The organism is Streptomyces malaysiensis subsp. samsunensis, assembly GCF_024519315.1.
Lineage (GTDB): Bacteria > Actinomycetota > Actinomycetes > Streptomycetales > Streptomycetaceae > Streptomyces > Streptomyces malaysiensis.
The window spans coordinates 57,672-113,784 of sequence record NZ_JANIIC010000031.1 but is presented as its reverse complement, the minus strand read 5'-3'; the positions used below and the strand labels follow the sequence as shown (position 1 = coordinate 113,784).

The following is a 56,113-nucleotide window of genomic DNA, read 5'->3' as shown; positions in this document are numbered from 1 at the left end:
CACCGTGTGCCCCGGCTCGGATCGGCCCGTTCCGGCACCGTGCGCCCCCGCTCGGAGCGAGCCGTTCCGGCAGAGTGCGCCCCCATCCGGTTCGGCACCGCCGACCTGCTGTGACGGGCGTTTCGGCCGAAGTTCCGACGGAGTTCCGACGGAGTTTCGGCGAGGGTTTCAGCGGGCCGTAGGCCCCGGAATCACCGGGCCTCCGCGCACCCGGCGGGCCCCCTTCCGGGGTTTCATCTAAAGATCCGCTCAAGCGGTGGCAGAGGAGCACGAGGGCGCGCGGAACGCTCCAGTACAGTGGTCGCGGACGATGGCAGGGAGCGCGACACGCATCGTGCGCCTCCCGTGCGCCCTATGTCGCCACAGAACCTTCCTTCGATAGGCTGTACTGAATCCGCCCCGACGCAGAGCGCTTGCCTCTGCGCGGCGTCGCCGTACTTGTCGCGGCCCTCGCGGTGTTCCGTACCTCTTCGAGCAATCGCACGTAACCACAAGGAGAGTCATCGAGCGATGGCCGGTCCAGCGTTCCGCGCCGCCGCCGTCCGAGTGCGCGTCCCCGCCTCGAGCGCCAACCTCGGTCCTGGCTTCGACGCCCTCGGTCTGGCCCTGGGCCTCTACGACGACGTGGTGGTCCGGGTGGCCGACTCCGGTCTGCACGTCGACATCGCCGGTGAGGGCGCGGAGACGCTGCCGCGTGACGAGAAGCATCTGCTCGTACGGTCCCTGCGCACCGCCTTCGACCTGCTGGGCGGGCAGCCCCGCGGTCTCGAGCTGGTCTGCGCGAACCGCATTCCGCACGGCCGGGGCCTGGGCTCCTCCTCCGCCGCCATCTGCGCCGGGATCGTCGCCGCGCGCGCGGTGACCATAGGTGGCGCCGAGCGGCTCGACAACGAGGCGATGCTGGAGCTGGCCACCGAGATCGAGGGCCACCCCGACAATGTCGCCGCCTGTCTGCTCGGCGGTTTCACCCTCGCCTGGACCGACGCGGGGTCCGCCCGGGCGATCAGGATGGACCCTGCGGATTCCATCGTTCCGGTGGTCTTCGTCCCTGGTCGGCCGGTGCTCACCGAGACCGCCCGCGGCCTGCTGCCGCGCACCGTCCCGCATGTGGACGCGGCGGTCAACGCGGGCCGGGCCGCACTGCTCGTCGAGGCCCTGACCAGGCGTCCCGAGCTGCTGCTCGCGGCGACGGAGGACCGGCTGCACCAGGAATACCGCGCCCCGGCGATGCGGGAGAGCGTGAATCTGGTGAATCGACTGCGGGCGGACGGCGTCCCCGCGGTCATCTCCGGCGCGGGCCCCACGGTGCTCGCGCTGGTCGAGGACGGTGCGGCCGACAAGGTCGCACGACTGGCGGGCGAGGGGTGGGCGGCCAACCGGCTGGCTCTCGACGCCGGGGGGGCGAGCGTCCTGCCGCTCAACTGACACCTGGTCCGGGGCGCCCCGGACCCGGGAAAACTCGATAGCCGGTCTTGGAGAGGGGGAATGTTTGTTGGATCCGGTAGTGTTAACCTCAAGTCTGCACTGGATGCCTCTTGGATGTACTCGGAGGCGAGGTGCTTGGTGTCCCCATCCGGGACCACCCTTCTTCCGGGAGCCTCCCACACTGCCTGAGCAGCCTGCCTGAGCAGTATCGAGCACGCTCCGGAATCGGCGTGGCGGATTCTCCTGAACCCTCCGTCGCGTCGGAACCATGAATCTCTCCGCCTACCCGGCGGACCACCGCCCCGGCCCGGTCCGTAACGGAAGGACCACAGCCGGACAGCACAACCGGTCGCCGAGCCAGACAGGCCGACGCCCGCTCCAGGGAAGGACCCTTCGTGAGCGACACCACCGATCTGATGGGCGTGAACGCCTCCGGCACCTCCGACAGCGGTGTCGGCAACAACGCGCCCGCCACGGACGCTTCCGCGCCCGCCACCGGTGCTGCCACGGGCGCTGCCCCGCGGCGACGCCGCTCGGGCACCGGCCTTGACGCCATGGTCCTGGCCGAGCTCCAGCAGCTCGCCTCGAGCCTTGGCATCAGGGGCACCGCGCGGATGCGCAAAGGCCAGCTGATCGAGGTCATCAAGGAGAAGCAGGCCGCGGGCTCCGGCTCCGCCCAGGGCTCCGAGAGCACCCCGTCCGCCGCGGAGGGGGTGACCAAGCCGAAGCGCCGCACCACCTCCCGGGCCCGTACGGGCGACGACGGCGAGGAGAAGACCGGCAGCGCCAAGTCCTCGAAGTCCGCCGGGAAGGCGGAGAAGGCCGACAAGGCCGACGCCGAGGAGAAGGCCGTCGCGCAGCAGCAGATCGAGATCCCCGGCCAGCCCGGTGAGCCCGCCGGCGATGAGCAGCCGGCCGGTGAGCGCCGCCGCCGTCGCGCCACCGCGCCCGCCACCACCCCCGATTCCGGGGGCACGGCCACCGCTGTCGAGACCAAGGCGGAAGCGCGTACCGACGTCTCCGCCAAGACCGAGACCAGGACCGAGCCCAAGGGCGACGGCAAGGCCGAGGCCGCCGTCGACACCGCCGAGGGCAAGGGCGCCAGGAGCGGTGACCGCCAGGAGCGCGGCCAGAAGGGCGACCGCCGGGAGCGTCAGCGCGACCGTGGCGACCGCGACCGCGGCGACCGCCGCGGCAAGGGCGAGGACGGCGGCGGCCGTCAGCAGCGCGACGGGCGCGGACAGGGCCAGCAGCGCGCCGAGGAGAGCGACGACGACTTCGACGGCGGGCGCCGCGGGCGCCGCGGCCGCTACCGCGACCGCCGTGGCCGTCGTGGCCGCGACGACTTCGGCAATGAGCCGCAGGTGTCCGAGGACGATGTGCTGATCCCCGTCGCGGGCATCCTCGACATCCTCGACAACTACGCGTTCATCCGCACCTCCGGCTACCTCCCGGGCCCGAACGACGTCTATGTCTCGCTCGCCCAGGTCCGCAAGAACGGTCTGCGCAAGGGCGACCACGTCACCGGCGCGGTGCGCCAGCCCCGCGAGGGCGAGCGCCGCGAGAAGTTCAACGCGCTGGTGCGGCTGGACTCGGTCAACGGCATGGCGCCCGAAACCGGGCGCGGGCGGCCGGAGTTCGGAAAGCTGACGCCGCTTTACCCGCAGGACCGGCTGCGCCTCGAGACCGAGGCCGGCGGGCTGACGACCCGGATCATCGATCTGGTCGCGCCGATCGGCAAGGGGCAGCGCGGTCTGATCGTGGCCCCGCCGAAGACCGGTAAGACCATGATCATGCAGGCGATCGCCAACGCGATCACCCGCAACAGCCCCGAGTGCCATCTGATGGTCGTCCTCGTCGACGAGCGGCCGGAAGAGGTCACCGACATGCAGCGGTCGGTCAAGGGCGAGGTCATCTCCTCGACCTTCGACCGCCCGGCCGAGGACCACACCACCGTCGCGGAGCTGGCGATCGAGCGGGCCAAGCGCCTGGTCGAGCTGGGCCATGACGTGGTCGTCCTGCTGGACTCGATCACCCGCCTGGGCCGCGCCTACAACCTGGCGGCGCCGGCCTCCGGCCGCATCCTGTCCGGTGGTGTCGACTCGACCGCGCTCTACCCGCCGAAGAAGTTCTTCGGCGCCGCGCGCAACATCGAGGACGGCGGCTCGCTGACCATCCTGGCCACCGCGCTGGTCGAGACCGGCTCGCGCATGGACGAGGTGATCTTCGAGGAGTTCAAGGGCACCGGCAACATGGAGCTCAAGCTCGACCGGAAGCTCGCCGACAAGCGCATCTTCCCGGCGGTGGACGTCGACCCGTCCAGCACCCGCAAGGAGGAGATCCTGCTGGCGCCGGAGGAGCTGAACATCGTCTGGAAGCTCCGCCGGGTGCTGCACGCGCTCGACTCCCAGCAGGCCATCGAGCTGCTGCTGGACAAGATGAAGCAGACGAAGTCGAACGCCGAGTTCCTGATGCAGATCGCCAAGACCACGCCCACTCCGGGCAACAACGGCGACTGAGCGGACATCCGCCGGAACGGACCGTGGCCGAGGCCCCCCGCATCGCGGGGGGCCTCGTCGCGTTCCATGAGAGGTGGGTCACAGCGAAAAACCGGGGCCCGGACCGGCTTTGATCATGTTATCGCCCGCGAAAGGGCAGGTCAGAGCGGTAAGGCGGACGAAGGGGACGAACGGAACGCCGGGCCGCCCGCCCGGAAAACGGCCACCGTGCGTATGCAACCCTGGCGCACGGCCTTCCATCTGTCAGGTCGGAATACGGGGCCGGAACCCAGGCTGACTCCAGCGCGAATCCGCGACGCCACGCCTGACCGTGACGGCAGGGGGTACTCGGGGCAGCACACAGGACTGAGGAGCACATGGCCGAGGACAGCAGCAACGCACCGGTGACCCCGGGCCACCGCCGCGCCCGCGGGGCGACGGCCGGCCGCCGCCGCAAGCGGCCCAGCACACGCCGCAGGGCCGTGCTCTACACAGTGTGGACGCTGGCCGCCGTGCTGGTGCTGGGCGGCGCCGGACTCGGCTACCTCTACTACAAGCTGAACGGCAACCTCACCGGCGTCGACGTCAACGCCGCCCTCGGCGCCAACCGCCCCGAGAACGTCGACAACGGCTCGATGGACATCCTCGTCCTCGGCTCCGACTCCCGGGCCGGCAAGAACGCGGAGTACGGCAAGGACGAGGGCACCTCCCGCTCCGACACGGCGATGATCGTCCACGTCTACAAGGGCCATAAGAAGGCCAGCGTCATCAGCATCCCGCGCGACACCCTGATACAGCGGCCCTCCTGCACCACCAAGGACGGGCAGCAGACGCCGGCCGTGCGGGCGGCCATGTTCAACAGCGCCTACGAGGCCGGCGGCCCGGCCTGCACCATCAAGACCATCGAGTCCATGACCGGCATACGCATGGACCACTTCCTCGAGGTCGACTTCTCCGGCTTCAAGCAGCTGATAAACGACCTCGGCGGCGTCAACATCACCACCACCGCCCCGATCCACGACCCGAAGAGCCACCTCGACCTCGAGGCGGGACCGCACACGCTGAACGGGGAGCAGTCCCTGGGCCTGGTGCGCACCCGGCACGGCGTGGGCGACGGCAGCGACCTCGGCCGGATCAAGCTCCAGCAGGCGTTCGTCAAGGCGCTGCTGGACCAGGTCAAGCACGTCGATGTGTTCGGCAACCCGAAGAAGCTCTACGACCTCGCGGACACCTCCACCAAGGCGCTCACCACCGACTCCGAACTGGCCTCGGTGAGCAAGCTGAAGGGCTTCGCCGAATCCCTCAAGGGCATCGGCTCGGGCAACATGAAGATGACCACGCTGCCGGTCGAGTACGACCCGCAGAACCCGGCCCGGGTGCTGCCGATGGAGCGCAAGGCCCAGCTGATATGGACCGCGCTCCGCCACGACCAGCCGGTCCCCGCCTCCGCGACCAAGGGCTCCGCGGGCGACGCCACCAGCGCGGGCAAGGTCGTCGAGTAGCGCCGGGGAGGGCGTCGAGCGGCGCCGGGGGAGGGCCGGGAATATCCCGGCCCGTACCCCGGTTTTGGGGGATGCGGCCAGTACTGGCAGACTGGACCGTCGGTCCCGGTTCACGACAGGCAACCCGCCCGTCGACCCGGTACCCTCCCGAACCTAGGAGATTCCCTTGAAGCGCGAGATCCACCCGGAGTACGTCGAGACGCAGGTCAGCTGCACCTGTGGCGCGTCCTTCACCACCCGTAGCACCGTGAGCGGCGGCACCATCCGCGCCGACATCTGCTCCGAGTGCCACCCGTTCTACACGGGCAAGCAGAAGATCCTCGACACCGGTGGCCGTGTGGCGCGGTTCGAGGCCCGCTTCGGCAAGAACGCCGGGTCCGCCAAGAAGTAGCGACCCGCTCGGCGCCGGTCTTCGGTCGTCCCTCCCCTGGGGCGACCGGACCGGCGTTTTGTCGTCACCGGCCCTCCCGGCACTTCTTCCGCAACGCCACCCAGCAGACCACTCAGGGAGCCCTCCGATGTTCGAGGCGGTCGAGGAACTCATCGGCGAACACGCCGACCTCGAGAAGCGACTCGCCGACCCCGCGGTCCACGCCGACCAGCGGGAGGCACGGCGGCTCAACAAGCGTTACGCCGAGCTGACCCCGGTGATCACCGCCTATCGCGCCTGGAAGCAGGCCGGGGAGGACATCGAGACCGCCCGGGAGCTGGCCCAGGACGACCCCGACTTCGCGGACGAGGTCAAGGAGCTCGAGCTGAGCCGCGAGGAGCTGACCGACCGGCTCCGGCTGCTGCTCGTGCCCCGCGACCCCAGCGACGACAAGGACGTCATCCTCGAGGTCAAGGCCGGGGAGGGCGGCGAGGAGTCCGCGCTGTTCGCCGGCGACCTGCTGCGGATGTATCTGCGGTACGCCGAGCGCGTCGGCTGGAAGACCGAGATCATCGACGCCAATGAGTCCGACCTCGGCGGCTACAAGGACGTCCAGGTCGCGGTCAAGACCAGGGGCACCGGCGAGCCCGGCCAGGGCGTCTGGGCCCGGCTGAAGTACGAGGGCGGGGTGCACCGGGTGCAGCGGGTGCCCGCCACCGAGTCCCAGGGCCGTATCCACACCTCCGCGGCCGGTGTGCTGGTCACGCCCGAGGCCGAGGAGGTCGAGGTCGAGATCGGCCCGAACGATCTGCGGATCGACGTCTACCGCTCCTCCGGCCCCGGCGGCCAGTCGGTCAACACCACCGACTCCGCGGTGCGCATCACCCACCTGCCCACCGGCATCGTGGTCTCCTGCCAGAACGAGAAGAGCCAGCTCCAGAACAAGGAGCAGGCGCTGCGCATCCTGCGCTCGCGGCTGCTGGCCGCGGCCCAGGAGGAGGCCGAGCGGGAGGCGTCGGACGCGCGCCGCAGCCAGGTCCGCACCGTCGACCGGTCCGAGCGCATCCGCACGTACAACTTCCCGGAAAACCGGATCTCGGACCATCGGGTCGGTTTCAAGGCGTACAACTTGGACCAAGTGCTCGACGGCGAACTCGATCCGGTCATCCAGGCGTGCGTCGACGCCGACGCGGCCGTCAAGCTGGCGGCCGCGGGCTGAGCCGCGCACCTCTCGAACGCTTCGTGCCCTTGTCCGGACCAGCTGGAGGAATTCAGTGAACGTGCTGCTCGCCGAGGTGGCGCAGGCCACTCAGCGGCTGGCCGACGCGGGCGTGCCCTCTCCGCGCTTCGACGCGGAAGAGCTCGCCGCCTTTGTGCACGGCGTCAAGCGGGGAGAGCTGCACGGCGTGCCCGACGCCGACTTCGACGCCCGCTACTGGGAGGCGGTGGCCCGACGTGAGGCCCGTGAGCCCCTTCAGCACATCACCGGGCGCGCCTTCTTCCGCTATCTGGAGCTCCAGGTCGGACCGGGGGTCTTCGTGCCGCGGCCGGAGACCGAGTCGGTGGTCGGCTGGGCGATAGACGCGGTCCGCGCCATGGACGTCGTGGAACCGCTCATCGTCGATCTGTGCTCCGGTTCCGGGGCCATCGCCCTGGCGCTCGCCCAGGAGGTGCCGCGCTCCCGGGTGCACGCCGTGGAGCTGGACGAGGGCGCCCTGCGCTGGGCCCGCAAGAACGTCGAGGGGTCCCGCGTCGTTCTCCATCACGCGGACGCGTTGACGGCCCTGCGCGAGCTGGACGGGCAGGTGGACCTCGTCATCAGCAACCCGCCGTACATCCCGCTGACCGAGTGGGAGTACGTCGCGCCGGAGGCCCGCGACCACGACCCCCAGCTCGCGCTCTTCTCCGGTGAGGACGGCCTCGATGTGATCCGTGGCCTGGAGCGCACCGCCCACCGGCTGCTGCGCCCCGGGGGCGTGGTGGTCATCGAACACGCAGACACCCAGGGCGGCCAGGTGCCGTGGATCTTCACGGAGGAGCGTGGCTGGGCGGACGCCGCCGACCACCCCGACCTGAACAACCGGCCCCGGTTCGCCACCGCGCGGAAGGCCATGCCGTGACGGCGGCACCGCACCACACATTGGCCACGTACGAGGAGGTCCGTTAAAGATGGCACGGCGATACGACTGCGGGGACGCGACCGACCGCAAGACCGGCCTGCGCGAGGCCGCCTCCGCCGTCCGCCGCGGCGAACTGGTCGTGCTGCCCACCGACACTGTCTACGGGATCGGCGCGGACGCCTTCAACGCCGAGGCGGTCGGCGATCTGCTGGAGGCCAAGGGCCGCGGCCGCAACATGCCCACCCCGGTGCTGGTCGGCTCCCCGAACACCCTGCACGGACTGGTCACCGACTTCTCCGAGATGGCCTGGGAGCTGGTGGACGCCTTCTGGCCCGGCGCCCTCACCCTCATCGCCCGGCACCAGCCCTCGCTCACCTGGGACCTGGGGGAGACCCGGGGCACCGTCGCGATCCGGATGCCGCTGCACCCGGTCGCGATCGAGCTGCTCACGGACTTCGGCCCGATGGCGGTCTCCAGCGCCAATCTGACCGGCCACCCCTCTCCGCAGGACTGCGACGCCGCCCAGGACATGCTGGGGGACTCCGTCTCGGTGTACCTCGACGGCGGGCCGACCCCGGCCGCCGTGCCCTCCTCGATCGTCGACGTCACCGGCAAGGTGCCGGTGCTGCTCCGGGCGGGCGCGCTCACCGCCGAGCAGCTCCGGGAGGTCGTACCCGACCTCGAGGTGGCGAATTGACAGCCCCTGAGGGGCGTGGCATAGCGGAACACCGTGAGAAGAACGCCGAGGCCACCTTCCGCATCCTCCACGTCAGCACCGGCAATGTGTGCCGCTCGCCGATCACCGAGCGGCTGACCCGGCACGCCCTCGCGCACCGCCTCGGAAGCGCCCGCACCCGCGGTCTGATCGTGGAGAGCGCCGGCACCTGGGGCCATGAGGGCGCGCCCATGGAGGCGCACGCCGCGACGGTCCTGACCGACTTCGGCGCCGACCCGGCGGGCTTCCTCGGCCGTGAGCTGCTGGACGAGCACGTCATCCGCGCCGACCTGGTGCTGACCGCCACCCGCGACCACCGGGCCCAGGTCATCTCGATGGGGCATTCGGCGGGGCTGCGCACCTTCACGCTCAAGGAGTTCACCCGGCTGGTGCGGGCCATAGACCCCGCGACCCTGCCCGACCCGGAGGAGGCGGGCGGCGTGGTCGAGCGCGCCCGCGCCCTGGTCCAAGCGGCGGCCGCGCTGCGCGGCTGGCTGCTGGCGCCCAACGAGGACGCGGACGAGGTGCACGATCCGTACGGGGCGCCCATCACCTTCTTCCGTTCCATCGGGGACGAGATCAACCAGGCCCTGGACCCGGTCGTCACGGCGCTGACGGGCGTTCCCGCGCCCGCGTAGCCCCTCGGAGTCCCAAAGGGGGCTCACCATGGGGTTTTCCGGGCCGCACGGCGCGCCCGGGGGCCGTGTGGGGCCTACATTGGGGGTGACCACCTATGTCTGTCTATGCCCCCCGTTGTCCCCTCCCAAGGCTGTGAGCACGCCATGGCCGTCACCCCCTGGGGCCCCGATTTCGGAGCGCTCACCCGCCAGGACCCGGAGCTGGCGGGGATCATCCTGAGCGAGATCGACCGCGTCTCCGGCGGACTTCAGCTGATCGCGGCCGAGAACTTCGCCTCGCCGGCCGTACTGGCGGCCCTGGCCTCGCCGCTGGCCAACAAGTACGCCGAGGGGTATCCAGGCGCCCGCCACCACGGCGGCTGCGAGATCGTGGACATCGCCGAGCGGGTGGCCCAGGACCGGGCGAAGGCGCTGTTCGGCGCCGAGCACGCCAATGTGCAGCCGCATTCGGGGTCCTCGGCGGTGCTGGCCGCCTACGCCGCGCTGCTGCGGCCCGGGGACACGGTGCTGGCGATGGCGCTGCCGCACGGCGGCCACCTCACCCATGGCTCACCCGCCAATTTCTCCGGCCGCTGGTTCGACTTCATCGGCTACGGCGTCGATCCGGCGACGGGTCTGATCGACTACGAGCAGCTCCGCGAGCTCGCCCGTGCCCACCGGCCGAAGGCGATCGTCTGCGGTTCGATCTCCTACCCGCGCCACCTGGACTACGCCGCCTTCCGCGCCGTAGCCGACGAGGTGGGCGCGTATCTCATCGCCGACGCCGCCCATTCGATCGGTCTGGTCGCGGGAAAGGTGGCGCCCTCTCCGGTGCCGTACGCGGACGTGGTGTGCGCAACGACACACAAAGTGCTGCGCGGGCCGCGCGGCGGAATGCTGCTGTGCGGTGCGGAGCTCGCCGAGCGGGTCGACCGGGCGGTGTTCCCGTTCACCCAGGGCGGCGCCCAGATGCACTCCGTCGCGGCCAAGGCGGTGGCGTTCGGCGAGGCCGCGGCGCCCGCCTACACCGCCTATGCGCGGCGGGTGGTGGCCAATGCCCGGGTGCTCGCGGACGCCCTGGTCGCGGAGGGTCTCGCGGTGACCACGGGCGGCACCGACACCCATATGATCACCGCCGACACGGCCCCGCTGGGCCTGGAAGGGCGCACCGCGAAGGGCCGTTGCGCGGCCGCCGGAATCGTCCTGGACACCTGCGCCCTGGCCTCCGCCACGGACCCCCGGGGATGCGTGAAGGGGCTGCGGCTGGGCACCGCCGCGGTGACCACCCAGGGAATGGGAGCTCCGGAAATGGAGCGGATAGCCGCCCTCATGGGAACCGTGTTGCGGGACGAGGGCGTGGTACGGGAAAAGGTGGCGGAACTGGCCGGGAGATTTCCGCCCTATCCGGACGAGGGTCGAATCATGCAACCATCCGAAGGTGTAGGACGTCTGTAAGTACGTTCACCGAGAGGCGTCCGACACGCATAGGGTGTGGGGCTGTGATGGCCAGCGATACCTCTGGGGCAGCCTGTGCGTGAATACCTGCTGACTCTGTGCATCACGGCCGCGGTCACTTATCTGCTGACCGGGCCGGTGCGGAAATTCGCCATCGCGGCCGGTGCGATGCCAGAGATCCGTGCCCGTGATGTGCATCGCGAGCCCACGCCGCGGCTCGGTGGCATCGCCATGTTCGGCGGGCTGTGCGCGGGGCTGCTGGTCGCGGCCCACCTCACCAACCTCAAGGACGTCTTCGAGCTGTCCAACGAGCCACGGGCGCTGCTGTCCGGCGCCGGGCTGATCTGGCTGCTCGGCGTGCTGGACGACAAGTGGGGCGTGGACGCGCTGATCAAGCTGGGCGGCCAGATGATCGCCGCCGGTGTGATGGTGCTCCAGGGTCTGACCATCCTGTGGCTTCCGGTGCCCGGTGTGGGGCCGGTCTCGCTGACCCCCTGGCAGGGCACGCTGCTCACCGTCGCCCTGGTCGTCATCACCATCAACGCGGTCAACTTCGTCGACGGGCTCGATGGTTTGGCGTCCGGGATGGTGTGCATCGCCGCGGCCGCGTTCTTCATGTACGCGTACCGCATCTGGTACGGCTACGGCCTGGAGGCGGCCGCGCCCGCCACCCTGTTCGCCGCCGTCCTCATGGGGATGTGCCTGGGCTTCCTGCCGCATAACGCGCACCCCGCGCGGATCTTCATGGGCGACTCGGGCTCGATGCTGATCGGGCTGGTGCTGGCGGCGGGCGCCATCTCCATCACCGGCCAGGTCGACCCGGACGCGATGAAGCTGTTCGAGGGGTCGGAGCAGGCCGCGGTGCACGCCACCGTCCCGGTCTACATCCCGCTGTTGCTGCCGCTGACCGTCATCGCGGTGCCCTTCGCCGACCTGGTGCTGGCCATCGTCCGGCGCACCTGGCGGGGCCAGTCGCCGTTCGCCGCCGACCGTGGCCATCTGCACCACCGGCTGCTGGAGATCGGCCACTCGCACAGCCGGGCCGTCCTGATCATGTACTTCTGGTCGGCGCTGATCGCCTTCGGCGCCGTGGCCTACTCGGTGAACTCGGCGGGTGTGTGGTTCGTGCTCGCCATCGTCGCGCTGAGCGGGGTCGGGCTGGTGCTGTTGCTGCTGCCGCGGTTCACCCCGCGGGTGCCGCGCTGGGCGGAGGCGTTCGTTCCGCCTCGCTACCGCCGCGCCAACCGGATCGGCCGGGCCGAGCAGGGCGCCGGGACACCGGCCGAGGCTCCCGCCGAGCCCGTGGCGGCCACGGCCGGCGCGGGGTCCGCGGCCTCGGGGCCGGAGATGATCGCGCCCGATCCCGTGGGCCCGGGGGTGAACGGCGGAGCGGACAACGGGGCGAACGGCGCTGTGAACGGCGCCACCGCGATCGGCGACCGGTCCCGTTTCATCCACCGCCGCAGGATCGGATCGTCCCGGTAATCCCCCTGGTAATTCCCCAGAAAACGCCGGGAGATGCCGGTCGGGAAGGGCGCTGAAGATCACAGGACGGCGTCAGCACGGTACACACCGCATAACTCTCCCGTGTGACGTGCAGCACATCTGGTGGGTAAAGACCTCATCAAATAGTTTGTGATACCGTTCACTAAACCCGGTGCTTAGACCCGAGGGGCCGTAGGGCGATGGCTCTTCGTCGTGAGGTCTCCTCTGTCCCCGGGGATACGCTCGTCCACGACGAATCGTTGCTTCCGACTCTTGCCGGAGAAACCCTTCATGCAGTCCAACGACGCCAGAACGCTCCTGAGTTGCGCCGTGCCCACAGCCGTCGCCGGTGTGGTCGCGGTCGCTGTCAGTTCTGTGCTCGCAGGTGGCAAGGGAGCGATCGGGGCGGGGTTCGGAGCGGTGGTCGCCGCCGGGGTCATGGCGATGGGCCTGATCGTTTTGCAGCGCACCGCGAAGTACCTCCCGCATCTCTTCCAGGCGATGGGCCTGGTGCTCTACATGACCCAGTTCCTGCTGGTGGCGGTCGTGCTCGCGGTGTTCAAGGACACCACGCTGTTCAGCACCAAGGCGTTCGCCTTCGCGTTGCTCGCCGCCACCCTGGTGTGGGTCGGCGCGCAGACCCGTGCGCACATGAAGGCCAAGATCCTGTATGTGGAGCCGGAATCCGAGGACGAACGCAAGCCCGGCGGGGCGAAGAAGTCCGCTCCCGCCGGGTCTCCATCGTGAGAAGTAGGGCCGGGATAAGAGCGTGTGCGCTCACCTGCTATCGTCCGGTGCCATCTGAGGCACAGCGGGCGCAGGTAGCCGAACCCCCGGATTCCACGGGACGGAGTCGGCGGCCCATGCAGCTGATGCCCGACACACCACTCGGCCACGCGCCGACCATTCACTTCGACATTCGTATGACCAGTCCAGTGCCGTTCCGTGGCTGTGCGCCGCGCCGACACAACGAGGTTGCCGTACCCATGCGCCACGCTGAAGGAGCTCGCGGTGAGTTCTGACCAGACGCTCGCCTTCGAGACGAACTGCCACATCTTCGATGGGTGCGGCTTCCCGGCACCCGGACTTCATTCGTTCAAGTTCGAGCCGCTCTTCTCGGTGGGCGGGTTCGACTTCAACAAGCCGATGCTGCTCGCTCTGCTGGGCACCGTCGCCATCGTCTGGTTCTTCTGGGCCGCCTTCGGGCGGGCCAAGGTGGTCCCGGGCAAGCTCCAGATGGTCGGCGAAGCGGGCTATGACTTCGTCCGCCGAGGGATCGTCTACGAGGCGCTCGGCAAGAAGGAGGGCGAGAAGTACGTCCCTCTCATGGTCTCGATCTTCTTCTTCGTCTGGGTCATGAATCTCTGGTCGGTCATTCCGGTCGCCCAGTTCCCGGTGACGTCGATCATCGCCTACCCGGCCGGTATGGCCGCCATCGTCTACATCCTGTGGATGAGCCTGACCTTCAGGAAGCACGGCCTCGTCGGCGGCTTCAAGAACATCACCGGCTATGACAAGTCGCTGGGAGCGGTGCTGCCGCTCGCCATGACGATCGAGTTCTTCTCGAACGTGCTGGTGCGGCCCTTCACGCACGCGGTCCGGCTCTTCGCCAACATGTTCGCGGGCCACCTGCTGATCGTGATGTTCACGGTGGCGAGCTGGTACCTGCTGAACGGGGTCGGCATCGCCTACGCCGGTGTCTCCTTCGTCATGACCATCGTCATGACCGCCTTCGAGCTCTTCATCCAGGCCGTTCAGGCGTACGTCTTCGTGCTTCTGGCCTGCACCTACATCCAGGGCGCGCTCGCCGAGCACCACTGAGCAGCCCTACCCCTCGTCCATGAGACGTCCGGTGGCCAACCCCCACCGGTCCGCGAAAGAGAAGGAAGAAACAGCATGTCCGCTGTGGACCTCGCCGCAGGTGTTTCCGGCTCCCTCGGCTCCATCGGTTATGGCCTCGCGGCCATCGGCCCCGGCGTCGGCGTCGGCATCATCTTCGGTAACGGCACCCAGGCCCTGGCACGTCAGCCCGAGGCGGCCGGCCTGATTCGCGCCAACCAGATTCTCGGCTTCGCCTTCTGTGAGGCGCTGGCCCTGATCGGCATTGTCATGCCGTTCGTGTTCGGTAAGTGATCTGACGCTTACCGATTGCCCCTTTCGACGAAAGGCACTGATGTGAACGCCCTGGTATACCTGGCGCAGGAGGCGGAGGAGCAGAGCCCCCTCGTCCCGCCGGTCCCGGAGCTGGTCATCGGCCTGATCGCCTTTGCCATCGTCTTCTTCTTCCTCGCCAAGAAGCTCCTCCCGAACATCAACCGGGTTCTGGAGGAGCGCCGCGAGGCGATCGAAGGCGGCATGGAGAAGGCCGAGGCCACTCAGGCCGAAGCCCAGCAGGTCCTCGAGGACTACCGAGCCCAGCTCGCCGACGCCCGTCACGAGGCCGCGCGACTGCGCCAGGAGGCGCAGGAGCAGGGTGCCGCGCTCATCGCCGAGATGCGCGCGGAGGGCCAGCGGCAGCGTGAGGAGATCATCGCTGCCGGTCACTCCCAGATCGAGGCCGATCGCAAGCAGGCCGCTCAGACCCTGCGCCAGGACGTGGGCAGGCTCGCCACCGACCTGGCCGGCCGGATCGTCGGTGAGTCGCTCGAGGACGTGGCCCGGCAGAGCCGCACCATCGACCGGTTCCTCGACGAGCTCGACCACAAGGCTTCGACGGCGGCCGACGGCTCGAAGGCAGAGGCCGGCCGATGAACGGAGCGAGCCGGGATGCACTGGCAGCCGCGCGCGAGAGCTTCGACGCCCTGACGGACAACACCGCCGTCGACGCGACGAAGCTCGCCGATGAGCTGGCCGCCGTCACCGCGCTGCTCGACCGCGAGGTCTCGCTGCGCCGGGTCCTCACCGACCCGGCGCAGCCCGGCGAGGCCAAGGCCGGGCTGGCCGCGCGGGTGCTGGGTGGGCAGGTCGGCGGGGAGACCATCGACCTGATCTCCGGCCTGGTCCGTTCCCGCTGGTCGCGCTCGCGTGACCTGGTGGACTCGATCGAGGAGCTGGCCGACGCGGCCGACCTGGTGGCGGCCGAGCGGGCGGGCACCCTCGACAACGTCGAGGACGAGGTGTTCCGGTTCGGCCGGATCGTCTCCTCCTCGGCCGAGCTCCGGGGCGCGCTCACCGACCGGCGGGCGAGCGTCTCCGCCAAGGCCGGGCTGGTCCGCGAGCTGCTCGGCGGCCGGGCCGACCGGGTGACCGAGCGGCTGGTGATCCGCCTGGTGAGCCATCCGCGGGGTCGTAGCCTGGAGGCGGGTCTCGACGAGCTGTCCAAGCTGGCGGCGGCGCGCCGGGACCGTACGGTCGCGGTCGTCACCTCGGCGGTGCCGCTCAGCGACCGGCAGAAGCAGCGGCTCGGTGAGGCACTGGGGAAGCTGTACGGACGGAAGATGCACCTCAATCTCGACGTGGACCCGGCGGTCCTCGGCGGGATCTCGGTGCGCATCGGCGACGAGGTCATCAACGGGACCATCGCGGACCGCCTCGAAGAGGCGACCCGGCGGATGGCCGGCTGACACAGCCACCAACTCAACAAGCATGTAAGCGGCCCGAGTTGGGCCGTAGTCAGATACTTCGGGCCCAACAAGGAGAGCAGGGAACCCAGATGGCGGAGCTCACGATCCGGCCGGAGGAGATCCGGGACGCGCTGGAGAACTTTGTCCAGGCGTACCAGCCGGACGCGGCCTCGCGCGAGGAGGTCGGTACGGTCAGCGTTGCCGGCGACGGCATCGCGAGGGTCGAGGGTCTTCCCTCGGCCATGGCGAACGAACTGCTGAAGTTCGAGGACGGCACCCTCGGTCTCGCCCTCAACCTCGAGGAGCGCGAGATCGGTGCGGTCGTCCTCGGAGAGTTCAGCGGTATCGAGGAGGGCCAGCAGGTGCACCGCACCGGCGAGGTCCTTTCGGTCGCCGTCGGCGAGGGCTATCTCGGCCGCGTCGTCGACCCGCTGGGTACTCCGATCGACGGCCTCGGCGAGATCGAGACCGAGGGCCGCCGAGCCCTCGAGCTTCAGGCCCCCACGGTCATGGACCGCAAGTCGGTGCACGAGCCGATGGAGACCGGCTACAAGGCCGTCGACGCGATGACCCCGATCGGCCGCGGCCAGCGCCAGCTGATCATCGGCGACCGGCAGACCGGCAAGACCGCGCTCTGCGTCGACACGATCATCAACCAGCGCGACAACTGGCGCTCCGGCGACCCGAAGAAGCAGGTCCGCTGCATCTACGTCGCCATCGGCCAGAAGGGTTCCACCATCGCGTCCGTGCGCGGCGCGCTGGAGGAGGCCGGTGCCCTGGAGTACACCACCATCGTCGCCGCCCCGGCGTCCGACCCGGCGGGCTTCAAGTACCTCGCCCCCTACACCGGCTCGGCCATCGGCCAGCACTGGATGTACCAGGGCAAGCACGTTCTGATCGTCTTCGACGACCTGTCCAAGCAGGCCGACGCCTACCGTGCCGTCTCCCTGCTGCTGCGCCGCCCGCCGGGCCGTGAGGCGTACCCGGGCGACGTCTTCTACCTGCACTCCCGGCTGCTGGAGCGCTGCGCCAAGCTCTCCGACGAGATGGGTGCCGGTTCGATGACCGGTCTGCCGATCGTGGAGACCAAGGCCAACGACGTCTCGGCGTTCATTCCGACCAACGTCATCTCCATCACCGACGGCCAGTGCTTCCTGGAGTCCGACCTGTTCAACGCCGGTCAGCGCCCGGCCCTGAACGTCGGTATCTCGGTCTCCCGAGTCGGTGGCTCCGCCCAGCACCGGGCCATGCGCCAGGTCTCCGGCCGGCTCCGGGTGGACCTCGCCCAGTACCGCGAGCTCGAGGCGTTCGCCGCCTTCGGCTCCGACCTGGACGCGGCCTCCAAGGCTTCCCTGGAGCGCGGTGCGCGCATGGTCGAGCTGCTGAAGCAGTCGCAGTACGCCCCATTCTCCACCGAGGACGAGATCGTCTCCATCTGGTCCGGCACCACCGGCAAGATGGACGATGTCCCGGTCGAGGACATCCGCCGCTTCGAGCGGGAGCTGCTCGACTACCTGCACCGTGAGCACAAGTCGCTGCTGACCAGCATCGTCGAGGGCGGCAAGATGTCCGACGACACCATCCAGGCGCTGAGCGAGGCCGTCGACTCCTTCAAGCGGCAGTTCGAGACCTCGGACGGCAAGCTGCTGGGCGAGGGCTGAGCATGGGTGCCCAGCTCCGGGTCTACAAGAGGCGGATCAAGTCCATCTCTGCGACCAAGAAGATCACCAAGGCGATGGAGATGATCGCCGCCTCGCGCGTCGTCAAGGCGCAGCGCCGGGTGGCCGCGTCGAGTCCGTACGCCAGTGAGCTCACCCGGGCGGTGGGCGCGGTTGCCACCGGCTCCACCACCCAGCACCCGCTCACCACCGAGGCGAAGAACCCGACGCGGGCCGCGCTGCTGCTCATCACGAGCGACCGTGGTCTGGCCGGCGGCTACTCCTCCAATGTCATCAAGGCGGCCGAGCAGCTCACCGAGCGGCTCAGCGGCGAGGGCAAAGAGGTGGACGCCTACATCGTCGGCCGCAAGGGCGTCGCCTACTACGGCTTCCGTGAGCGCAAGGTCACGGAGTCGTGGACCGGCTTCACCGACAACCCGACCTACGCGGACGCCAAGAAGATCGCGGGCCCGCTGATCGAGGCGGTCCTCAAGGACACGGCCGACGGCGGCGTGGACGAGCTGCACATCGTGTTCACCGAGTTCGTCTCGATGCTGACGCAGACGCCGGTCAACGACCGGCTGCTGCCGCTCAGCCTCGAGGAGAAGGCGGACGAGGAGAAGGCGAAGGGCGAGATCCTTCCGCTGTTCGACTTCGAGCCGTCGTCGGAGGACGTCCTCGACGCCCTGCTGCCGCGGTACGTCGAGTCCCGTATCTACAACGCCCTGCTCCAGGCCGCCGCCTCCAAGCACGCGGCCACCCGGCGGGCGATGAAGTCGGCGACCGACAACGCCGAAGAGCTCATCAAGTCGCTCACGCGGCTTGCCAACGCGGCCCGCCAGGCCGACATCACCCAGGAAATCAGCGAGATCGTCGGTGGCGCGAGCGCTCTGGCCGACGCCTCTGCGGGGAGTGACTGACACTATGACCACCACTGTTGAGCCGACCGCTGTGGCCTCCGGCCGCGTCGCGCGGGTCATCGGCCCGGTCGTCGACGTGGAGTTCCCCGTCGACGCGATGCCGGAGATCTACAACGCGCTGACCGTCGAGGTCGCCGACCCCTCCCAGGAGGGGGCGAAGAAGACCCTGACCCTCGAGGTCGCCCAGCACCTCGGCGAGGGCCTGGTCCGCGCCATCTCCATGGAGCCCACCGACGGTCTGGTCCGCCAGGCCGCGGTGACCGACACCGGCGACGGCATCACCGTCCCCGTCGGCGACGTCACCAAGGGCCGGGTGTTCAACACCCTCGGCAAGATCCTGAACGAGCCCGAGGCCGAGTCCGAGGTCACCGAGCGCTGGTCCATCCACCGCAAGGCCCCGGCCTTCGACCAGCTCGAGTCCAAGACCGAGATGTTCGAGACCGGTCTGAAGGTCGTCGACCTGCTGACCCCGTACGTCAAGGGCGGCAAGATCGGTCTGTTCGGCGGCGCGGGCGTCGGCAAGACCGTGCTCATCCAGGAAATGATCATGCGTGTGGCCAAGCTGCACGAGGGCGTTTCCGTGTTCGCCGGTGTCGGCGAGCGCACCCGTGAGGGCAACGACCTGATCGAGGAGATGGCCGAGTCCGGCGTGCTCCCGCAGACCGCGCTGGTCTTCGGCCAGATGGACGAGCCCCCGGGCACCCGTCTGCGCGTCGCCCTGGCCGGTCTGACCATGGCGGAGTACTTCCGCGATGTGCAGAAGCAGGACGTGCTGTTCTTCATCGACAACATCTTCCGCTTCACCCAGGCCGGTTCCGAGGTCTCGACCCTGCTCGGCCGGATGCCCTCCGCGGTGGGCTACCAGCCGAACCTGGCCGACGAGATGGGCATCCTCCAGGAGCGCATCACCTCGACCCGCGGTCACTCGATCACCTCGATGCAGGCGATCTACGTCCCCGCGGACGACCTGACCGACCCGGCCCCGGCGACCACCTTCGCGCACCTCGACGCGACCACGGTGCTCTCCCGGCCGATCTCGGAGAAGGGCATCTACCCGGCGGTGGACCCGCTGGACTCGACGTCCCGGATCCTGGACCCGCGCTACATCTCGCAGGATCACTACGACTGCGCCTCGCGCGTGAAGTCGATCCTCCAGAAGTACAAGGACCTCCAGGACATCATCAACATCCTGGGCATCGACGAGCTCGGCGAGGAGGACAAGCTCACCGTCTTCCGCGCCCGCCGCATCGAGCGCTTCCTGTCGCAGAACACCCACGCGGCGAAGCAGTTCACCGGTCTCGACGGATCGGACGTTCCGCTGGACGAGTCGATCGCCGCGTTCAACGCGATCGCCGATGGTGAGTTCGACCACTTCCCCGAGCAGGCGTTCTTCATGTGCGGTGGCCTGGACGACCTGAAGGCCAAGGCCAAGGAGCTGGGCGTCTCCTGAGCCCGGTAGCTCCGCGAGAGGGGTGGGCCCGGTCCCGCCCCTCTCCGTACGCCCGTTATTCTTTGACGAAAGCCCTGCCCGACCCGGCAGGGAGAGACCCGAGGAGCCACGTTGGCTGCTGAGCTGCACGTCGAGCTGGTCGCGGCGGACCGTAGTGTCTGGTCCGGTGCGGCCACCTTGGTCATCGCGCGCACCACATCGGGTGACATCGGCGTCATGCCCGGCCACCAGCCGCTGCTCGGTGTGCTGGAGTCCGGCCCGGTCACCATCCGTTCGGTCGACGGCGGAACGGTCGTCGTCGCGGTGCACGGTGGGTTCATCTCGTTCGCGGAAGACAAGCTCTCACTGCTGGCCGAAGTCGCGGAGCTGTCCGACGAGATCGATGTCAAGCGCGCGGAGCGGGCGCTGGAGCGTGCCAAGTCGGAGGCGGACGCCGCCGCCGAGCGGCGCGCCGACGTCCGGCTGCGCGCGGTGGCGGGAGCGCACTGAGCCTGTCACGTACGGTCGGAAAACCTCAGCCGCGGACCTCGCTGGAGCTCTCCTTCAGCGGTCCGCGGCTGAGGCGATGCAGGTGCGGTTTTTCCGGATGACGCGAGGAGGTCGGTGAAGATGGTCCTCGCTCTGCTTGTGGGCGGCGTGGTCGTCGCGCTGGTGGTGGTGGGACTCTTCGTCTTCGGTCTCCGGCGGCGGCTGATCCAGCGGTCCGGCGGAACCTTCGACTGCTCACTGCGCTGGGAGCCGCCCACCGGCGAATCCGAGCCCAGCGGCAAGGGGTGGGTGTACGGGGTCGCCCGCTACAACGGTGACCGGATCGAGTGGTTCCGGGTCTTCTCGTACGCCCCCAGGCCCCGGCGGGTCCTGGAGCGCGCCTCGATCGAGGTCCTGGAGCGGCGCACCCCCAAGGGCGAGGAGGAGCTGGCGCTGCTCTCCGACGCGGTGGTGCTCGCCTGTCGGCACGGCGGCGTCTGGCTGGAGCTGGCCATGAGCGAGGACGCGCTGACCGGCTTTCTCGCCTGGCTGGAGGCCGCGCCCCCGGGCCAGCGCGTCAACGTCGCCTAGGCGCTCCGCCGGGAGCGCCCCGGTCCGCCGTCGATCCGCTCAGCGCACACCCAGCTCCTGGGCCAGCACCGCGGCCTGCACCCGGCTGCGTAGATCCAGCTTGTTCAGCAGCCGGCTGACGTGCGTCTTCACCGTGGCCTCCGCCATCGTCAGCCGCGCCGCGATCTGCGCGTTCGACAGCCCCTGCCCCAGACAGGCCAGCACCTCCCGCTCCCGCGGGGTGAGCGTGGCCAGCACCTCGGGGCTCGGCGTGGTGGGGGAGGGGGCGGCCTGCGGCCGGGCGAACTCGGCGATCAGACGGCGGGTGACCGCCGGGGCGATCATCCCCTCGCCGCGCCCCACCGTACGGACCGCCGCGATCAGGTCGGCCGCCTCGCTGTCCTTGAGCAGGAACCCGGAGGCGCCGGCGCGCAGCGCCCCGAAGACGTACTCGTCGAGGTCGAAGGTGGTCAGCACCAGCACATCCGCCAGCCGCTCCGCGACCACCTGGCGGGTGGCCGACACCCCGTCCAGCCGGGGCATCTGCACGTCCATGAGCACCACGTCGGGGCGCAGCGCACGGGCCATCTCCACCGCCTGGAGGCCGTCGACCGCCTCGCCCACCACCTCGACATCGGGGGCGGACCGCAGTATCAGCACCAGCCCGGAGCGGACCGAGCCCTGGTCCTCGGCGACCAGAACCCGGATCGGGGCGGACGCGGTACCGGAGGGCGGGGCGGGCGGGGTCACGGTGGCTCCTGGTCGTCGAAGGGTCATGTCACACTCTGGACGCTCTCGTCCCCCAGCGGCAGCGCGGCCCGCACCCGCCACACCATGCCCTGGGGCCCGGTGACCGGGCCGGCGTCGAGGGTGCCGCCGAGCAGGGTGACCCGCTCGCGCATCCCGATCAGCCCGGTGCCGGAGCCGGGCGCCCGGGGGCCGGAGCTCTCGCCGTAGGGGCTGATCACGCTGACCTCGAGCGGGCCGTCCGTGCGATGCGCCAGCGTCACGTCCACCCGGCCGGGCGCGGCGTGCTTGAGGGCGTTGGTGAGCGACTCCTGGACGATGCGGTACGCGGCGAGCTCGACCGGGGCGGGCAGCGGGGCGGCGCCGTCCGGCCGCTCATCGCACAGGACGATGTCCTGGCCGCCGGGGCGGCCGTTGGTGCGGGCCTGCTCCAGCAGGGTGTCGAGGGCGTCGAGCGTGGAGGTGGCGGCGGGTTCCGCGGTCTCCCCGGGGTCCCGCAGCAGCCCGATCAGCCGGCGCATCTCGGCCAGGCCGCGCACGCTGTTCTCCCTGATGACGCCGAGCGCCTCGTCGGTGGCGGCGGGGTCCTTCAGGGAGAGCGCGGCGCTGGAGTGGATGGCGATGGCCGAGAGGTGGTTGGCCACCATGTCGTGGAGTTCGCGCGCCATCCGGGAGCGCTCGGAGGCGACCGCCTCCCGCCGGTCCAACTCGGCCAGCAGGGCGACGCGTTCGGTCTCCAGACGGGCGGCCTCGGCCGCCTCGCGGTGGTTGCGGACCACCGCCCCGGTCCATGCCGGGGTGAGGGTGAGCAGCGCGACGAACGTGCCGACCAGCAGCGCCAGGGGGTCGCTGTAGATGGCCAGCGGCACCACGGTGGCCAGCCCCGTGAGGAGCCCGCAGAGCCGGGGGATGCGCCGGGCCGCGACGGGCCCCGAGTACATGACGGCCGCGTAGACCAGGTCGGTGTACATCAGGAACGTCACGGCGAGACCGCCGCTGAGGATGTCGGCGGCGAGCGCGACGGTCCCCACGCCCAGGCCGACGAGGGGCCTGGAGCGCCGCAGCAGTTCGGCCGCCGAGACCACGACCAGCGCGATCAGCCCCAGCCAGGTGGGCGTATGGAGGAACGACTGGTTGTTGTGCACCCCCATCACCCACATCAGGACCCCGCCGAGCAGTCCGGCGAGGCCGATCAGGACGTCATGCCGATGTGGGGGTGGGAAGTGGGGACGGGACGGCATGGCACCCATCACACCATGCGCGCTCCGCGCCGGGCCTCCCCCTTGGGACCGGGCCCGCCGCCCGGCCGCGTACATCGAAGGATGCAGTCGGGTTTCATCGCCGCCGACGACGCGTGTGACCTGATCGCCGGGGATGGTTGGGGGCCAAGGGCAGACCGAGAGAGGAAACATCGTGGTTGTCGCGCTGATCATCGCCTGTGAGGTCGGCTTCTGGGTGCTGCTGGGCATCGGCCTCCTGCTGCGGTACGTGGCGAAGATGCCGAAGGCGAGCACCGTGGTGCTGCTGTGCGAGCCGGTGCTGGAGGTGGTGCTGTTCGTGACGACCGTGATCGACCTCAGGAACGGCGCCGAACCGGACTGGAAGCACGGCCTCGCGGCGGTCTACATCGGCTACTCGGCCGCGCTCGGCCATTCGACGATCAAATGGGTCGACGCCCGGGTGGCCCACCGCTTCTTCGGCGGCCCGCCGCCGGTCAAGCCGGCCAAGTACGGCGCGGCGCGGACGCTGCACGAGTGGAAGACCGCGGGCCGCTGGGTGCTGGCCGCGGTCATCGCCCTCGCGCTGCTCCAGGGCGGGATCTGGTACGTCGGCGACGACGGCGAGATCGGCTCGCTGCGCGACTGGCAGCGGAACATGCTCTTCCTGATCGGCATCAACGTGGCGATCGCGCTCAGCTACACGCTCTTTCCGAAGCGGGAGCGCTCCGCGTCGTCTGCCCGCTAACCCCCGTAGCAGGCAGACGGCGCCGGGCCCCGCCCCGCCCCGTCGGCCCCGGCCGCGCCATCGCGCAGCGCCGGTGCCGGCGGGGCTCATGGGGTTTCAGCGGTTCTCGCCCGGAACCCAGAGGACGTCGCCGACCTCCTTGTTGGCCGTGCGGGCCAGGATGAACAGCAGATCCGAGAGCCGGTTGAGATAGGTGGCGGTCAGCGCGTTCATCGAGTCCCCGTACTCGGCGAGCGCCGCCCAGGTGGAGCGCTCGGCGCGGCGCACCACCGTGCACGCCTGGTGCAGCAGCGCCGCGCCCGGGGTGCCGCCGGGGAGGATGAAGCTGCGCAGCTTCTCCAGATCCGCCAGGAAGCTGTCGCAGTCCGCCTCCAGTTTGTCGATATAGCTCTGCTCCACGCGCAGCGGGGGATGAGCGGGGTTCTCCACCACCGGAGTCGACAGGTCGGCGCCCACGTCGAACAGGTCGTTCTGGACGCGGACCAGCACCTTGACGATCTCGGCGGGCAGCCGGCCCAGCGCGATGGCCACCCCGATCGCCGCGTTCGCCTCGTTGGCGTCGGCGTACGCGGCGATCCGCGCATCGGTCTTGGCGGTGCGGCTCATATCGCCGAGGGCGGTGGTTCCCGTGTCCCCGGTACGCGTATAGATGCGGGTGAGATTGACCATGGGTTCGAGCCTACGCCCCGGCCTGCCGGAAGAGCCGTGCGCCGAGGGTGACGGCCACCACCGCGAGTCCGGAGGCGACCAGCGCGGCCAGCGCGATCTTCCCGTCCCCGTACTCACCGGCGAAGGCGGCCCGCACCCCGTCCACGAGATAGCGGAACGGCACGAAGTGCGAGGCGATGTCGAGCCAGCGGGGCCCGAGCGACATCGGCAGCAGGATCCCGGACAGCAGCATCGCGGGCATGGTGACGGAGTTGATGACCGGCGCGAACCCCTGCGGGGAGGACACCCGGATCGCCAGCGCGTAGGAGAGCGAGGCGAGCGAGACGGTCAGCACGCCGACGAAGACGAAGCCGATCGCCACGCCCAGCACCGGGGCGCGCAGCCCGAGCAGCACGGCCACGCACACCAGCACCAGGGACTGCGCCAGCAGTTGTACGACGTCCTTGAGCACCCGGCCCATCAGCAGCGCCAGCCGGCTGACGGGGGTGACCCGCATCCGCTCGATGACGCCCGTGCGCCGTTCGAGGATCAGCCCGATCCCGGTGAACGAGGCGGAGAACAGGCCGAGTTGGACGAGGATTCCAGGGACGATGGTCTGCCAGGAGCTCGCCGTGCCGCCCAGCGGCAGATCGGTGAGCAGCGGGCCGAAGAAGACGAGGAAGAGCAGCGGCTGGACCATTCCGAAGATCAGGGCGGGTTTGGAACGCAGCGTCTGGCGGGCGTAGCGGCCGAATATCAGGGCCGTGTCGGAGACGAGATGAGGCATCGGGCCTTCGGGCGGACTTCTTGCGGTTCTTACGGTGCTTGCGGCGATTACTGTGCTTGCGGTGTCTTCCGGGACGTGCGGGGCGTCTTCCGGGGCGTGCGGTGTCCTTCGGGACGTGCGGTGTCCTCCGGGTCAGACGGCGAGCGGAGCGGGGGTCTGCGGGGCGGTGCCGCGCCCGGTGACGGCGATGAACGCGTCCTGGAGGGTGGCGTCCGGTGAGCCGCCGTACTCGGCCTTGAGCCGCTGTGCCGTCCCCTCGGCGGCCACCAGACCCTGGTCGACGACGACGAGCCGGTCGGCCAGCGCCTCGGCCTCGTCCAGGTAGTGGGTGGTCAGGAAGACCGTCATGCCGTGCTCGGCGCGCAGCCCGCGGATCAGCTGCCACAGATCGGCGCGGCTGCCGGGGTCGAGCCCGGTGGTCGGCTCGTCCAGGAAGAGCACCTCGGGCCGGTGGACCAGCCCGAGGGCGATGTCCAGCCGCCGCCGCTGCCCGCCGGAGAGCGCGCCGCAGAGGCGGTCCAGCAGCTCGGTCAGGCCCAGGTCCCGGGCCAGCTCCGCGGCGCGGGCGGCCGCCTCGGCCTTGTCCATCCGGTAGAGCCGCCCCTGGGTGACCAGCTCCTCCCGTACGGAGACGGTCGGGTCGACCCCGCCGGACTGGGCCACATAGCCGATCCGCCGGCGCACCCCCGCCGGATCGCGGGCGAGGTCGTGCCCGGCGACGGTGGCGCTGCCGCCGGTGGGCGGGAGCAGCGTGGTGAGCATGCGCAGCGTGGTGGTCTTGCCCGCTCCGTTGGGCCCGAGGAAGCCGAGGATCTCACCGCGTTCGACGGTCAGGTCGATACCGCGCACGGCCGCCACGGGGCCGCGCTTGGTCCGGAAGGTGTGGGTGAGGCCGTTCGTCGTGATGACTGCCATGGACCCAGAAAAACAGAGCAGCTCTATTTTTGCAATCACCCCAAAAATCAATGAGCACCAGCGAAGCTAGGATGAGGTCATGGCGGAGGGACTCAGGGAGCGGAAGAAGCGGCAGACCAGGCAGCACATCTCGGACGTCGCGACCGGGCTGTTCATGGCCAGCGGCTTCGAGGCGGTCACGATCGCGGAGATCGCCGAGGCGGCCGAGGTCTCCGTCAACACGGTCTACAACTACTTCCCGACCAAGGAGGACCTCTTCGTCGACCGCGAGGAGGAGGTCGTCGACCGCCCCTCCCGGCTGGTACGGGAGCGCCCGCCCGGACGGTCGGCGGCGCGGGCCCTGATGGACCAGCTGCGCCAGGACATCCGCGAGCGGCACGCCTATGTGGGGCTGAGCGAGGGCTATGAGCGGTTCCGGCAGGTCATCGTGGAGTCCCCGGCGCTGATGGCCCGGCTCTTCGTGATCCAGGGCAAGGCGGTCCACCAGCTCGGTGTCACGCTGCGCGAGGAGGCCGGCGCCGCCCCGCGGGACCCGACCCCCGAGTTCATCGCGCACCAGCTCGTCGGGCTCCAGAACGCCGTGCTGCGCTCCATCATCCGCGGGCTCTCGGAAGGCGGCGGTGTGGACCAGGTGGCCGAGGACGCCCTCCGCGAGGTGGACGTCATGGAGTCGCTCCTGAGCGACACGGTCCTCAACTATGCGGTGAAGAACACACCGTGACGCGCGTTACGAGGGCTGTCCGCGGGGGTGAACGGGCGTTAAGGTCCGGCACATCGGACTGTCGCGCAGAGCAGACGGAACAGACGGAACAGAGAGGTGTGTGTCGTGGCCAAGAAGCTCGCGGTCATCGGAGCCGGACTCATGGGGTCCGGTATCGCGCAGGTCTCGGCCCAGGCGGGCTGGGACGTCGTGTTGCGCGATGTGACCGACGAGGCGCTGCGCCGCGGCACGGACGGCATCCGGGCCTCGTACGACAAGTTCGTCTCCAAGGGCAAGCTGGAGGCGGAGGAGGCCGAGCGGGCGCTGGGCCGGATCACCACCACGACCGACCTCGACGCCGCCGCGGACGCGGATGTCGTGGTGGAGGCGGTCTTCGAGAAGGTCGAGGTCAAGCGGGAGATCTTCCGCGCCCTCGATGAGCTGGTCAAGGACGACACGATCCTGGCCTCGAACACCTCCGCCATCCCGATCACCAAGATCGCCGCGGCCACCCGGCGCCCGGAGCGGGTCGTCGGCACCCACTTCTTCTCACCGGTGCCGATGATGGGGCTGTGCGAGTTGGTCCGCGGTCACAAGACCAGCGATGAAACCCTGGCCGCCGCACGGGAGTTCGCGGAGGGCGTGGGCAAGACCTGTATCGTCGTCAACCGCGATGTCGCGGGTTTCGTCACCACCCGGCTGATCTCCGCCCTCGTCGTGGAGGCGGCGAAGCTGTACGAGTCGGGGGTCGCCACGGCCGAGGACATCGACACCGCCTGCAAGCTGGGCTTCGGCCATGCGATGGGCCCCCTCGCGACGGCCGACCTGACCGGCGTGGACATCCTGCTGCACGCCACCGACAACATCTACACCGAGTCGCAGGACGAGAAGTTCGCACCGCCGGAGATCATGCGCCGGATGGTCGACGCGGGGGACAACGGCCGTAAGAGCGGAGAGGGCTTCTACCGCTACTGAGGGCTCTGTTGCGGCGTCAGTTCCGGAACTCACCCTCCTGGGTGAATTCGGTATCGGTTCGCTTACAGACGGCAACTTCCTCGTGTGAGAGGCAGTCAGTTCTGTAGACAGAAATGGCGCATTGACGACACGACGCACCGTATTGGGGAGCGCATATGCACATCAAGGGCGACCACGCCGAGCTGGTCGTCGGGGGCCGACTGGACGTCCGGAGTGCGGCGGACGCCCGTACGGCCCTGCACACTGCCGTTGACGCGGGCGGCGGGGACCTCGTCCTCGACCTCACCGAACTGGACTCCTGGGACGCGACCGGTCTCGGGGTGATCATGGGGGCCCACCGCCGGGCCGGCCGGGTGGGCAGACGGCTGGTGCTGCGCGGGGTGCCGCCCCAGATGCAGCGCCTGCTGGTGGCCACCCGGCTGCACCGCATCCTGGCGATCGAAGGCGGGCTGGAGGCGGAATCCCTGCCGCGGGTCTGAGCGGCGCGGACCGGTCACCCGGGGGGTGATGTGTTACCCGGGGTGGCGTGGGCGTCCTCCGGCGCGGTGGATACTGTGAGCAGGTCCAGGCCGTCTGATACGGCCCGGGGTTCGGTGGTTGCCGGACACATTCCCTACGGCGGCACCGGACCAGAAGCGAAGGCAGGCCGGGGAGCCTTACAGCACGCCACGCATCTGGGGGGCAAGGACCATGGACCCGAAGAACCGCGGATCGCAGGAGCACGGCCACGACGAGACCGCCCCGGGTGCGGCTTCCGGTGCGTCGCGTGCGGCGGACGGTCCGGGCGGCGGCTCGCCGTCGCGCCCGCCCGCGCCGCCGGGGCCGTCGGGGCCGTCGGGGCTGCCGGGGGATGTTCCGACGCCCCCTCTGGGCGCGCCGGTGCCCGGCGCGGCCGCCTCCTCCGCGTCTTCCGCTTCTTCTCCTTCTTCTTCGTCCTCCGCGTCCTCCGCGTCCTCCGCGTCCTCCGCGTCCTCCGCGTCCTCCGCGTCCTCTGCGTCCTCTGCGTCCTCCGCGTCCTCTGCGTCCTCTGCGTCCTCCGCGTCCTCCGCGTCCTCTGCGTCCTCCGCGTCCTCCGCGTCCTCTGCGTCCTCCGCGTCCTCCGCGTCCTCTGCGTCCTCCGCGTCCTCCGCGTCCTCCGCGTCCGCTGCTTCCTCCGCGTCCGCTGCTTCCTCCGCGTCCTCTGCTTCTTCCTCGTCCTCCTCCGAGTCTCCGGCCCGCACCGTGCGCATCGTCGCCGGTGACCATCTGCTCACGGTCAACCCCGTCGACGGCAGCGAGATAGAACCCTGTCCGCCCGGAGAGCGCCGCGCCCGGCCCGAGCGCCGTGACCCCGACGAGCGGGCCGAGCTGCGCCGCGCGGCCGCCGCGCCGCGCCCGTCCGGCACCGTCCTGCCCGAACTGCCGATGCTGGAGCGCGACGAGGAGCGGGAGCGGCTCGCCCGGCTGCTCGCCCGCGGCCGCTCGGTGCGGGTCACCGGGCCCTCCGGTTCGGGGCGCAGCACCCTGCTGGACGCCGTGGCCTCCGACTGCGAACGGCTGGCGCCCGACGGTGTCGTACGGCTCACCGGGTACCACCGCACTCCCACCGATCTCCTCCACGACCTCTACGCCGCCGTCTTCAGCGCCCCGCTGTACCGGCCGGACCGCGCGGAGCTGCTGGAGTCGGTCCAGGAGGTCGGTGCGGTCGTCGTCCTCGACGACATCGAGTTCGGCGGCGCCGCGCTGGACGAGTTCCTCGACGCGACCCCCGAATGCGCGTTCCTGATCTCCGCCACGCCCGATGTCCCGGCGCCGTCCGCCGATTCCCACCTGGAGGAGGTCTTCCTCTCCGGGCTCAGCCGTACGGCCGGTCTCGACCTGCTGGAGCGGGCCGCACGACGGCCTTTGGCGGAGGACGAGGCGAGCTGGGCGGCGGACCTGTGGTTCGAGTCCGAGGGGCTGCCGCTGCGCTTCGTCCAGGCGGGCGCGCTGCTGCGGCAGCGGGAGGCCCTGGGCGACGACGCCTCCGCGCGGGAGGCGGACGGGGGCTCCGAGGCTCCGCTGCCCTCGATCGCCGAGGCGGCGTCCCCCGCCGCGCTGCTCGCCGGACCGCTGGGCGAGGCGGCCCAGGACGCCCTGCGGTTCGCGGTCGCGCTCGGCGGTGAATGCCCGCACCAGGCCCATCTGCCCGCGCTGTCCGCGGACACCCACGCCGAGGCGGCTCTCGGCGAGTTGCTCGGCTGTGGTCTCGTCACCCCGGCCGGATCGCACTACCGACTGGCGGCGCGCGTCACCGCCCAGCTCGCGGAGGCCGGTTACGCCGACGAGGACGCCGGGCGCGCGCACACCGTCGCCCGGCACTACGCCTGGTGGGCCGGCCACCCCTCGGTGGCCCCCGAGCGCGTCGCCGCCGAGGCCGACGCGATCCTCGCGGCGCTGACCGCGCTCATCGGCAGCCGGGAGGCGGGCCACGCCGACGCCGCCGTGCTGCTCGCCCGCGCCGCCGCGCCCGCCTTCGCCGCGGCGCTGCACTGGGGCGCCTGGGAGCGCACGGTGCGGCACGGCCAGGAGGCCGCGCGGCTGGCGGGGCAGGTCGCGGACGAGGCGTACTTCCACCATGAGCTGGGCGTCCTCGCGCTGTGCACGGGCAATCTGGACCGGGCCCGCGCCGAACTCGAGGCGTCCATCGGGCTGCGCGGCGTCCTCGCGGACAAGCGGGGCACGGTCGCGGGGCGGCGCGCGCTGGCGCTGGTCGCCGACCGCTCGCCCGGCTCGGCGATGGCCGGGGCGTTCGGGGCGAGCGGTGGGAACCGTAAGGGCGGTGACGAGTCCTCGGCGGCGGGCGCCGTGCCCGACGACACGGCGACCACGATCGTCACCCCGAAGGCGGCGGCCACGACGCCGATGGCCGCCCTGGGCGACACGGCGACGACGGCGGTGACGGCCGCGGTCCCGGCCGCCTCCCGGCCCGCCGTGACGGCCTCCACCGCGCCCACGGCGCTCGTCGGCGCCTCCACCGCCGCTTCCGGCCCCGCCCGGCCGTCCGGCGGATCCGGTGGCTCCGGCGGCAAGCCGCGCGGGCCGCGTCGGCTGGCGATGCGGGGCACCCGGCGCAATGTGGTCGCGGCGGCCGCGGGCGTGCTGCTGGTGGCCGTGCTCGGCACCGTGGTGACCCTGGGCGCCACCTCGGGCGACGATTCCCACAACCCCGCCGACAAGGTCAAGCCGGGCCGGTCGGCCAGTCAGCGGGACGACGACAAGGGGCTGACCGCCGACGAGCCCACGAGCGGCACCAGCCAGGCCCCCCAGCCGGGCCTCAGCGGAACACCGCTGACGTCCACCTCCCCGACCGCGCCGAGCGACAGCGCCTCGCCCAGCGACTCCACGGAGTCCGGCGGTCCGTCGTCCACGAGCGGTACGCCCTCGGACACCGAGCGGCCGCCCTCGCCCCCGTCGTCGGACCCGACGACCTCCGACCCGCGGCCGACGACCAAGCCGCCGACGAGCAAGCCGCCGACCCCGACCGGTGAGCCCACCAAGCCCACGCCCACCACCTCGTCCCCGACCACGACCCCCACCGACGACACCTCCACCACCGCGAGCGCCCCCACCACCCACATGGCGCCGAGCACCGCCAGCCCGGTCGCGTAGTCGCGCGGCTTGGGAGCGCGGGGCGCCGGGGCACGGGGCGCGGTGGGTACGGGGCGTCGCGGGCACGGGGCGTGGCGGGCACGGGGCGTCGGCGGCGCCGGGTGTGGGCAGCGCCGGGCGTGGGCGCCGGATCGCGCCAGAGGGCGCCCCGCCCCCGTGGCGGGATGTGGTCAGCCCAGGGGCTGTCCGCCGGATCTTGACGCCTGCGGCGAGCTGTTCCCCTCCCCGCCCCTTCCCACAACTGGGGCTCCGCCCCAGCCCCCGAAGCGGGGCCCCGCCCCGGGCCCCGGATTGGGGCCGCGCCCCAGCCCCTGGGCGGGTCTGCGCCGGGCCCCCTGGGTTGGGGCTCCGCTCTAGGCTCTGGGTGGGTCTGTGCTGGGCTCCGGATTGGGGCTCTGGCCCAGGTCCTGGCTTGGGGCTCTGCCCCAGCCCCTGGGCGGGTCTGCGCCGGGCCCCGGAGCGGGGCTTCGCCCCGCGCCCCGGGTGGGTCTGTGCCGGGCCCCGGCTTGGGGCTCTGCTTCAGGTTCCTGGGCGGGTCTGCGCCAGGCCCCGGAGCGGGGCTTTGCCCCACGCCCCGGGCTGGTCTGTGCCGGGCCCCGGGTTGGGGCTCTGCTTCAGGCCCCGGGCGAGTCTGCGCTGGGCCCCGGATTGGGGCTGTGCTTCAGGTTCCTGGGCTGGTGGGTGCCGGGCTCCGGTTTGGGGCTTCGTCCCAGGCCCTGAGCCGGTCTGTGCCGGGCTCCGGTTTGGGGCTCTGCCCCGCGCCCTGGGCTGGTCTGTGCCGGGCGGATTGGGGCTTCGCCCCACACCCCGGGTGGGTCTGTGCCGGGCCCCGGCTTGGGGCTCCGCTCCAGGCCCCGGGCGGGTCTGCGCCAGACCCCGGAGCGGGGCTCTGCCCCAGCCCTTGGGCGGGCTTGCGCCGGGCCCCGGGCTGGTCTGTGCCGGGCCCCGGCCTGGGGCTCCGCCCCGGGCCGGGGTCGGGGCTTCGTCCCTTCCCGCAGCATCGATGTGTGCTCCGCCGCGTGGTGGGGCTCCGCCCCAGGTCCAGAGGTCCAGAGGTCCCGGGGTCCAGGGGCGGAGCCCCTGGTATCGGGAAGGGGCGGGGAGGGGAAAGCGCCGATATGCGGCTCCGCCGCGTGGTCCGCCGCATGCCCCATAGGGGCCCGGCTTCGGGTGCCGGGAGCGAGCCCGTACGGGCGTAAGGGGCGTACGGGCAGCCTCCAGCGTCGCGGAGGGCCCCGCGTCGGAGAGGTCCCCACGTCGGGAGAGCCCAGCGTCGCGGAGGGCCCCGCGTCGGAGAGGTCCCCACGTCAGGAGAGCCCAGCGTCGCGGAGGGCCCCGCGTCGGAGAGGTCCCCACGTCGGGAGAGCCCAGCGTCGGAAAGGCCCAGCGTCGGAGAGGGCCCCGCGGCGGAAAGGGCCCACGTCCGGGAGGGCCCAGCGTCGGAGAGGGCCTCGCGTCGGAGAGGGCCCCGCGTCAGAACAGGCGGAGCTTGTCGTCCTCGATGCCCCGGAGCGCGTCGTAGTCCAGCACCGCGCACCCGATACCCCGGTCCGTCGCGAGCACACGCGCCTGAGGCTTGATCTCCTGGGCGGCGAAGACGCCCTTCACCGGGGCGAGGTGCGGGTCCCGGTTGAGGAGTTCGAGATAGCGGGTGAGCTGCTCGACGCCGTCGATCTCACCACGGCGTTTGATCTCCACGGCGACCGTCGTCCCGTCCGCGTCGCGGCAGAGAATGTCCACGGGGCCAATGGCAGTGGGGTATTCACGCCGAATAAGCGTCCAGCCATCGCCGAGTGTCTCGATACGATCGGCGAGCAGCTCCTGGAGATGGGCCTCCACACCGTCCTTGATCAGGCCGGGGTCCACGCCGAGCTCATGCGAGGAGTCATGGAGGACCTCCTCCATGGTGATGATGAGCTTCTCGCCCGCTTTGTTCACGACCGTCCACACATCGTCGTCGCCTTCCTTCAGCGTGCACGGCGGAGACATCCAGTTGAGGGGTTTGTAGGCCCTGTCGTCCGCGTGGATGGACACACTGCCGTCGGCCTTGACGAGGATCAGGCGGGGTGCCGAGGGAAGGTGGGCGGTGAGGCGGCCGGCGTAGTCCACGGAGCACCGGGCGATGACGAGACGCATGGTCGGCAACGCTACTCGACCACCGCCGCTCCACGCGATTCGTCCGGCGATGGACCCCTTCGGAGATGGCTGGTTGTGTGCCCGTTCTCCTGGTGCGGGCGCAGTGGCCGAATTACCGTTGAAGCGGGCGGTCGTCGGACGGGCACGCTGCGTCGCCGTCCGCCCTTCCCATCCCTGAGACCCCGCTCGCGGGGTCGCGAGAGGAGAACCCATGTCGCTCGACGTCTCACCGGCCCTGCTCGAACAGGCCGAGCGAGGCGAGGTCGACGAAGCGGCCTTCGTCGACTGCGTCCGGAACTCCCTACCCTACGCATGGGAGATGATCAGCTCGCTGGTGGCCCAGCTGAAGGTGGACGGCGGGGAGTTCGCCGACAACCAGACGCCGCCACCCAATGAGCAGGCACGCGGTCAACTGCTCCGCGCACTCGCCAGTGACGCGATACGCGGCGCGCTCCAGCGCCACTTCGGGGTGCGGCTGGCCTTCCAGAACTGCCACCGGGTGGCGGTCTTCCCGATGGACGCATCGGCTGACGAACGCCTCGCCCGCTTCACCTCGGTCCGGGGGCAGCTGCTCAACCAGTCACCCGAACTCCGCGACTGCTGACGCGACTTCCGCTGCCGCTCCACCAGGGGGAGGTGTATCAGCGCAGGAGCGGCAGCACCTCACCACCGAGCCGTCGTACGTTCTCCTCGGTGGCCGCCAGATCGCCCGAACCCTCGACCAGCAGGGCGAACCGGCGGATCCCGGTGCGCTCCGCGGTCGCCGCCAGCCGGTCCGCGCACAGCCGTGGCGACCCCACCGGATGCAGCTCGCACAGCAGCTCCGCATAGGCCACCGGGTCGCGCATCCGGCGCTCCCGGCCGTCGACCGTCACATGCGCCTCGAGCCCCTGCCGCAGCCAGCCGGGCATCGCCTTGGTCAGGACCTCGGCCGCCGCGGGCCGGTCGTCGGCGATCTGCGCCACCCCGGCCGAGACATGGCGCGCCGCCACCGTCTCGACCTCCTCCGGTGAACGGCCCGCCGCCAGCGCGGACTTCCGCCACAGGCCGACCACCTCGGCCTTCTCCTCGTCCCCGCAGTGCATACCGAGCAGCATGGGAAGACCGCGCTCGGCGGCCAGCCGCACACTGCTGGGCGAGGTGCAGGCGACTATCACCTGCGGGGCGATCACCCGCGGGGCGCCCACCGCCTGCCCGGCGGGGACGTCGTCGGAGCGCGGCACCACCGTCACCTCGCGGAACGCGAACCGCTCGCCGTCCGCTCCCACCCGTGGTTCGCGCAGCCAGCGCAGCAGCAGATCGAGCGATTCGGGGAAGCCCCGCTCGTACGCGCCCAGTCCAGAGCCGAAGACCTCGAGATCCACCCAGGGGCCGCCGCGGCCGACCCCCAGGGTGAACCGGCCGCCGGAGAGGAGGTGGAGCAGTGCCGCCTGCTCACCCAGAGCGACGGGATGCGCGGTCGGGAGTACGCTCACCGCCGTACCGACGCCGATCCGGCGGGTACGTCCCAGCAGCAGCGCGGCGAGGGTGACCGCGGACGGGCAGACCCCGTACGGAACGAAGTGGTGCTCGGCGACCCAGACCGCGTCCAGCCCGGTCTCCTCGGAGAGCTCGGCCGACCGCACCGCCCGGTGCAGCGCCTCCTCCTGTCCCTGGCCTGGGAATTGAGCGGCCAGGATGAAAGCCCCCACATCCATCGTGATCTGCCTCCTTGTCGCGGCTGACATGCCGGCGCGGGCACCGCCTCATCCCCCTTCGCAGGCTTCACAGGCAATAACGCCTGACACGTGCCAAGGGCACGGCTTGGCAAGAAGTTTTCATGATGATCGGAGTGTGGGTGTGGACGACGGCTTACCAGGACGGTGACCGTAGCGCGTACGCTGGTCACAGCCCGTTAGCTCCCAGCTCTGTCGAGGTGCCCCGTGTCTCCACGCCGAAACCGCCCGCGAGGCGGCGACAAGCCCGTCGGCCACGAGGGCATGAACCGTAACAGTCTGGACCGCATGGAGACCTGGCAGGGCGAGGAGTGGGTGGTCCGGCAGGTCGGCGGCGGAGCGGCCGCCAAGCACTACCGCTGCCCGGGCTGCGACCAGGAGATTCCGCCGGGGGTCGCGCATGTGGTCGCCTGGCAGCAGCACATGGGCGCGGACGACCGGCGCCACTGGCACAAGGCGTGCTGGAACGCACGGGACCGCCGGAGCGCCAAGCTCCAGCGGTCCCGGAACGCGCCGCGGTACTGACCGTCTCAGGCGCCGCACATCCCGCTCGGGCCACCCTCGTAGGCCCTGCGCATCCCTCTGCACATCGCTCTGTGCATCGTCCTACACATCGCGCTTCTCCAGCAGCGCGTACGCGGCGACCATCGCCGCCGCCGTGATCCCGGCCAGCACCGACAGCTGGGGCCAGCCGTTGTTCAGACCGTCGTCGATCTGGAAGAGGGAGGCCAGCGACTGGGGCGAGGAGTACTCCAGCATCTTCGATCCCAGATCGCGGAGGCTGTCCGACATCATCAGGAACGCGGGGAGGATGGACGGCAGCAGCATCACACCGAGCATCGTGGTGATCGCGCCCGCGGAGTGCCGCAGGATGGCTCCCACGGCCAGCGAGAGCAGCCCCAGCAGCGACACATACAGCCCCGCGCCGACCGTCGCGCCCAGGATCTGGTCGCCGGTCGGCTCCGCGACCGCCGGCCCGCTGTGCATCCCCATGCTGGCGTAGGCCACCAGCACGAGCGCGACGGTCGTGCTGGTGAACGAGAGGGCGAAGAAGACCAGCGCCTTGGCGGTGAGCACCCGGGAGCGCTGCGGGCAGGCGGTGAGGGTGGTCCGGATCATCCCGGTGCTGTACTCGGAGGTGATCACGAGCACCCCGAGGGTGACGACGCACAGCTGGCCGAGCAGGGTGCCGAAGAAGCCGGGGAGGGTGGTGGGGACCGTGTCGTAGTCGGAGTCGGCGGTGGTCGCCGCCACCAGGAGTCCGATCCCGATCACCAGCGCGACCATCACGCCCAGCGTCCAGATCGTGGAGCGCACCGACTTGATCTTCGTCCACTCGGAGGCGAGGGCGTTGCCGAGGCTGGTGCGCCGGACCGGTATCGGCGAGGTGTACGGGCCGACACCGGCGTACGGCTGCGACGGGGGCCCGGACGGCATCTGCTGATGCGGCGGCTGCGGTGGCTGCGTGTGGTGGTGCGGGGCGTGGTGGTGCGGTGCCGCCTGGTACGGGTTCGTCTGGTGCGGGGCCTGCGGCGGCATCGGCGGGGCCGCCTGAGGCGGACCCTGCGGAGGGCTCTGCGGCGGACTCTGCGGGGGACTCTGCGGGGGAATGGGCGCCTGGGACTGCTGCTGGTACGGGGTCGTCATCGGGCGTCCTCGGTGTCGCTCTTGGTCAGATCGGCGGGGGCGGGCGGCGCCGCGGGCGGCTGGGCCGGGGGAGCGGCGGGAGCCGCCGGGGGCGCGGTGGGCGGCATCGCGGCGGCGGCTGCGGCCGGGGCGGAGGTGGCGGGCGCGGCAGGTGGGGCGGGTGCGGCAGGTGCGGAGGGCATCGCGCCACCCGGGGCGTGCGGCTGGCGCGGCGGGGCCGGCGGCTCGGCGTACCCCGGCAGCACGGTCCCCGGTGGGAAGCCCACCGGCTGCCCCTGAGCGCCCGGCGCATAGCCGTACGGCGCGCCCTGCGGCACCGCGCCCGGGACCGGCTGCTGCGGCTGTTGCAGGGCGGCGCGCTCGTCGATGGTCGAGCGGTAGTCCACCGCGCCCTGCGTCATCCGCATGTACGCCTCTTCCAGCGACGCCTGGTGCGGGGAGAGCTCCCACAGCCGGACGTCCGCCTTATGCGCCAGATCGCTGATGCGCGGCAGCGGCAGCCCGGTCACCCGCAGCGCGCCGTCCTGCTCCGGCAGCACCTGGCCGCCCGCCTCGCTCAGCGCGGCGGTCAGCTTCTCGCGCTGCCCCGGGTCGCCCTCGGGGGTGCGGACGCGTGCGAAGTCCGCCGAGTTGTAGGAGATGAAGTCCTTGACGTTCATATCGGCGAGCAGCTGACCGCGCCCGATCACGATCAGATGGTCGGCGGTGAGCGCCATCTCGCTCATCAGATGGCTGGAGACGAAGACGGTGCGGCCCTCGGAGGCCAGCTGCTTCATGAAGTTGCGGACCCAGAGGATGCCTTCGGGGTCCAGGCCGTTGACCGGCTCGTCGAAGAGCAGCACCTGCGGATCGCCGAGGAGGGCGGCCGCGATGCCCAGTCGCTGCCCCATACCGAGCGAGAACCCCTTGGAGCGCTTGCGCGCCGCGTTCTGGAGCCCCACCACGCCCAGTACTTCGTCGACCCGGCGGGCCGGGATCCCCGACAGCTGGGCCAGGCAGAGCAGATGCTGACGTGCGCTGCGGCCGCCGTGCACCGCCTTGGCGTCGAGCAGCGCGCCCACCTGGCGGGGGGCGTTGGGCAGTTTGCCGAACGGGTAGCCGCCGACCGTGACATGGCCGGCGGTGGGCTCGTCGAGGCCCAGGATCATTCGCATCGTGGTGGACTTGCCCGACCCGTTGGGCCCGAGGAAGCCGGTGACGGCACCCGGCCTCACCTGGAAGGACAGGTTGTACACGGCCGTCTTGGCGCCGTAGCGCTTCGTCAGACCGACTGCCTCGATCATTGTCCGCCCCTCATGAGCATGGGTCGGGCGCGCTCGCCCCCGGTGAGGGTTAGGAGGATAACCGGCGGGTTGACGGTTCCCGCTATTCGGGAGTTGAGAGCGCATCGTGCCCCTGGGGCCCTACGGCGCCGCCGGGCCCGTGGTGGGGGCGGTGGAGGAGGTCGGGCTGCGGCAGTGTCCAGCCCTCCTCCTGGAAGATCCGGGTGCCCTCGCGACGGACGGCGGGGTCGGTGCCCGCGCGGGTGACCCAGGAGCGGGGGTCGGGGCCGAGGAGTTCCCGCAGCCGGGGCGAACCGGCGAGGAGGCGGGTGAGCAGGGCGCTCTGGTCGCCGCCGCCGGGGAGGGGGCGTTCGGTGCCGTCCGGGGACATCAGCACTCCGCGCTCGCCGACGTAGAGATACGCGGCGGGCAGCCGCTCGCCGGACGGCATGAGCATGGGGTATTGCTCGCCGGAGAGCAGGACGCGGCGGTAGTTGGGGTATTCGGTGGCGTCCACGGCCGCCAGCTGTTCGTCGTCCAGCCAGCTGATGACCAGCGGGGTGCGGGCTCCCGGTGCCGTGTACGGGGCCGAGGCCACGTAGCCGTAGCGGCCGATGTGGGCTGAGCAGCCGACCGCGATGCCGTGCACCTCGACCGGGACCATGGGGACGGCGGCCGGGTGGCCGGGTGGCCGGGGGGGGCGAAGCCGAGGGATGTGAGGGTGCGGTTGGTCATGGGGGGTTGCCTCCCCCACCCCGCCCCTCCCCGAAACCGGGCCCCGCCCGGCCCCGCCGGGGGCTCTGCCCTCGGGCCTCCGCTCCTCAAGCGCCGGAGGGGCTGGGATGTCGGTGTCTTGGCCGGTAGGGCTGGATGGTCCGGACTCGGCCCTGCCCCTGTGCGGGGGTTCCGCTGCCGGGCCTCGGGCTCCTCAATCGCTGGTAGGGGGCTGGTGGTCCGGACTCCGCTCGGGTCCGTTGCGGGGGCTCTGCCCTCGGGCCCCCGCTCCTCAAGCGCCGGAGGGGCTGGGTAGTCCGGACCCCGCGCGGGCCCTGTGCGGGTGCTCCGCCCCCGGCGCGCCGGTAGGGGGTAGTCCGGACTCGGCCCGGCCCCGCTGGGCCCCGCTTCTCAAGCGCCGGAGGGGCTGGATGCGGATGGTTTCAGCCGGCCCGGGGCCGGATGTGCGCGTGCCCCGCGCCGCGGTTCGCGGCGCGGGGCATCGTGCGCTCTGTTGTGACCGTCGGTCACCGGGACTGCTGGGCCGGGACGCCGCGGGTGACCGCCTCGTCCTCGCCCGGGGCACCGGCCGCGGCGACCGCCGCACCGGTCAGCGTGGCCAGCATCTCGCGGACGTTGGTCAGCTGGGCGTTGATGCTGTCGCGGCGGTTGGTGAGGGCCGCGAGCTCGCGCTCGGATTCGCTGCGGATCCGGTCGGCCTTGGCGTTGGCGTCGGCCACGATGTCCTCGGCCTGGCGCTGTGCGGTCTCCACCGTCTGGCGGGCGCGGCGCTCGGCGTCGGTGCGCAGCTTCTCGGCCTCGAGGCGGAGCTGCTCGGCGCGGTGCTCGATCTCCGCGAGCCGCTTCTCGGCCTTGGCCTGACGCGAGGCCAGGTCGCGCTCGGACTGCTCGCGGCGCTTGGCGAGGTTGGTCTCGAAGTCGGCGGCGGCCTGCGCGGCCTTGGCGCGGGTCTCCTCGAAGAGGGAGTCCGCCTCCTCGCGCTTGGACTGGGCGTCCTTCTGTGCCTCCTGGCGCAGCGTGGCCGCCTCGCCCTTCGCCTTCTCGACGATCCGCGCGCCCTCGTCCTCGGCCTTGGCCTTGCGCTCGGCGGCGAACGACTCGGCGTCGTTGCGAACCTGCTGGGCGGCCGACTCGGCCAGCTCACGGTGCTGTTCGGCGGCGCGGCGAGCCTCCTCGCGCAGATCCTTCGCCTCTTCCTCGGCGAGACGGAGGATCTTCTCGACCCGGGCGCCGAGCCCCGCGTAGGACGGCTCCGAATCGTTGATCTGGGCCTGAGCGTTCTGCGTCTCGAGGTGCAGCTCCTCGATGCGCTTTTCCAGAGAGGTGATACGGGCCAGTGCACTGTCACGATCGGCGACGAGCTTGGAAATGCGGTCGTCCACCTGACCGCGGTCGTACCCACGCCGCACGAGCTCGAAGCCGAAGGGGGAGGAAGTGTCGCTCATGGGGTTCCTGTCGAAAGAGACCGGTGAGGTGATAGAGGGAATCCTAGGGGGCCGAACGGCGTGTCATCGAGTCAACGTCTGTTTGATCTGCATTATGTCCAGCCTTTTGAGTGGCAGTAAGACGGAGACCTCGTCACTCGTCGGGATGATACGGACATGCAGTGATGGACGCGGACCGACGCGAGACTTACGTGAGACCGACGCGGATGTGCACGGTCGGGGTTGGTCCCCCGCGTACGGCTACCCTTCCGACCGCTTTCCACTCCTCGTCGCACCCGCGCCCGCCGCCGTCTTGACTCCACCGTTCTCCTTGCCGCCCGAGCCGCCTGATCCGGGGGTTTCGAAGGATTCCAACGCCTCGAGGACGTCCTGGACACGGGAGATCTCCGCGTTGATGTCCTCGCGGCGGCGCTTGAGCAATTCCAGCTCGCGCTTGCCCTCGTCCACGATCTGCTTGGCCTCGTCCGTGGCGCGGGCCCGCAGCCGGTCCGCTTCCCGCTCGGTCTCGGACTTCTTCTGCTCGGCTTCCTTCAGCAGACCCTCGGCCTTCTTCACCGCCGCGATCCGCACCCGGCTCGCTTCGCTCTCCGCCTCCGCGACCAGCGACTTGGCCTTCTCCTCGGCCTTCATCAGCTGTGCGGTGGCCGCCGCGACCAGCTTGTCGACGCGCTCGCCCGTGGCCTTCATCTGCTCCGCGGACTCCCGGCGGGCCCGCTGGTGCAGCTCCTCGACCTCGGCCTCGGTACGGGTGCGCAGCTCCTCGGCGCGCTCCCGGATGGCCGTGGCGTCGCCCCGGGCCTCGCTCAGCATGGTGTCGGAGTCCGTACGGGCCTTCTCCACCATGGCGTTGGACTCGGCCGTGGCCTCGGAGACCAGCCGGTCCGCCTCATGGCGGGCCATGCCCACCATGGTGTCCGCCTGTTCCTCGGCTGCGGTCGCCGTGCGCAGCGCGGCTTCCCGGGCCTCGGAGGTGAGCCGCTCGGCCTCCGCGGAGGACTCGGTGACCAGCCGGTCGGCCTGTTCGGCGGCGTCGGAGCGCCGCTTGTTGGCGTCCTCGCGCGCCTTGTCGATCAGGCGGTCGGCCTCGGCCTGCGCCTCGTTGCGCAGCCGCTCCGCCTCGGCCGCCGCACGGGCCTCGACCCGCTCGGCCTCGGCGCGGGTGCGTGCCGCGTGCTGCTGTGCCGAACCGACGGTCTCCGCGGCCTCGTTGCGCATCCGCTCGGCCTCGGCACTGGCCTCCGCATGCAGCCGCTCGGCCTCGTTCCGGGCCTCGTTGACCAGCCGGTCCGCCTGCTCGGCGGCCTCCGAACGGATGTTGTTGGCGTCGCCGCGGGCCTGGGCCCGGGTGCGGGCCGCGTCCTGCTCGGCGGTGGCCCGTGCGTCGGACGCCTCCGTACGCAGCGCCTGCGCCCGCGTGGTGGCCTCCGAGACCAGCCGCTGCGCCTCCTCGGTGGCGCCGGTGATGAGCGTATCGGCCTGTTCGGCGGCCTCGGCACGGGTCTTGTTGGCCGAGCGGCGCGCGTCGTCGAGCGTCTCGTTGGCCTCGGCGCGCAGCCGCTCGGCCTCGTGGGTGGCCTCGTTGACCAGCCGGTCGGCCTGCTCGGCCGCGTCGGCGCGGCGCCTGCCCGCCTCCTCGCGGGCCTGCTCGGTCAGTCGCTCCGACTCGGTGATCGCCTCCGCGACCGTGCGCTCCGCGAGCGACTTGGCGGCCTCGGACTCCTCCTGGGCCTCCCGCCGCACCCGCGTGGCGTCCTGCGAGGCGCGCTCCCGCTCCGCGTAGGCGTCCGCGCGGACCCGGTCGGCCTCGCCCTGCGCCTCTTCGCGCACCCGCTCCGCGGCGTGCTCCGCGGAGGTGCGCAGCGCCGTGATCTCCTGCTCGGCCTGCTCGTGCAGCCCCGCGACCGCGTCCCGCACCTGCTGGGCGGTCTGCTCGGCGGCGGCCACCAGGTCGGCCGAGCGCTGCTCGGCCTCCTCGACCAGCCGCTGCGCCTCCGCCTGCGCCTCGGAGACCCGGTTCCGGGCGGCGGCCAGCAGCTCCTCGCTCTGCTCGCGCGCCGCCGTCCGCTCCGCCTGCGCCTCCTCGCGGGCGTCGGCGAGCAGTTCCTCGGCCTCGCGGCGGCGGCGGGCCGCCTCCTCCTGGGCGGCGGCCAGGGCCTCCGCGGCCTCGGTGCCGATGCGCTCGGCGGCGCTCGCCGCCTCCGCCCGCACCCGGTCGGCGGTCTCCTGGGCCTCGGAGCGCAGCCGCTCGGCCTCCGCGGCGGCCTCGCCGCGCAGCCGTACGGCCACCGACTCGCCCTCGGCGCGCGCGTTCGAGGCGTCCGCTGCGGCCTCGTCGCGCAGCCGGGCGGCCTCCTCCTCGGCCTGCTGCCGCAGCGCGTTCAGCCGCTCGGCGGACTCCGTGCGCTGCCGCTCGATCTCCTCGGCGGTCTCCTTGCGCAGCCGCTCCGCCTCTTCGCGGGCGTCCCGCTGCGTCTGGTCGGCCGAGGAGAGCCGCTGCTCGGCCTCCTGGTGCAGCCGGTTGAGCTCGGTCTCGGCCTCGGCGCGGCGGTCCTCGGCGGCCCGCTCGGCCTCCTCGCGCAGCTCCTCGGCCGCGGTGGACGCCTCCGACTTGACCCGCTCGGCCTGCTCCTCGGCCGAGGTCACGAGCTCGTCGGCCTCGCCGCGGGCCCGCTTGAGCAGCTCATCGGCCTGCCGGCGCAGCGCGTTGGCCCGCTCGATGGCCTCGGTGCGTACCCGCTCGCTCTCGGCGGTGGCGCCCGAGCGGGTCTCCTCGGCGTCGGCCTTCGCCTTGGTCAGCAGGTCCTCGGCGGTGCTGGCCGCCTCCTCGATCTGCTGGACCGCCTCGCGGCGCGCCTCGGCGCGGACCCGCTCGCCCTCGGCGACCGCCTCCGACCGCAGCTGCTCGGCCTCGCCGCGCAGCCGCCGGGCCTCCTCCTGGAGCTCGACGGTCTTGGCGCGGTAGTCCTTGGTGTCGTCCTTCGCCGCGCCCTTGAGCTGCTCGGCGGTGTCATGCGCCTCGGCCCGCAGCCGGTCGGCCTCTTCCTCGGCCTCGCGCCGGATCCGCTCGGCGTCGTCGGTGGCCGCTTTGGTGGTGGCCTGCGCCTTCTCCGAGGCGCGGGTGAGCACCTCCTCGGCGCTCCGGGCCGCCTTGGCCAGCTGGGCCGCCGAGTCCTCGGCCGCCCTGGCGCGGGCGTCGTCGCCCGCCTCGGTGACCATCCGCTCGGCCTCGGCGCGGGCGTCGTCCCGCAGTTGCTCGGCCTCGGCCCGCAGCCGCTCGGCCTCCTTGGTGGCCTCGCCGACCAGCCGGGCGACCTCCGCCTTGGCGGTACGGGTGCGCTGCTCGTTGTCCGACTCGGCGGCGGAGAGCCGCTTGGCCGCCGCGTCCTTGGCCTCGGCGACCACCTTCTCGGCCTCGCTGCGCGCCTCGCGCAGCGCCTGCTCGGCCTCGTGCATCCGCTGCTCGGCGGCGCGGGTCTGCTCGGCCGCGGCACGGCGGGCCTGGTCCGCCTCGCTGGCGGTGGAGGTGCGCAGCTGCTCGGCGTGGTCGGTGGCCTCCTGGGCCTGCGCGCCCGCGTTGGTCAGCAGCCGCTCGGCGTCGGTGCGGGCCCGGCGCAGAATCGCCTCGGCCTCGGCGCGGGCCGCCTCCGCCTCCGAACCCAGCCGCTGACGGGCCTGTTCGGTCATCCGCTGGGCCTCGGCGCGGGCCTCGGCCAGGGCGTGCTCGGCCTCCGTGCGGGACTCGTCCATGAGCCGGCGGGCCTGCGCCTCGGTACGGGCCCGCAGTTGCTCGGCCCAGGCCACGTTCTCGTTGACGTGCGACTCGACGGTGGCGCGGCGCTCGGCCAGCTCCTGGTCCAGCCGCTGGCGGCGGGCCACGGCCTCGGCGTGCAACTCGGCCTCGAGCCGGGCCTGCCGCTCGGCCTGCTCCTGGAGCAGCCGCTGGGTCTGGGCCCGGGTGTCGCGCAGCTCCCGCTCGGCGTTGGCGCGCAGTTGGTCCGCCTGGATCTGCGCGTCCCGCAGCAACTGCTCAGCCTGGTAGCCGACGTTGGCGCTGTCGTAGGCGGGGCGGGCCGCCAGATTACGGCGCGCCTCATGCAGCTTGGCGCGCAGCACCTCGACTTGGTAGCCGAGGTCGTCGGCGTGCTGGACGGCCTTCTCCCGCTCGGTCTTCAGCCGCTCCATCTCGGCCTCGAACTTCGAGAGCTGATCGTCAGGCTCGTAGCGGTCGTAGCCCCGCACTGCGCGGTCCCATCCGTCCCCTGGTCGCATTGGCGGCCGGCTCCGTCTCCATCGCGGCCCCCGTGGTCCCTTGCGGTGTCCCGGGGTTCCTCGACGGTTCCCTTGCGGTACCGACCCTGGCGAGGTGCGTGCCGGGTCGGACCGGAGCTGGCCCTTCCGAAGAAATGGTGTCAGATCATCGGCGTGGCCCGGGCCGGACCCGATCCCTTTCCGATTCCGTACCCCGGCCGATGCTGCACTCTACCGGCCGGGGAAGGGGTAGGTCAGTGGTCCGCTTCAGTGATCCTCTTCGCCCTTGTGAGCGGCGGGGTTCGCGGCGGTGACGAGCTCGGTCAGCACACCGTGACAGTCCTTGGGGTGGAGGAAGGTGATCCGGGAGTCCATCGAGCCGCGGCGGGGCTGTTCGTAGAGGACCCGGACGCCCTTGTCGCGGATGGCCTCCGAGTCGGTGTCGACGTCGGCGGTGCCGAAGGCGATGTGGTGGACGCCCTCACCGTTCTTGGCCATCCACTTGCCGACCGCGGAGTCCTCCCGGATCGGCTCCAGGAGCTGGAGGTACGAGGCCCCGCCGTCGGAGGTCTCATTGATCTTGAGCATGGCCTCGCGGACGCCCTGCTCCTCGTTGATCTCGGAGTGGAACACCTCGAAGCCGTACGTGGCACGGTAGAACTCGACGGTCTTGTCGAGGTCGGAACAGGCGATCCCGATGTGGTCGATTCTCGTCAGCATGGGAACAGTGCACAGCCGCACGCCCGGTTACGCAACGTGCGCGCGATCACACTGATGGGCCGGTGACCGAGCGGGTACTCGTCAGTACATTGACGATAACCCTCGTTAACTTCTCTTCTTCTCCTGAAGGGACGCTCCAATGACTCGTACGACCTCTGTGATGGTGGCGGGCGCCCGTACGCCCATGGGACGGCTGCTCGGCAGCCTGCGCTCGTTCTCAGGCGCCGATCTGGGCGGGATCGCGATCAAGGCCGCGCTGGAGCGGGCCGGGGTCGGAGCGGACCAGGTGCAGTACGTCATCATGGGCCAGGTGCTCCAGGCGGGCACCGGCCAGATCCCGGCCCGGCAGGCGGCGGTCAAGGCCGGAATCCCGATGAGTGTGCCCGCCCTCACGATCAACAAGGTCTGCCTCTCCGGGCTGGACGCGATCGCCCTGGCCGACCAGCTGATCCGTGCGGGTGAGTTCGACATCGTGGTCGCGGGCGGGCAGGAGTCCATGACCAACGCCCCGCATCTGCTGCCCAAGTCCCGTGAGGGCTACAAGTACGGCGCGGTCGAGATGATCGACGCGATGGCGCACGACGGGCTGACCGACGCCTTCGAGTCCATCGCCATGGGCGAGTCCACCGAGAAGCACAACACCCGGCTGGGCATCCAGCGTCCCGAGCAGGACGAGTTCGCCGCCCAGTCCCACCAGCGGGCCGCGGCCGCCCAGAAGAACGGCCTCTTCGACGCCGAGATCACTCCCGTGGAGATCCCGCAGCGCAAGGGCGAGCCGGTGGTCTTCGACAAGGACGAGGGCATCCGCGGCGAGACCACCGCGGAGCTGCTGGCCCGGCTGAAGCCCGCGTTCACCAAGGACGGGACGATCACCGCCGGCACGTCTTCGCAGATCTCCGACGGTGCCGCCGCGGTCGTCGTGATGAGCAAGGCCAAGGCCGAGGAGCTGGGTCTGGAGTGGATCGCCGAGATCGGCGCCCACGGAAATGTGGCGGGACCCGACAACTCGCTCCAGTCGCAGCCGTCCAACGCGATCGCGCACGCCCTGGGCAAGGAGGGGCTGACGGTGGACGACCTCGATCTCATCGAGATCAACGAGGCGTTCGCCGCGGTCGCCGTGCAGTCAATGAAAGACCTGGGTGTTTCCCCCGAAAAGGTGAACGTGAATGGGGGCGCGATCGCCCTCGGCCACCCCATCGGGATGTCCGGTGCGCGGATCGCGCTGCATCTGGCGCTTGAGCTGCGGCGGCGTGGTGGTGGGACCGGGGCGGCGGCGCTGTGCGGCGGCGGTGGGCAGGGGGACGCGCTGATTCTTCGGGTGCCGGCCGGGGAGTAGGCGGTCCGCTCCTCGTTGTTCACGGGGCCTGGTTTCCGTTGTGGTCGAGCGTTTGTGGTCGAGCGATAAGGAGTACGGCACTCATGGCTGATGTGCCCACGCTGGTGGAGCAGGCGCGGCACGGGCGGCCGCGTGCGGTCGCCCGGCTCATCTCGCTGGTCGAGGGCGCCTCGCCGCAGCTGCGCGAGGTGATGGCCGCGCTCGCTCCGCTGGCCGGGGGCGCGTATGTGGTGGGGGTGACCGGCTCGCCGGGCGTCGGCAAGTCCACCTCGACCTCCGCGCTCGTCTCCGCCTACCGGCGGGCGGGCAAGCGGGTGGGCGTGCTCGCCGTCGACCCCTCCTCGCCGTTCTCCGGCGGGGCGCTCCTCGGTGACCGCGTACGGATGTCGGAGCACGCCTCCGACCCCGGCGTCTACATCCGCTCCATGGCCACGCGCGGCCACCTCGGCGGGCTCGCCTGGGCCGCCCCGCAGGCCATCCGGGTGCTGGACGCGGCGGGCTGCGATGTGGTGCTGGTGGAGACGGTGGGCGTCGGTCAGTCCGAGGTCGAGATCGCGGCCCAGGCCGATACGAGTGTGCTGTTGCTCGCGCCGGGGATGGGCGACGGGATCCAGGCGGCCAAGGCCGGGATCCTGGAGATCGGCGATGTGTACGTGGTCAACAAGGCCGACCGGGAGGGCGCCGACGCCACCGCCCGCGAGCTCAACCACATGCTGGGCCTGGGCGAGGCGCGGGCGCCGGGGGACTGGCGGCCGCCCATCGTGAAGACCGTGGCCGCGCGCGGCGAGGGGATCGAGGAGGTCGTCGAGGCGCTGGAGAAGCACCGTGCGTGGATGGAGGAGCACGGGGTGCTCGCGGAGCGGCGGCTGCGGCGGGCGGCGGGCGAGGTCGAGACGATCGCGGTGACGGCGCTGCGGGAGCGGATCGGGGATCTGCACGGGGACCGGCGGTTGGGCGTGCTCGCGGAGCGGGTCGTCGCGGGTGAGCTGGATCCGTATGCGGCGGCGGACGAGCTGGTGGCGGGGGTTACGGAGCAGCGGTAGCGGGGGCGTGGCAGGTTCGTTTCGGGTGCTGAGGTTTGCTTGGTGCGGGTGTGTTCTGGGTGCGCCGGGGTTCGTTTCGGGTGCGCCGGGGTTTGCTTGGTGCGGGTGCGTTTCGGGTGCGCCCGGGTTCGTTACGGGTGCGGGGGCGGGGCCTCCGGGGCGGGGCCCTGGACCGTATATTTACGGCGCCGACGAACGATGAGCGTTGCGTTGGCCGGAGATAAGCGCCACAAATACGCCCCTGGCCTTCGGCATGGGGAACCCCGAGCGTCCAGGACCCCACCCCTCCGACCCCGCCCCCTCCCGTCTCGTCGGCGGCTCTCCCTAGTCGTCGTCGCCGTGGTCGTCGTCGCCGTCGTGGTCGTCGGCCGGGGCCTGGGTGACCTTGCCCGAGTGGGCGTCTACGTTCAGGTCGCGCTCCTTGTGGTTCTTCACGGTCTCGACCTCCCACGCCGGGGTGCGGTCGTCGTCGAATTCCACGGAGGTCACCGTGCCCCTGGACGCGGCCTTGCGGGCCGCCTCGATGGCCGAGACATCGGCGTTCCGCAGGGCCCTGGCCTCGGCCGAGTCCTCGGCGTCGGTGTCCCTGTCGATGTGCTGGCCGATCACCTTGGCGTTCGACGCGTCCAGCGTGACCTCGTGCCACTTGCCGTCCTTGCCCAGGACGTCCGCCTCCCAGCGGCCGTGTTCCCGGTCGATGGAGTCCAGCGTGCCCGGGACCGCCTTCAGGGCGGCGTGGGCGACGTCGGACAGGGACGCGCGGGTTGTGGTCGGGGCGGGTGCGTCGGTCGTCTGGGTGGCGGTGGACGTCGACTGTGCGCCGTCGTTCCCGCCGCCCGCCACGGCGAAGGCCGTACCGCCGGTGAGCAGCGCGGCCGCGGCGACGGATGCGATGACGATGCGCTTCATGTGGGTTCCTCCCCATTCGTATGTGGACGAGAACCACCATGGCCGATCGATGCTGAAGGCCACCTGAAGACACCTGAAGGGATCTTCAGGTGGGTTTTGGGACCCTGTTCGCATGCGTTTGCTGATTGTGGAGGACGAGCGGCGGCTGGCCCTGTCGCTGGCCAAGGGGTTGCGGGCGGAGGGGTTCGCCGTCGATGTGGTGCACGACGGCCGGGAGGGGCTGCACCGGGCGCAGGAGGGCACGTACGACCTCGTCGTCCTCGACATCATGCTTCCGGGGCTGAACGGCTATCGCGTGTGTGGGGCGCTGCGGGCGATGGGCAGTGAGGTGCCGATCCTCATGCTCACCGCCAAGGACGGCGAGTACGACGAGGCGGAGGGGCTCGACACGGGCGCCGATGACTATCTGACCAAGCCGTTCTCGTATGTGGTGCTCGTGGCGCGCGTACGCGCGCTGTTGCGGCGGCGTGGCTCCGGGGCGTCGCCCGTGGTGCGGGTGGGGGCGCTGACGGTGGACCGGGGTGCGCGCCGGGTGGAGCGGGACGGGCGGGAGGTGGCGCTGACCGCCAAGGAGTTCTCCGTGCTGGAGCAGTTGGCGACGAGGGCGGGGGACGTCGTCTCCAAGGCGGACATCCTGGAGCATGTGTGGGACTTCGCCTACGACGGCGACCCCAACATCGTCGAGGTGTATGTGAGCGCCCTGCGCCGCAAGTTGGGTGCGGGGCTCATCGAGACCGTGCGGGGAGCGGGGTACCGGCTCCGTGCGTAAGGTCTTCGGTTCGGTACGGTCGCGGGCGGCGCTCGGGGCGACCCTGGTGGTGGCGGTGGCCCTGGTGGCGGCGGGGATCGCGGTGTTGCAGGTGCTGCGCGCCGATCTGGGGGACCAGGCGCGGCTGAAGGCCCTGGTGGACGCGCGGGAGGTCGCGTCGAAGATCGCGGCCGGGGCGGGCTACGGGGCGCTGAAGCTGGACGAGGACATCCCGGTGCAGGTGGTGGACGAGGACGGCCGGGTGCGGGCGGTCAGTGAGGATCTGGAGGCAGTGACGGGCACCGGGAGCGCGTCCGTGACGCCCGTGGCGGGCGGTGAGGACGACGACAAGGACGATGACGACGGTGCGGGGCGGGTCTCCTCCGAGGAGGAGTACCGCGACGGTTCCGCCCGTGTCGACGGGGAGACCGGCGACTACGTCTGGGCGGCCGTGGAGGCCACCGACCGATGGGGCGACGACGTCACCGTCTACGCGGGCGCCCCGCTGGCCACCGAGCGCGGCGCGGTGACCACGGTGCGGAACGCGATGCTGCTCGGGCTGCCGCTGCTGCTGGTGGTCGTGGCCGCCGTGACCTGGCTGGTGACCCGGCGCGCGCTGCGGCCGGTGGAGGGCATCCGGCGGGAGATGGCCACCATCACGGCGAGTACGGACCTGTCCCGGCGGGTGCCCGTGCCGGGGTCGTACGACGAGGTGGCGCGGCTGGCCCGGACCACCAACGAGACGCTCGCGGCGCTGGAGGCGTCCGTGGAGCGGCAGCGGGCCTTTGTGGCCGACGCCTCGCATGAGCTGCGCTCCCCGGTGGCCTCGCTCCGTACGCAGCTGGAGGTGGGCGCCGCCCATCCGGAGCTGCTGGACCTGGACGGCGCGGTGGAGGACGTGGTGCGGCTCCAGCGCCTCTCTGCCGATCTGCTGCTGCTGGCCCGGCTGGACGCGGGGGAGCGGCCCTCGAGCGGGACTCCGGTGGCGCTGGACGCCTTGGTGCGCGAGGAGCTGGCCCAGCGGCTGGGGGACCGGGTGCCGGTGCGTACGGAGGTGGCGCCGGTGGCGGTGCCGGGCTCGCGCGGGCAGCTGGCCCGGGTGCTGGGCAATCTGGTGGACAACGCTCAGCGGCACGCCGGGGGCTGGGTGCGGGTGGTGGTGCGCGCCGAGGGCCGGTGGGCCGTGCTGGAGGTCGCGGACGACGGTGCGGGGGTGCCGGAGGGCGAGCGGGAGCGGATCTTCGAGCGGTTCGTACGGCTCGACGACGCCCGCAGCCGCGACGATGGCGGGGCCGGGCTCGGCCTCGCCATCGCGCGGGACGTGGCGGTGCGCCACGGCGGCACGCTGGCCGTACGGGCGGCACCCGAGGGCGGCGCCCTGTTCGAGCTGCGGCTGCCGACGGGCTAGACCCGGCCCCGCTGGGTGCGCAGATGGTCCGCGACGGGCACCAGCGATCCGTACAGCGCCTTGAGGTCCTCCGGCGTGAGCAGATCGATGAAGTGCCTGCGCACGGAGGCCACATGGTGGGGTGCGACCTTGCGCATGGTGTCCCAGCCGAGCTCGGTCAGCACGGCGTACAGCCCCCGCCGGTCGGATTCGCAGTTCTCGCGGCGGACCAGACCGGCGTTCTCCATCCGGGTGATCTGGTGCGACAGCCGGCTCTTGGACTGCAAGGTCGCGGACGCGAGATCGCTCATCCGCATCCGGCGGTCCTCCGACTCCGAGAGGTTGACCAGGATCTCGTAGTCGTTCATGGTCAGGCCGAACGGCTGGAGGTCCTTTTCGAGCTGGTAGGTCAGCAGCCGGCTGACGTCCAGGTGGGTGCGCCAGGCGCGCTGTTCCTCTTCGCTGAGCCAGCGCGCGCCGTTCTCGGTCTCCATGGGATGTATTCTACCTATAGAAGTTGAATTCCGAACCAATGGATGTATCGGGCTAGAGGTCACCTGTTCGACGTTACACTCCGCACCTTCGCGCTCACGAACCGGTACCCCCTGTCTCGCCGACCGATATCTCGGCCACGACCTCCTCCGTGGACTGGAGCAGTACGGTTCCCGCGCCCACGAACTCGAATTGGTGCTCCTCACCCGAAGCGCCCCCGATGCCCGTGTGCGCCCTGATGCCCCCGAGGAAGCCGCGCAGATACGCGTGGTCGTAGTGGTGGCACGGCGTCGGGCAGTCCGCCCAGCCCACCAGCGCCTGGGGATCCACCCGGATCGGCGGCTCCATGAAGACCACCGGCCCATTGGAGGCGGCCACGAACTTCCCGGTGCCGATGAGGGTGAGGAAGCCCGGGACGATGGACTGCTTCAGCGACAGCGAGGGCTGGAAGGCCAGCAGATTGCCGGACCGGATGGAGAGGTTGCCGTCGTCCAGGTCATAGGAGTTGACGTCGAAGGCGCGGTCCGCGAGCACCATCTTGCCCCGGCCCTCGGCCACCACCCACTCCGCGGCGTGCAGCGGGGAGTGGAAGCTGTGCGCGATGAGGTGGTCGAGGTGGCCGAGCCCGACGCCCTGGAAGTCGATCTGCCCGTAGTAGGCGACCATCTTCCCCCTTTGCAGAAACCACTGACCGTTCAGATCCACGCTGAAGGCGTACGAATTGATGTTGTCGTCGACGGGCAGCGTCCAGGCGTCATGGACCACGGGGCCGTTCACAGCTTCTCCTCCGATGCCTGGACATAGACCATGCCGGTGCCGGACAGCTCCAGTTGGAACGCCTCCCCCGAGCCGCGGCCCACCATTTCGCGCCAGCCGATCGCCGTCGAGAGCTTATTGCGAACATCACCCCGGTGGGCGACATAGGCTTGCGGATCGACATGCACCGGACGTCCCGGGCCGATCGGCAGCTCCAGCACCCCGCCGTGCGCCATGACCGCCGCGGAGCCGTGCCCCTCCAGGGTGGTGGTGAACAGCCCCTGCCCGGTGACCTGGCCGCGCACCATGCCCATCACCCCACCCTGGGAGCCCATGAACATCGTGCCCTGGCGCAGCGAGCCGTCGAAGGCCAGCAGCCGGTCGGACTCCACGTAGAGGGTGTCGCCGGCCAGGTCGATCACATGGACGTGGTGGCCGCCGTGCCCGAACATCACCGTGCCCTGGCCCTCGACGGTCATCAGCGGGGTGTCCTCGTCGGCCACCCGCCGCCCGATCATCCCCATCACCCCGCGCTGTCCGCCGGTGATGCTGGGCGTGAACCGCACCTCCCCGCGGTAGGCGAGCATCGCGCCGCGCTGGCTGAACAGGGTCTGCCCGGGGAACACCTGGGCCTCGACCATCCGTGAGGTGAGGATCTTGAACGCCATCAGGCTCGCCCCATTTCGTTCGCTTCTCCGCCCGCGCGGCGCAGAGGTGCGGGTTTCGCCGTCGTCTGCGGCCCGGCGGCCGCGCGCACGTCGCTCACACCTCACCTCCGATCGTGTTGCGCTCACTGGGCTGGACGTACACCAGTCCGTCCCCCTCGAAGCGGATCTGGAAGGACTCCCCGCCGCTCTCGCCTATGAGCGCGCGGAAGTTCACCCCCGCCTGGAAGTGCTGTTCGAGGCCGCCGGTGTGGGCGATGTACGCGCCAGGGTCGACCTGGAGCGGGGTCTGCGGGGTGACGCGCAGGACGACCGCCGTGCCCAAGGAGACGAGCGCGGCCTGGCCGGTGCCCTCGACGGTCGTGGTGAACAGGCCGTTGCCCTGTGAGGAGCCGCGCAGCCCGGTGAAGGAGGTGCCGGTGCGCAGCGCGGAGTCCGTGCACAGCAGATTGCCGACCTCCACATAGAGCTTCTCGCCGTTCAGCGACACCAGATTGATCTCGCTGGCCCGGTCGGCGAAGTAGCACGTGCCGTGCCCCTTCACCTCCATGACCGCCATCTGCTCACCGGTGAGCCGCCGGGTCACCATCCCGCGCAGCCCCTCTCCGCCGCCGGTCTTCTTCTTGAAGGTCATCTCCCCCTCGTAGGCGACCATCGCGCCGTTCTTGGCCTTTACGGAGTCGCCGGTCAGATCGACCGCGAGCACCCTGCTTCCCTGGAGCCGGAACTGAGCCACGGAGCCGACGGTAGCGGTCTCTGACGTCGGCGGACAGGGAGCGCCGGGGCGTGGGGGTGCCCCCCCGGACGTTGATCGCCCGCGATGCTGCGACAATGGGCGCAGGCTTGTGCATTGGTTCACAAGCCGGGCTGTGCCCTAACGTTCCTTCTCTTCACCCGAAGGTGCTCTCGTGGACTTCAAGACCGCCACCGCGCTGCGCCGGCTCCGCCTGGTCTCCGCGCCCGAGGCCGTGTCGTTCCTGCTGCTGCTCATCTGCTCGGTGCTCAAGCGCACCACGGACTTCAACGCGGTGCCGGTGATGGGCATGGTGCACGGCGTGCTCTTCATCCTCTACCTGGTCTTCTGGGCGGACGCCTGGAACCGCACCAAGTGGAAGTGGCAGACCGCGGCCCTGTACTTCGTCCTCTCCGTCCTGCCCACCGGCGGCTTCTTCGCCGAGCGCAAGCTCAAGCGGGAGGCCGAGGCCGATGTGATCGCGGCCCGCGCCCGTAAGGAGGGCGTGGTCAACGCATGATCGTCGCCTTTTCGGTGACGCCGCTCGGCGTCGGCGAGGACGTGGGGGAGTACGTCGCCGACGCGGTGCGGGTGGTCCGGGAGTCGGGGCTGCCCAACCGTACGGACGCGATGTTCACCTCGGTCGAGGGCGAGTGGGACGAGGTCATGGACGTCGTCAAGCGCGCCGTCTCGGCGGTGGAGGCGCGGGCGCCGCGGGTCTCGGTGGTCCTCAAGGCCGATATCCGTCCCGGTGTCACGGACGGTCTGACCTCCAAGGTCGAGACGGTCGAGCGTCACCTTTCCGCGTGAATCCTCGGGTGGGCGGGGCCCTCAGCCCCCGCCCACCAGCGCCATGCCCAGCGGTGTGCGCTCGTACAGCACCTGGTGGCCCTGGCGCCGTGAGCTGAGCAGCCCGGCCGCGCGCAGCACCGCCAGATGCGCCGAGACCGACGAGGGCGCCAGACGGTGGCGGGCGGCCAGGGCGGTGGTGGACGCGGGCTCCTCCAGACCGGAGAGGATCGCGGCCCGGCTCGCCCCCAGGAGCCGTACGAGCGCGTCCGCCGCGAGCGCGTCCGGCTCCCGCCACAGCCCGCCGACCCCGCGCGCCGGATAGATCACCGTGGGCTGCCACGGCGGGGCGAAGCCGCTCACCACATCCGGCCAGACGAAGACGCTGGGCATCAGCAGCACCCCCCGCCCGTCGAGGTCCTGGGTCCGGGCGGGCACCACGGACGTACGGATGGTGAGCGTGCCGTCGGCCCAGCGCAGCGCCGGCCGCAGATCCGCGAACAGCCGCTCCAGACCGCCGTCGGCCAGCTGCCGTGAGCGATAGGCGATATCGGCCTCCAGCAGGGCCCTCAGCCGGGGCCAGTCCGGTGCGACCAGGGCGTGCCAGGCCCGTTCGGTCAGATCCGCCAGCCGCGATACGGCCCGCGCCGGATCGGCCAGCATCGCCCGGCCCCGCGGGGAGTCGGCGGCCCCCGGGGCGCTCTCCAGCGACAGGGCCAGCTCACGGCGGGCCTCGGCGGGGTCCGTGGCCCGCAGCCGCGCCAGCTCGTCCTCGAACGGCGCGTACGGAACGTCCGGCGGCGGCCCCAGGAAGTCCGGGGTATAGCCGCCCCGCCCCGGCATCAGCAGCCACAGCTCCGACAGATCCAGCCCGGCCACCGCCTCCCGCACCCGTCGCAGCCACGGCAGGTGGTAGCCGTGCCGCTCGGTCCTGCGCAGGGTGCGCACCGCCTCGTGCGTCTGGCACAGGGGCGAGATGGCGAACCGGCAGCGCAGCAGGTCGTCTGCTCCGAACTGCATATGCAGTGGCATGGCGGCACCCCTTTGGCCCCGAATATTCGGCTCAGGCCGAAACACTAGAGTCCGCCCCGCCCGCACGGGCACGCTTCCGGCATGTCAACGCCCTCCGGGCCCGGCACCACGGGCCCCACCGAGTCGCGCCCCGACGCGCACGCCTCCCGACCCGAGCTCGCGCCCGGTGGCGACGAGGGGACGCCGGGGGGCCCGGGGAGCGTTGGCTACGGCGCGGTGTTCGCGGTCCGGGAGTTCCGGGCCGTCTTCGCCGCGCACCTGGTCTCCATGCTCGGCGAGGTGGTCGGCCAGATCGCGCTGTCCGTCCTGGTCTTCCGGCTCACCGGATCGCCGCTGCTGAGCGCCCTGACGTTCGCCACCTCGATGCTGCCGTATGTGATCGGCGGGACCCTGCTGTCCTCCGTCGCCGACCGCTTCCCGGCCCGCCGGGTGCTGGTGGTCTGCGATCTGGTGCACGCCGGATGCGTGGCGGCCATGGTGGTGCCGGGGATGCCGGTGGCCGCGCTGCTGGCGCTGCGCTGTGTGCCCGCCGCGATCTCACCGGTGTTCAGCGGGACCCGGGCGGCGACGCTCGGCGACATCCTCGGCGAGGGCGACGCCTTCGTGCTGGGCCGCTCGGTCATCCGGATCACGGCCCAGACCGCACAGCTCGCCGGGTTCGGGGTCGGCGGGCTGCTGCTGGCCGCCGTCTCGCCGCGCGCCGCGCTGGCGCTCACCGCGGCGGCGCTCCTCGGCTCGGCGCTGGTGCTCCGCTTCGGCACCCGCCGCCGCCCCGCGCGGCGGCTGAGCGGGGGCGGGGCTCCCCCAGCTACCGCTGGGAGGTGCCCCCTGCTCGGGGACTCGCTGAGCGGGATGCGGCGGCTGTTCGCGGACCGCCGGATCCGGGCGCTGATGCTGCTGTCGTGGGTGCCGCCGATGTTCGTGGTGATGCCGGAGGTCCTGCTGACGCCGTACTCCGATGGGCTGGGGCTCGGCTCGGTGGGTCTTGGGCTGCTGATGTGCGGGATGCCGGTGGGCGCGGTCGCCAGTGAGGCGCTGGTGGGCTCGCTGCTCGGACCGCGCGCCCGGGCCCGGCTGACGCTGCCGGTCGGCATCGCGGCGATGCTGCCGGCGCTGGGGTACGCCGTCCGTC

General features: G+C 71.3%; 55 protein-coding genes (2 of these 55 only partly in view). 35 read left to right on the top strand and 20 right to left on the bottom strand.

Annotated elements, in window-relative coordinates:
• The 21 genes from NQU54_RS25505 to NQU54_RS25405 all read left to right on the top strand — a co-directional run.
• The coding region annotated (locus tag NQU54_RS25505; RefSeq protein ID WP_257633150.1) for a hypothetical protein crosses the window boundary (this coding region is incomplete at its 5' end): on the top strand, window positions 1-114 show 114 of its 239 nt. Its footprint begins 125 nt before the window's first position.
• 396 nt (window positions 115-510) lie between these two features.
• Window positions 511-1,425, top strand: a complete 915-nt coding sequence (thrB, locus tag NQU54_RS25500) for a homoserine kinase (protein WP_069866853.1) — start codon at window positions 511-513, stop codon at window positions 1,423-1,425.
• Between the two features lie 395 nt (window positions 1,426-1,820).
• On the top strand, window positions 1,821-3,944 hold the full coding sequence (rho, locus tag NQU54_RS25495) for a transcription termination factor Rho (RefSeq protein ID WP_257633149.1): 2,124 nt from the start codon (window positions 1,821-1,823) through the stop codon (window positions 3,942-3,944).
• A gap of 356 nt (window positions 3,945-4,300) precedes the next feature.
• On the top strand, window positions 4,301-5,425 hold the full coding sequence (locus NQU54_RS25490) for an LCP family protein (protein ID WP_257633148.1): 1,125 nt from the start codon (window positions 4,301-4,303) through the stop codon (window positions 5,423-5,425).
• A gap of 166 nt (window positions 5,426-5,591) precedes the next feature.
• On the top strand, window positions 5,592-5,816 hold the full coding sequence (gene rpmE / locus NQU54_RS25485; RefSeq protein WP_201851294.1) for a 50S ribosomal protein L31: 225 nt from the start codon (window positions 5,592-5,594) through the stop codon (window positions 5,814-5,816).
• 127 nt (window positions 5,817-5,943) lie between these two features.
• Window positions 5,944-7,014, top strand: a complete 1,071-nt coding sequence (gene prfA, locus NQU54_RS25480; RefSeq protein ID WP_257633147.1) for a peptide chain release factor 1 — start codon at window positions 5,944-5,946, stop codon at window positions 7,012-7,014.
• Between the two features lie 55 nt (window positions 7,015-7,069).
• Entirely contained in the window at window positions 7,070-7,915 is an 846-nt protein-coding gene (gene prmC / locus NQU54_RS25475) for a peptide chain release factor N(5)-glutamine methyltransferase (protein WP_069866849.1), read from the top strand.
• 49 nt (window positions 7,916-7,964) lie between these two features.
• The gene (locus NQU54_RS25470; RefSeq protein ID WP_069866848.1) at window positions 7,965-8,612 is read left to right on the top strand and encodes an L-threonylcarbamoyladenylate synthase; all 648 of its coding nucleotides are present in this window, start codon (window positions 7,965-7,967) and stop codon (window positions 8,610-8,612) included.
• Window positions 8,609-9,268, top strand: a complete 660-nt coding sequence (locus tag NQU54_RS25465) for an arsenate reductase/protein-tyrosine-phosphatase family protein (protein WP_069866846.1) — start codon at window positions 8,609-8,611, stop codon at window positions 9,266-9,268. The genes NQU54_RS25470 and NQU54_RS25465 overlap by 4 nt, the downstream gene beginning before the upstream one ends.
• A gap of 144 nt (window positions 9,269-9,412) precedes the next feature.
• Window positions 9,413-10,702 carry a serine hydroxymethyltransferase gene (gene glyA / locus NQU54_RS25460; protein WP_257633146.1) on the top strand — a complete coding sequence of 430 codons (1,290 nt, stop codon included), beginning with the start codon at window positions 9,413-9,415 and terminating at the stop codon, window positions 10,700-10,702.
• A gap of 63 nt (window positions 10,703-10,765) precedes the next feature.
• Complete coding sequence (locus NQU54_RS25455) at window positions 10,766-12,187, top strand: MraY family glycosyltransferase (RefSeq protein WP_257633156.1); 1,422 nt, start codon at window positions 10,766-10,768, stop codon at window positions 12,185-12,187.
• Between the two features lie 291 nt (window positions 12,188-12,478).
• On the top strand, window positions 12,479-12,934 hold the full coding sequence (locus NQU54_RS25450; protein WP_257633145.1) for a Cg1360 family ATP-synthase-associated protein: 456 nt from the start codon (window positions 12,479-12,481) through the stop codon (window positions 12,932-12,934).
• Between the two features lie 264 nt (window positions 12,935-13,198).
• Complete coding sequence (gene atpB / locus NQU54_RS25445) at window positions 13,199-14,008, top strand: F0F1 ATP synthase subunit A (protein ID WP_257633144.1); 810 nt, start codon at window positions 13,199-13,201, stop codon at window positions 14,006-14,008.
• Between the two features lie 75 nt (window positions 14,009-14,083).
• Window positions 14,084-14,320, top strand: coding sequence for an ATP synthase subunit C-like protein (locus tag NQU54_RS25440; protein WP_093464694.1), 237 nt, complete (start codon window positions 14,084-14,086; stop codon window positions 14,318-14,320).
• 42 nt (window positions 14,321-14,362) lie between these two features.
• On the top strand, window positions 14,363-14,938 hold the full coding sequence (locus NQU54_RS25435) for a F0F1 ATP synthase subunit B (protein ID WP_257633143.1): 576 nt from the start codon (window positions 14,363-14,365) through the stop codon (window positions 14,936-14,938).
• Window positions 14,935-15,750, top strand: coding sequence for a F0F1 ATP synthase subunit delta (locus NQU54_RS25430; protein WP_257633142.1), 816 nt, complete (start codon window positions 14,935-14,937; stop codon window positions 15,748-15,750). The genes NQU54_RS25435 and NQU54_RS25430 overlap by 4 nt, the downstream gene beginning before the upstream one ends.
• Before the next feature lie 89 nt (window positions 15,751-15,839).
• On the top strand, window positions 15,840-17,411 hold the full coding sequence (atpA, locus tag NQU54_RS25425; RefSeq protein ID WP_257633141.1) for a F0F1 ATP synthase subunit alpha: 1,572 nt from the start codon (window positions 15,840-15,842) through the stop codon (window positions 17,409-17,411).
• A gap of 2 nt (window positions 17,412-17,413) precedes the next feature.
• Complete coding sequence (locus NQU54_RS25420; protein ID WP_257633140.1) at window positions 17,414-18,328, top strand: F0F1 ATP synthase subunit gamma; 915 nt, start codon at window positions 17,414-17,416, stop codon at window positions 18,326-18,328.
• 4 nt (window positions 18,329-18,332) lie between these two features.
• Window positions 18,333-19,778, top strand: a complete 1,446-nt coding sequence (gene atpD / locus NQU54_RS25415; protein ID WP_069866825.1) for a F0F1 ATP synthase subunit beta — start codon at window positions 18,333-18,335, stop codon at window positions 19,776-19,778.
• A gap of 111 nt (window positions 19,779-19,889) precedes the next feature.
• Complete coding sequence (locus tag NQU54_RS25410; protein WP_069866823.1) at window positions 19,890-20,267, top strand: F0F1 ATP synthase subunit epsilon; 378 nt, start codon at window positions 19,890-19,892, stop codon at window positions 20,265-20,267.
• A 120-nt stretch (window positions 20,268-20,387) separates the two neighbouring features.
• Entirely contained in the window at window positions 20,388-20,837 is a 450-nt protein-coding gene (locus NQU54_RS25405) for a DUF2550 domain-containing protein (protein ID WP_069866821.1), read from the top strand.
• A gap of 39 nt (window positions 20,838-20,876) precedes the next feature.
• Here NQU54_RS25405 and NQU54_RS25400 read toward each other — a convergent pair whose 3' ends face one another.
• Together NQU54_RS25400 and NQU54_RS25395 are read right to left on the bottom strand one after the other, a co-directional pair.
• A complete protein-coding gene (locus NQU54_RS25400) occupies window positions 20,877-21,593 on the bottom strand; it encodes a response regulator (protein ID WP_370684963.1) in 717 nt (238 codons plus the stop codon).
• A complete protein-coding gene (locus NQU54_RS25395; RefSeq protein WP_069866926.1) occupies window positions 21,590-22,804 on the bottom strand; it encodes a sensor histidine kinase in 1,215 nt (404 codons plus the stop codon). Before NQU54_RS25395 ends, NQU54_RS25400 begins: the two co-directional genes overlap by 4 nt.
• A 172-nt stretch (window positions 22,805-22,976) precedes the next feature.
• Here NQU54_RS25395 and NQU54_RS25390 point away from each other — a divergent pair, with 172 nt between their 5' ends.
• Entirely contained in the window at window positions 22,977-23,528 is a 552-nt protein-coding gene (locus NQU54_RS25390) for a hypothetical protein (RefSeq protein WP_069866817.1), read from the top strand.
• A 96-nt stretch (window positions 23,529-23,624) separates the two neighbouring features.
• Here the strand turns inward: NQU54_RS25390 and NQU54_RS25385 are convergent, their stop codons facing one another.
• From NQU54_RS25385 to NQU54_RS25375, 3 genes are all read right to left on the bottom strand, one after another.
• On the bottom strand, window positions 23,625-24,197 hold the full coding sequence (locus tag NQU54_RS25385) for a cob(I)yrinic acid a,c-diamide adenosyltransferase (protein WP_257633139.1): 573 nt from the start codon (window positions 24,195-24,197) through the stop codon (window positions 23,625-23,627).
• A gap of 10 nt (window positions 24,198-24,207) precedes the next feature.
• On the bottom strand, window positions 24,208-24,963 hold the full coding sequence (locus NQU54_RS25380) for an ABC transporter permease (protein WP_257633138.1): 756 nt from the start codon (window positions 24,961-24,963) through the stop codon (window positions 24,208-24,210).
• Between the two features lie 132 nt (window positions 24,964-25,095).
• On the bottom strand, window positions 25,096-25,878 hold the full coding sequence (locus NQU54_RS25375) for an ABC transporter ATP-binding protein (RefSeq protein ID WP_257633137.1): 783 nt from the start codon (window positions 25,876-25,878) through the stop codon (window positions 25,096-25,098).
• A 79-nt stretch (window positions 25,879-25,957) separates the two neighbouring features.
• On the opposite strand from NQU54_RS25375, the gene NQU54_RS25370 reads away from it, so the two are divergent.
• The 3 genes from NQU54_RS25370 (at window position 25,958) to NQU54_RS25360 (ending at window position 28,032) form a co-directional block, all read left to right on the top strand.
• The gene (locus NQU54_RS25370; RefSeq protein ID WP_257633136.1) at window positions 25,958-26,599 is read left to right on the top strand and encodes a TetR/AcrR family transcriptional regulator; all 642 of its coding nucleotides are present in this window, start codon (window positions 25,958-25,960) and stop codon (window positions 26,597-26,599) included.
• Between the two features lie 105 nt (window positions 26,600-26,704).
• Complete coding sequence (locus NQU54_RS25365; RefSeq protein ID WP_257633135.1) at window positions 26,705-27,553, top strand: 3-hydroxyacyl-CoA dehydrogenase family protein; 849 nt, start codon at window positions 26,705-26,707, stop codon at window positions 27,551-27,553.
• Window positions 27,554-27,708: 155 nt separating this feature from the next.
• Window positions 27,709-28,032 carry an STAS domain-containing protein gene (locus NQU54_RS25360; protein WP_069866806.1) on the top strand — a complete coding sequence of 108 codons (324 nt, stop codon included), beginning with the start codon at window positions 27,709-27,711 and terminating at the stop codon, window positions 28,030-28,032.
• A gap of 177 nt (window positions 28,033-28,209) precedes the next feature.
• On the opposite strand, the gene NQU54_RS25355 is transcribed toward NQU54_RS25360, so the two are convergent.
• Entirely contained in the window at window positions 28,210-28,773 is a 564-nt protein-coding gene (locus tag NQU54_RS25355) for a hypothetical protein (RefSeq protein WP_257633134.1), read from the bottom strand.
• 1 nt (window position 28,774) lies between these two features.
• On the opposite strand from NQU54_RS25355, the gene NQU54_RS25350 reads away from it, so the two are divergent.
• The gene (locus NQU54_RS25350) at window positions 28,775-31,183 is read left to right on the top strand and encodes an ATP-binding protein (RefSeq protein ID WP_257633133.1); all 2,409 of its coding nucleotides are present in this window, start codon (window positions 28,775-28,777) and stop codon (window positions 31,181-31,183) included.
• 1,473 nt (window positions 31,184-32,656) lie between these two features.
• On the opposite strand, the gene nucS is transcribed toward NQU54_RS25350, so the two are convergent.
• A complete protein-coding gene (gene nucS, locus NQU54_RS25345) occupies window positions 32,657-33,319 on the bottom strand; it encodes an endonuclease NucS (protein WP_180990889.1) in 663 nt (220 codons plus the stop codon).
• Window positions 33,320-33,530: 211 nt separating this feature from the next.
• Between nucS and NQU54_RS25340 the strand changes: the two genes are divergently transcribed.
• Window positions 33,531-33,923 (top strand): SCO5389 family protein, encoded by a 393-nt coding sequence (locus NQU54_RS25340; protein ID WP_030823907.1) that lies wholly within the window; start codon window positions 33,531-33,533, stop codon window positions 33,921-33,923.
• A 37-nt stretch (window positions 33,924-33,960) separates the two neighbouring features.
• Here the strand turns inward: NQU54_RS25340 and NQU54_RS25335 are convergent, their stop codons facing one another.
• Window positions 33,961-35,016 carry an LLM class flavin-dependent oxidoreductase gene (locus NQU54_RS25335; RefSeq protein ID WP_257633132.1) on the bottom strand — a complete coding sequence of 352 codons (1,056 nt, stop codon included), beginning with the start codon at window positions 35,014-35,016 and terminating at the stop codon, window positions 33,961-33,963.
• A 225-nt stretch (window positions 35,017-35,241) separates the two neighbouring features.
• On the opposite strand from NQU54_RS25335, the gene NQU54_RS25330 reads away from it, so the two are divergent.
• Window positions 35,242-35,559, top strand: coding sequence for an Rv1322 family protein (locus tag NQU54_RS25330; protein WP_257633131.1), 318 nt, complete (start codon window positions 35,242-35,244; stop codon window positions 35,557-35,559).
• Between the two features lie 81 nt (window positions 35,560-35,640).
• On the opposite strand, the gene NQU54_RS25325 is transcribed toward NQU54_RS25330, so the two are convergent.
• The 6 genes from NQU54_RS25325 to mce all read right to left on the bottom strand — a co-directional run bounded on the left by NQU54_RS25325 (window position 35,641) and on the right by mce (window position 45,091).
• Window positions 35,641-36,681 carry an ABC transporter permease gene (locus tag NQU54_RS25325; RefSeq protein WP_257633130.1) on the bottom strand — a complete coding sequence of 347 codons (1,041 nt, stop codon included), beginning with the start codon at window positions 36,679-36,681 and terminating at the stop codon, window positions 35,641-35,643.
• Window positions 36,678-37,964 carry an ATP-binding cassette domain-containing protein gene (locus NQU54_RS25320; RefSeq protein WP_257633129.1) on the bottom strand — a complete coding sequence of 429 codons (1,287 nt, stop codon included), beginning with the start codon at window positions 37,962-37,964 and terminating at the stop codon, window positions 36,678-36,680. Before NQU54_RS25320 ends, NQU54_RS25325 begins: the two co-directional genes overlap by 4 nt.
• 82 nt (window positions 37,965-38,046) lie before the next feature.
• A complete protein-coding gene (locus NQU54_RS25315) occupies window positions 38,047-38,607 on the bottom strand; it encodes a hypothetical protein (protein WP_257633128.1) in 561 nt (186 codons plus the stop codon).
• 577 nt (window positions 38,608-39,184) lie between these two features.
• Window positions 39,185-40,123 carry a coiled-coil domain-containing protein gene (locus NQU54_RS25310; RefSeq protein ID WP_257633127.1) on the bottom strand — a complete coding sequence of 313 codons (939 nt, stop codon included), beginning with the start codon at window positions 40,121-40,123 and terminating at the stop codon, window positions 39,185-39,187.
• 240 nt (window positions 40,124-40,363) lie between these two features.
• Window positions 40,364-44,392, bottom strand: coding sequence for a polarized growth protein Scy (scy, locus tag NQU54_RS25305; protein ID WP_306279043.1), 4,029 nt, complete (start codon window positions 44,390-44,392; stop codon window positions 40,364-40,366).
• 246 nt (window positions 44,393-44,638) lie between these two features.
• Window positions 44,639-45,091, bottom strand: coding sequence for a methylmalonyl-CoA epimerase (gene mce, locus NQU54_RS25300; protein ID WP_069866786.1), 453 nt, complete (start codon window positions 45,089-45,091; stop codon window positions 44,639-44,641).
• A gap of 157 nt (window positions 45,092-45,248) precedes the next feature.
• On the opposite strand from mce, the gene NQU54_RS25295 reads away from it, so the two are divergent.
• Window positions 45,249-46,427, top strand: coding sequence for an acetyl-CoA C-acetyltransferase (locus tag NQU54_RS25295; protein WP_069866784.1), 1,179 nt, complete (start codon window positions 45,249-45,251; stop codon window positions 46,425-46,427).
• Window positions 46,428-46,510: 83 nt separating this feature from the next.
• On the top strand, window positions 46,511-47,470 hold the full coding sequence (gene meaB / locus NQU54_RS25290) for a methylmalonyl Co-A mutase-associated GTPase MeaB (protein ID WP_257633126.1): 960 nt from the start codon (window positions 46,511-46,513) through the stop codon (window positions 47,468-47,470).
• Between the two features lie 324 nt (window positions 47,471-47,794).
• Here the strand turns inward: meaB and NQU54_RS25285 are convergent, their stop codons facing one another.
• Window positions 47,795-48,379 carry a PepSY domain-containing protein gene (locus NQU54_RS25285; RefSeq protein ID WP_257633125.1) on the bottom strand — a complete coding sequence of 195 codons (585 nt, stop codon included), beginning with the start codon at window positions 48,377-48,379 and terminating at the stop codon, window positions 47,795-47,797.
• A 112-nt stretch (window positions 48,380-48,491) separates the two neighbouring features.
• On the opposite strand from NQU54_RS25285, the gene NQU54_RS25280 reads away from it, so the two are divergent.
• Together NQU54_RS25280 and NQU54_RS25275 are read left to right on the top strand one after the other, a co-directional pair.
• Window positions 48,492-49,148: a response regulator transcription factor gene (locus tag NQU54_RS25280; RefSeq protein WP_257633124.1), complete on the top strand. Its 657-nt coding sequence runs from the start codon at window positions 48,492-48,494 to the stop codon at window positions 49,146-49,148.
• Window positions 49,141-50,535: a sensor histidine kinase gene (locus NQU54_RS25275; RefSeq protein WP_257633123.1), complete on the top strand. Its 1,395-nt coding sequence runs from the start codon at window positions 49,141-49,143 to the stop codon at window positions 50,533-50,535. Before NQU54_RS25280 ends, NQU54_RS25275 begins: the two co-directional genes overlap by 8 nt.
• On the opposite strand, the gene NQU54_RS25270 is transcribed toward NQU54_RS25275, so the two are convergent.
• The 4 genes from NQU54_RS25270 to NQU54_RS25255 form a co-directional block, all read right to left on the bottom strand.
• The gene (locus NQU54_RS25270) at window positions 50,532-51,008 is read right to left on the bottom strand and encodes a MarR family winged helix-turn-helix transcriptional regulator (RefSeq protein WP_069866774.1); all 477 of its coding nucleotides are present in this window, start codon (window positions 51,006-51,008) and stop codon (window positions 50,532-50,534) included. The two genes, NQU54_RS25275 and NQU54_RS25270, sit on opposite strands and share 4 nt — an antisense overlap.
• Before the next feature lie 94 nt (window positions 51,009-51,102).
• Window positions 51,103-51,783, bottom strand: a complete 681-nt coding sequence (locus NQU54_RS25265) for an AIM24 family protein (RefSeq protein WP_257633122.1) — start codon at window positions 51,781-51,783, stop codon at window positions 51,103-51,105.
• Window positions 51,780-52,430 carry an AIM24 family protein gene (locus NQU54_RS25260; RefSeq protein ID WP_257633121.1) on the bottom strand — a complete coding sequence of 217 codons (651 nt, stop codon included), beginning with the start codon at window positions 52,428-52,430 and terminating at the stop codon, window positions 51,780-51,782. The genes NQU54_RS25265 and NQU54_RS25260 overlap by 4 nt, the downstream gene beginning before the upstream one ends.
• A gap of 94 nt (window positions 52,431-52,524) precedes the next feature.
• Window positions 52,525-53,163, bottom strand: a complete 639-nt coding sequence (locus tag NQU54_RS25255; RefSeq protein ID WP_257633120.1) for an AIM24 family protein — start codon at window positions 53,161-53,163, stop codon at window positions 52,525-52,527.
• Window positions 53,164-53,335: 172 nt separating this feature from the next.
• Between NQU54_RS25255 and NQU54_RS25250 the strand changes: the two genes are divergently transcribed.
• A complete protein-coding gene (locus NQU54_RS25250) occupies window positions 53,336-53,680 on the top strand; it encodes a DUF3817 domain-containing protein (protein ID WP_069866766.1) in 345 nt (114 codons plus the stop codon).
• Window positions 53,677-53,970, top strand: coding sequence for an MTH1187 family thiamine-binding protein (locus NQU54_RS25245; RefSeq protein ID WP_257633119.1), 294 nt, complete (start codon window positions 53,677-53,679; stop codon window positions 53,968-53,970). The genes NQU54_RS25250 and NQU54_RS25245 overlap by 4 nt, the downstream gene beginning before the upstream one ends.
• A gap of 21 nt (window positions 53,971-53,991) precedes the next feature.
• Here NQU54_RS25245 and NQU54_RS25240 read toward each other — a convergent pair whose 3' ends face one another.
• Window positions 53,992-54,981 (bottom strand): ArsR/SmtB family transcription factor, encoded by a 990-nt coding sequence (locus tag NQU54_RS25240; protein ID WP_257633118.1) that lies wholly within the window; start codon window positions 54,979-54,981, stop codon window positions 53,992-53,994.
• Between the two features lie 81 nt (window positions 54,982-55,062).
• Here NQU54_RS25240 and NQU54_RS25235 point away from each other — a divergent pair, with 81 nt between their 5' ends.
• Window positions 55,063-56,113, top strand: the 5' portion of a protein-coding gene (locus tag NQU54_RS25235; RefSeq protein WP_257633117.1) for an MFS transporter. It continues 311 nt past the right edge of the window; the window shows 1,051 of its 1,362 coding nt (coding positions 1-1,051); its start codon is at window positions 55,063-55,065; the stop codon falls past the right edge of the window.

Excerpts from the sequence above, each read along its gene's own strand:
- thrB (WP_069866853.1), top strand. The coding sequence starts at position 511 with ATGGCCGGTCCAGCGTTCCGCGCCGCCGCCGTCCGAGTGCGCGTCCCC.
- NQU54_RS25490 (WP_257633148.1), top strand. The coding sequence starts at position 4,301 with ATGGCCGAGGACAGCAGCAACGCACCGGTGACCCCGGGCCACCGCCGC.
- prfA (WP_257633147.1), top strand. The coding sequence starts at position 5,944 with ATGTTCGAGGCGGTCGAGGAACTCATCGGCGAACACGCCGACCTCGAG.
- NQU54_RS25470 (WP_069866848.1), top strand. The coding sequence starts at position 7,965 with ATGGCACGGCGATACGACTGCGGGGACGCGACCGACCGCAAGACCGGC.
- glyA (WP_257633146.1), top strand. The coding sequence starts at position 9,413 with ATGGCCGTCACCCCCTGGGGCCCCGATTTCGGAGCGCTCACCCGCCAG.
- NQU54_RS25450 (WP_257633145.1), top strand. The coding sequence starts at position 12,479 with ATGCAGTCCAACGACGCCAGAACGCTCCTGAGTTGCGCCGTGCCCACA.
- NQU54_RS25440 (WP_093464694.1), top strand. The coding sequence starts at position 14,084 with ATGTCCGCTGTGGACCTCGCCGCAGGTGTTTCCGGCTCCCTCGGCTCC.
- NQU54_RS25430 (WP_257633142.1), top strand. The coding sequence starts at position 14,935 with ATGAACGGAGCGAGCCGGGATGCACTGGCAGCCGCGCGCGAGAGCTTC.
- atpA (WP_257633141.1), top strand. The coding sequence starts at position 15,840 with ATGGCGGAGCTCACGATCCGGCCGGAGGAGATCCGGGACGCGCTGGAG.
- NQU54_RS25420 (WP_257633140.1), top strand. The coding sequence starts at position 17,414 with ATGGGTGCCCAGCTCCGGGTCTACAAGAGGCGGATCAAGTCCATCTCT.
- atpD (WP_069866825.1), top strand. The coding sequence starts at position 18,333 with ATGACCACCACTGTTGAGCCGACCGCTGTGGCCTCCGGCCGCGTCGCG.
- NQU54_RS25405 (WP_069866821.1), top strand. The coding sequence starts at position 20,388 with ATGGTCCTCGCTCTGCTTGTGGGCGGCGTGGTCGTCGCGCTGGTGGTG.
- NQU54_RS25400 (WP_370684963.1), bottom strand. The coding sequence starts at position 21,593 with ATGACCCTTCGACGACCAGGAGCCACCGTGACCCCGCCCGCCCCGCCC.
- NQU54_RS25395 (WP_069866926.1), bottom strand. The coding sequence starts at position 22,804 with ATGCCGTCCCGTCCCCACTTCCCACCCCCACATCGGCATGACGTCCTG.
- NQU54_RS25385 (WP_257633139.1), bottom strand. The coding sequence starts at position 24,197 with ATGGTCAATCTCACCCGCATCTATACGCGTACCGGGGACACGGGAACC.
- NQU54_RS25380 (WP_257633138.1), bottom strand. The coding sequence starts at position 24,963 with ATGCCTCATCTCGTCTCCGACACGGCCCTGATATTCGGCCGCTACGCC.
- NQU54_RS25375 (WP_257633137.1), bottom strand. The coding sequence starts at position 25,878 with ATGGCAGTCATCACGACGAACGGCCTCACCCACACCTTCCGGACCAAG.
- NQU54_RS25370 (WP_257633136.1), top strand. The coding sequence starts at position 25,958 with ATGGCGGAGGGACTCAGGGAGCGGAAGAAGCGGCAGACCAGGCAGCAC.
- NQU54_RS25360 (WP_069866806.1), top strand. The coding sequence starts at position 27,709 with ATGCACATCAAGGGCGACCACGCCGAGCTGGTCGTCGGGGGCCGACTG.
- nucS (WP_180990889.1), bottom strand. The coding sequence starts at position 33,319 with ATGCGTCTCGTCATCGCCCGGTGCTCCGTGGACTACGCCGGCCGCCTC.
- NQU54_RS25340 (WP_030823907.1), top strand. The coding sequence starts at position 33,531 with ATGTCGCTCGACGTCTCACCGGCCCTGCTCGAACAGGCCGAGCGAGGC.
- NQU54_RS25335 (WP_257633132.1), bottom strand. The coding sequence starts at position 35,016 with ATGGATGTGGGGGCTTTCATCCTGGCCGCTCAATTCCCAGGCCAGGGA.
- NQU54_RS25325 (WP_257633130.1), bottom strand. The coding sequence starts at position 36,681 with ATGACGACCCCGTACCAGCAGCAGTCCCAGGCGCCCATTCCCCCGCAG.
- NQU54_RS25320 (WP_257633129.1), bottom strand. The coding sequence starts at position 37,964 with ATGATCGAGGCAGTCGGTCTGACGAAGCGCTACGGCGCCAAGACGGCC.
- NQU54_RS25315 (WP_257633128.1), bottom strand. The coding sequence starts at position 38,607 with ATGGTCCCGGTCGAGGTGCACGGCATCGCGGTCGGCTGCTCAGCCCAC.
- NQU54_RS25310 (WP_257633127.1), bottom strand. The coding sequence starts at position 40,123 with ATGAGCGACACTTCCTCCCCCTTCGGCTTCGAGCTCGTGCGGCGTGGG.
- scy (WP_306279043.1), bottom strand. The coding sequence starts at position 44,392 with ATGCGACCAGGGGACGGATGGGACCGCGCAGTGCGGGGCTACGACCGC.
- mce (WP_069866786.1), bottom strand. The coding sequence starts at position 45,091 with ATGCTGACGAGAATCGACCACATCGGGATCGCCTGTTCCGACCTCGAC.
- meaB (WP_257633126.1), top strand. The coding sequence starts at position 46,511 with ATGGCTGATGTGCCCACGCTGGTGGAGCAGGCGCGGCACGGGCGGCCG.
- NQU54_RS25285 (WP_257633125.1), bottom strand. The coding sequence starts at position 48,379 with ATGAAGCGCATCGTCATCGCATCCGTCGCCGCGGCCGCGCTGCTCACC.
- NQU54_RS25280 (WP_257633124.1), top strand. The coding sequence starts at position 48,492 with ATGCGTTTGCTGATTGTGGAGGACGAGCGGCGGCTGGCCCTGTCGCTG.
- NQU54_RS25270 (WP_069866774.1), bottom strand. The coding sequence starts at position 51,008 with ATGGAGACCGAGAACGGCGCGCGCTGGCTCAGCGAAGAGGAACAGCGC.
- NQU54_RS25260 (WP_257633121.1), bottom strand. The coding sequence starts at position 52,430 with ATGGCGTTCAAGATCCTCACCTCACGGATGGTCGAGGCCCAGGTGTTC.
- NQU54_RS25245 (WP_257633119.1), top strand. The coding sequence starts at position 53,677 with ATGATCGTCGCCTTTTCGGTGACGCCGCTCGGCGTCGGCGAGGACGTG.
- NQU54_RS25240 (WP_257633118.1), bottom strand. The coding sequence starts at position 54,981 with ATGCCACTGCATATGCAGTTCGGAGCAGACGACCTGCTGCGCTGCCGG.